The sequence below is a fragment of the Pseudoduganella aquatica genome, from assembly GCF_009857595.1.
Taxonomy (GTDB): Bacteria; Pseudomonadota; Gammaproteobacteria; order Burkholderiales; family Burkholderiaceae_D; genus Rugamonas; species Rugamonas aquatica_A.
On record NZ_WWCU01000001.1, the window covers coordinates 223,802 to 278,224 of the forward strand.

At 66.1% G+C, this 54,423-nt stretch carries 57 protein-coding genes and 1 tRNA gene (2 of these 58 only partly in view); 26 read left to right on the plus strand and 32 right to left on the minus strand.

Annotated elements, in window-relative coordinates:
• From GTP77_RS01065 to GTP77_RS01090, 6 genes are all read right to left on the minus strand, one after another.
• A protein-coding gene (locus tag GTP77_RS01065; protein WP_161070309.1) for a heavy metal translocating P-type ATPase crosses the window boundary here: on the minus strand, positions 1–235 show its beginning. The gene continues 2,264 nt to the left of window position 1, outside the view; only the first 235 of its 2,499 coding nucleotides appear in the window; the start codon lies at positions 233–235; its stop codon lies beyond the left edge, outside the window.
• Positions 232–1,014, minus strand: a complete 783-nt coding sequence (locus tag GTP77_RS01070; protein WP_161070310.1) for a sulfite exporter TauE/SafE family protein — start codon at positions 1,012–1,014, stop codon at positions 232–234. Before GTP77_RS01070 ends, GTP77_RS01065 begins: the two co-directional genes overlap by 4 nt.
• Before the next feature lie 18 nt (positions 1,015–1,032).
• Positions 1,033–2,469: an oxygen-independent coproporphyrinogen III oxidase gene (gene hemN / locus GTP77_RS01075; RefSeq protein ID WP_161070311.1), complete on the minus strand. Its 1,437-nt coding sequence runs from the start codon at positions 2,467–2,469 to the stop codon at positions 1,033–1,035.
• Positions 2,470–2,483: 14 nt separating this feature from the next.
• Entirely contained in the window at positions 2,484–4,148 is a 1,665-nt protein-coding gene (locus GTP77_RS01080; protein WP_161070312.1) for a methyl-accepting chemotaxis protein, read from the minus strand.
• Positions 4,149–4,262: 114 nt separating this feature from the next.
• The gene (locus GTP77_RS01085; protein ID WP_161070313.1) at positions 4,263–4,745 is read right to left on the minus strand and encodes a MarR family winged helix-turn-helix transcriptional regulator; all 483 of its coding nucleotides are present in this window, start codon (positions 4,743–4,745) and stop codon (positions 4,263–4,265) included.
• A gap of 45 nt (positions 4,746–4,790) precedes the next feature.
• Complete coding sequence (locus tag GTP77_RS01090; protein WP_161070314.1) at positions 4,791–6,950, minus strand: EAL domain-containing protein; 2,160 nt, start codon at positions 6,948–6,950, stop codon at positions 4,791–4,793.
• Positions 6,951–7,052: 102 nt separating this feature from the next.
• Here GTP77_RS01090 and GTP77_RS01095 point away from each other — a divergent pair, with 102 nt between their 5' ends.
• The gene (locus tag GTP77_RS01095; protein WP_161070315.1) at positions 7,053–7,394 is read left to right on the plus strand and encodes a TfoX/Sxy family protein; all 342 of its coding nucleotides are present in this window, start codon (positions 7,053–7,055) and stop codon (positions 7,392–7,394) included.
• A 17-nt stretch (positions 7,395–7,411) separates the two neighbouring features.
• Here the strand turns inward: GTP77_RS01095 and yiaA are convergent, their stop codons facing one another.
• A complete protein-coding gene (gene yiaA / locus GTP77_RS01100; RefSeq protein WP_161070316.1) occupies positions 7,412–7,840 on the minus strand; it encodes an inner membrane protein YiaA in 429 nt (142 codons plus the stop codon).
• Between the two features lie 48 nt (positions 7,841–7,888).
• A complete protein-coding gene (locus tag GTP77_RS01105) occupies positions 7,889–8,836 on the minus strand; it encodes a DUF808 domain-containing protein (RefSeq protein ID WP_161070317.1) in 948 nt (315 codons plus the stop codon).
• Between the two features lie 173 nt (positions 8,837–9,009).
• Between GTP77_RS01105 and GTP77_RS01110 the strand changes: the two genes are divergently transcribed.
• Entirely contained in the window at positions 9,010–9,672 is a 663-nt protein-coding gene (locus tag GTP77_RS01110) for a LysE family transporter (protein ID WP_161070318.1), read from the plus strand.
• Between the two features lie 90 nt (positions 9,673–9,762).
• A complete protein-coding gene (locus tag GTP77_RS01115; protein ID WP_161070319.1) occupies positions 9,763–11,679 on the plus strand; it encodes a DUF6600 domain-containing protein in 1,917 nt (638 codons plus the stop codon).
• Between the two features lie 189 nt (positions 11,680–11,868).
• On the opposite strand, the gene GTP77_RS01120 is transcribed toward GTP77_RS01115, so the two are convergent.
• Positions 11,869–12,354, minus strand: a complete 486-nt coding sequence (locus GTP77_RS01120; protein ID WP_161070320.1) for a phage regulatory CII family protein — start codon at positions 12,352–12,354, stop codon at positions 11,869–11,871.
• An 83-nt stretch (positions 12,355–12,437) separates the two neighbouring features.
• On the opposite strand from GTP77_RS01120, the gene GTP77_RS01125 reads away from it, so the two are divergent.
• The 8 genes from GTP77_RS01125 to GTP77_RS01160 all read left to right on the plus strand — a co-directional run bounded on the left by GTP77_RS01125 (position 12,438) and on the right by GTP77_RS01160 (position 18,334).
• Entirely contained in the window at positions 12,438–13,331 is an 894-nt protein-coding gene (locus GTP77_RS01125) for a hypothetical protein (RefSeq protein ID WP_161070321.1), read from the plus strand.
• 1 nt (position 13,332) lies between these two features.
• Entirely contained in the window at positions 13,333–14,115 is a 783-nt protein-coding gene (locus GTP77_RS01130) for a DUF2491 family protein (protein WP_161070322.1), read from the plus strand.
• Positions 14,116–14,165: 50 nt separating this feature from the next.
• The gene (locus GTP77_RS01135) at positions 14,166–14,936 is read left to right on the plus strand and encodes a hypothetical protein (RefSeq protein ID WP_161070323.1); all 771 of its coding nucleotides are present in this window, start codon (positions 14,166–14,168) and stop codon (positions 14,934–14,936) included.
• A gap of 71 nt (positions 14,937–15,007) precedes the next feature.
• Positions 15,008–15,286, plus strand: coding sequence for a DUF493 family protein (locus GTP77_RS01140; RefSeq protein ID WP_161070324.1), 279 nt, complete (start codon positions 15,008–15,010; stop codon positions 15,284–15,286).
• Between the two features lie 30 nt (positions 15,287–15,316).
• Positions 15,317–15,940: a glutathione transferase gene (gene yfcF / locus GTP77_RS01145; RefSeq protein WP_161070325.1), complete on the plus strand. Its 624-nt coding sequence runs from the start codon at positions 15,317–15,319 to the stop codon at positions 15,938–15,940.
• A gap of 42 nt (positions 15,941–15,982) precedes the next feature.
• On the plus strand, positions 15,983–16,666 hold the full coding sequence (gene lipB, locus GTP77_RS01150) for a lipoyl(octanoyl) transferase LipB (RefSeq protein ID WP_161070326.1): 684 nt from the start codon (positions 15,983–15,985) through the stop codon (positions 16,664–16,666).
• 4 nt (positions 16,667–16,670) lie between these two features.
• A complete protein-coding gene (gene lipA / locus GTP77_RS01155) occupies positions 16,671–17,666 on the plus strand; it encodes a lipoyl synthase (RefSeq protein WP_161070327.1) in 996 nt (331 codons plus the stop codon).
• Between the two features lie 2 nt (positions 17,667–17,668).
• A complete protein-coding gene (locus GTP77_RS01160; protein WP_161070328.1) occupies positions 17,669–18,334 on the plus strand; it encodes a uracil-DNA glycosylase in 666 nt (221 codons plus the stop codon).
• Between the two features lie 12 nt (positions 18,335–18,346).
• On the opposite strand, the gene GTP77_RS01165 is transcribed toward GTP77_RS01160, so the two are convergent.
• The 3 genes from GTP77_RS01165 to GTP77_RS01175 all read right to left on the minus strand — a co-directional run bounded on the left by GTP77_RS01165 (position 18,347) and on the right by GTP77_RS01175 (position 19,955).
• Complete coding sequence (locus GTP77_RS01165) at positions 18,347–18,619, minus strand: type II toxin-antitoxin system RelE/ParE family toxin (RefSeq protein ID WP_260048236.1); 273 nt, start codon at positions 18,617–18,619, stop codon at positions 18,347–18,349.
• Between the two features lie 2 nt (positions 18,620–18,621).
• Positions 18,622–18,813 (minus strand): antitoxin PaaA2 family protein, encoded by a 192-nt coding sequence (locus GTP77_RS01170; protein ID WP_161070330.1) that lies wholly within the window; start codon positions 18,811–18,813, stop codon positions 18,622–18,624.
• 95 nt (positions 18,814–18,908) lie between these two features.
• Entirely contained in the window at positions 18,909–19,955 is a 1,047-nt protein-coding gene (locus GTP77_RS01175) for a 2-dehydropantoate 2-reductase (protein ID WP_161070331.1), read from the minus strand.
• A 120-nt stretch (positions 19,956–20,075) separates the two neighbouring features.
• Between GTP77_RS01175 and GTP77_RS01180 the strand changes: the two genes are divergently transcribed.
• Entirely contained in the window at positions 20,076–20,510 is a 435-nt protein-coding gene (locus GTP77_RS01180) for a PaaI family thioesterase (protein WP_223149283.1), read from the plus strand.
• 118 nt (positions 20,511–20,628) lie between these two features.
• Positions 20,629–21,837, plus strand: a complete 1,209-nt coding sequence (locus GTP77_RS01185; RefSeq protein WP_161070477.1) for a DUF3034 family protein — start codon at positions 20,629–20,631, stop codon at positions 21,835–21,837.
• A gap of 43 nt (positions 21,838–21,880) precedes the next feature.
• Here the strand turns inward: GTP77_RS01185 and GTP77_RS30290 are convergent, their stop codons facing one another.
• From GTP77_RS30290 to GTP77_RS01215, 6 genes are all read right to left on the minus strand, one after another.
• The gene (locus GTP77_RS30290; RefSeq protein ID WP_229202024.1) at positions 21,881–22,666 is read right to left on the minus strand and encodes a PEP-CTERM sorting domain-containing protein; all 786 of its coding nucleotides are present in this window, start codon (positions 22,664–22,666) and stop codon (positions 21,881–21,883) included.
• Positions 22,667–22,813: 147 nt separating this feature from the next.
• Positions 22,814–23,323: a TlpA disulfide reductase family protein gene (locus GTP77_RS01195; protein ID WP_161070333.1), complete on the minus strand. Its 510-nt coding sequence runs from the start codon at positions 23,321–23,323 to the stop codon at positions 22,814–22,816.
• A gap of 2 nt (positions 23,324–23,325) precedes the next feature.
• Positions 23,326–23,949 (minus strand): BON domain-containing protein, encoded by a 624-nt coding sequence (locus GTP77_RS01200; RefSeq protein WP_161070334.1) that lies wholly within the window; start codon positions 23,947–23,949, stop codon positions 23,326–23,328.
• Entirely contained in the window at positions 23,942–24,538 is a 597-nt protein-coding gene (locus GTP77_RS01205; RefSeq protein ID WP_093553779.1) for a phosphoheptose isomerase, read from the minus strand. Before GTP77_RS01205 ends, GTP77_RS01200 begins: the two co-directional genes overlap by 8 nt.
• A gap of 63 nt (positions 24,539–24,601) precedes the next feature.
• Entirely contained in the window at positions 24,602–24,958 is a 357-nt protein-coding gene (locus GTP77_RS01210; protein ID WP_161070335.1) for a YraN family protein, read from the minus strand.
• An 8-nt stretch (positions 24,959–24,966) separates the two neighbouring features.
• Complete coding sequence (locus tag GTP77_RS01215; protein WP_371869304.1) at positions 24,967–26,181, minus strand: penicillin-binding protein activator; 1,215 nt, start codon at positions 26,179–26,181, stop codon at positions 24,967–24,969.
• A 111-nt stretch (positions 26,182–26,292) separates the two neighbouring features.
• Between GTP77_RS01215 and rsmI the strand changes: the two genes are divergently transcribed.
• Positions 26,293–27,204, plus strand: coding sequence for a 16S rRNA (cytidine(1402)-2'-O)-methyltransferase (gene rsmI / locus GTP77_RS01220; RefSeq protein WP_161070337.1), 912 nt, complete (start codon positions 26,293–26,295; stop codon positions 27,202–27,204).
• A 127-nt stretch (positions 27,205–27,331) separates the two neighbouring features.
• Positions 27,332–27,982 carry a hypothetical protein gene (locus GTP77_RS01225; protein WP_161070338.1) on the plus strand — a complete coding sequence of 217 codons (651 nt, stop codon included), beginning with the start codon at positions 27,332–27,334 and terminating at the stop codon, positions 27,980–27,982.
• A gap of 19 nt (positions 27,983–28,001) precedes the next feature.
• Here GTP77_RS01225 and GTP77_RS01230 read toward each other — a convergent pair whose 3' ends face one another.
• Entirely contained in the window at positions 28,002–28,673 is a 672-nt protein-coding gene (locus GTP77_RS01230; protein WP_161070339.1) for a hypothetical protein, read from the minus strand.
• A gap of 120 nt (positions 28,674–28,793) precedes the next feature.
• On the opposite strand from GTP77_RS01230, the gene GTP77_RS01235 reads away from it, so the two are divergent.
• Positions 28,794–28,870: transfer RNA gene (locus tag GTP77_RS01235), tRNA-Pro, on the plus strand.
• 103 nt (positions 28,871–28,973) lie between these two features.
• On the opposite strand, the gene GTP77_RS01240 is transcribed toward GTP77_RS01235, so the two are convergent.
• The 12 genes from GTP77_RS01240 to GTP77_RS01295 form a co-directional block, all read right to left on the minus strand.
• A complete protein-coding gene (locus GTP77_RS01240) occupies positions 28,974–29,885 on the minus strand; it encodes a hydroxymethylglutaryl-CoA lyase (RefSeq protein ID WP_161070340.1) in 912 nt (303 codons plus the stop codon).
• A gap of 15 nt (positions 29,886–29,900) precedes the next feature.
• Entirely contained in the window at positions 29,901–30,833 is a 933-nt protein-coding gene (locus GTP77_RS01245; RefSeq protein WP_161070341.1) for a 2-hydroxyacid dehydrogenase, read from the minus strand.
• An 11-nt stretch (positions 30,834–30,844) separates the two neighbouring features.
• Entirely contained in the window at positions 30,845–32,899 is a 2,055-nt protein-coding gene (locus tag GTP77_RS01250) for an acetyl/propionyl/methylcrotonyl-CoA carboxylase subunit alpha (RefSeq protein WP_161070342.1), read from the minus strand.
• A gap of 58 nt (positions 32,900–32,957) precedes the next feature.
• Positions 32,958–34,001, minus strand: a complete 1,044-nt coding sequence (gene bioB / locus GTP77_RS01255) for a biotin synthase BioB (RefSeq protein ID WP_161070343.1) — start codon at positions 33,999–34,001, stop codon at positions 32,958–32,960.
• A gap of 13 nt (positions 34,002–34,014) precedes the next feature.
• Positions 34,015–34,884, minus strand: a complete 870-nt coding sequence (gene bioD, locus GTP77_RS01260) for a dethiobiotin synthase (RefSeq protein ID WP_161070344.1) — start codon at positions 34,882–34,884, stop codon at positions 34,015–34,017.
• Positions 34,874–36,070, minus strand: coding sequence for an 8-amino-7-oxononanoate synthase (gene bioF, locus GTP77_RS01265; RefSeq protein WP_161070479.1), 1,197 nt, complete (start codon positions 36,068–36,070; stop codon positions 34,874–34,876). Before bioF ends, bioD begins: the two co-directional genes overlap by 11 nt.
• A complete protein-coding gene (bioA, locus tag GTP77_RS01270) occupies positions 36,070–37,419 on the minus strand; it encodes an adenosylmethionine--8-amino-7-oxononanoate transaminase (protein WP_161070345.1) in 1,350 nt (449 codons plus the stop codon). Before bioA ends, bioF begins: the two co-directional genes overlap by 1 nt.
• A gap of 10 nt (positions 37,420–37,429) precedes the next feature.
• Complete coding sequence (locus tag GTP77_RS01275; RefSeq protein WP_161070346.1) at positions 37,430–38,215, minus strand: enoyl-CoA hydratase/isomerase family protein; 786 nt, start codon at positions 38,213–38,215, stop codon at positions 37,430–37,432.
• A gap of 10 nt (positions 38,216–38,225) precedes the next feature.
• The gene (locus GTP77_RS01280) at positions 38,226–39,848 is read right to left on the minus strand and encodes a carboxyl transferase domain-containing protein (RefSeq protein WP_161070347.1); all 1,623 of its coding nucleotides are present in this window, start codon (positions 39,846–39,848) and stop codon (positions 38,226–38,228) included.
• Between the two features lie 45 nt (positions 39,849–39,893).
• The gene (locus GTP77_RS01285; protein WP_161070348.1) at positions 39,894–40,313 is read right to left on the minus strand and encodes a YchJ family protein; all 420 of its coding nucleotides are present in this window, start codon (positions 40,311–40,313) and stop codon (positions 39,894–39,896) included.
• Positions 40,314–40,651: 338 nt separating this feature from the next.
• A complete protein-coding gene (locus tag GTP77_RS01290; RefSeq protein ID WP_161070349.1) occupies positions 40,652–41,920 on the minus strand; it encodes a D-amino acid dehydrogenase in 1,269 nt (422 codons plus the stop codon).
• Between the two features lie 100 nt (positions 41,921–42,020).
• A complete protein-coding gene (locus GTP77_RS01295) occupies positions 42,021–43,373 on the minus strand; it encodes a serine hydrolase domain-containing protein (protein ID WP_161070350.1) in 1,353 nt (450 codons plus the stop codon).
• Between the two features lie 180 nt (positions 43,374–43,553).
• Here GTP77_RS01295 and GTP77_RS01300 point away from each other — a divergent pair, with 180 nt between their 5' ends.
• From GTP77_RS01300 to GTP77_RS01345, 10 genes are all read left to right on the plus strand, one after another.
• Positions 43,554–44,297, plus strand: a complete 744-nt coding sequence (locus GTP77_RS01300; protein WP_161070351.1) for a GntR family transcriptional regulator — start codon at positions 43,554–43,556, stop codon at positions 44,295–44,297.
• A 117-nt stretch (positions 44,298–44,414) separates the two neighbouring features.
• Complete coding sequence (locus GTP77_RS01305) at positions 44,415–45,296, plus strand: N-acetylmuramic acid 6-phosphate etherase (RefSeq protein ID WP_161070480.1); 882 nt, start codon at positions 44,415–44,417, stop codon at positions 45,294–45,296.
• A 21-nt stretch (positions 45,297–45,317) separates the two neighbouring features.
• Entirely contained in the window at positions 45,318–46,583 is a 1,266-nt protein-coding gene (locus GTP77_RS01310; protein WP_161070352.1) for an MFS transporter, read from the plus strand.
• A 44-nt stretch (positions 46,584–46,627) separates the two neighbouring features.
• A complete protein-coding gene (locus tag GTP77_RS01315; RefSeq protein WP_229202025.1) occupies positions 46,628–48,277 on the plus strand; it encodes a glycoside hydrolase family 10-like protein in 1,650 nt (549 codons plus the stop codon).
• A gap of 66 nt (positions 48,278–48,343) precedes the next feature.
• Positions 48,344–49,261: an N-acetylglucosamine kinase gene (locus GTP77_RS01320; RefSeq protein WP_161070353.1), complete on the plus strand. Its 918-nt coding sequence runs from the start codon at positions 48,344–48,346 to the stop codon at positions 49,259–49,261.
• Between the two features lie 22 nt (positions 49,262–49,283).
• A complete protein-coding gene (locus GTP77_RS01325) occupies positions 49,284–50,144 on the plus strand; it encodes an N-acetylmuramoyl-L-alanine amidase (protein ID WP_161070354.1) in 861 nt (286 codons plus the stop codon).
• Positions 50,145–50,242: 98 nt separating this feature from the next.
• Complete coding sequence (locus GTP77_RS01330) at positions 50,243–51,145, plus strand: LysR family transcriptional regulator (protein WP_161070355.1); 903 nt, start codon at positions 50,243–50,245, stop codon at positions 51,143–51,145.
• Positions 51,146–51,147: 2 nt separating this feature from the next.
• Positions 51,148–51,756: a M15 family metallopeptidase gene (locus GTP77_RS01335; protein WP_161070356.1), complete on the plus strand. Its 609-nt coding sequence runs from the start codon at positions 51,148–51,150 to the stop codon at positions 51,754–51,756.
• 158 nt (positions 51,757–51,914) lie between these two features.
• Positions 51,915–52,511: a PEP-CTERM sorting domain-containing protein gene (locus GTP77_RS01340; protein WP_161070357.1), complete on the plus strand. Its 597-nt coding sequence runs from the start codon at positions 51,915–51,917 to the stop codon at positions 52,509–52,511.
• A 174-nt stretch (positions 52,512–52,685) separates the two neighbouring features.
• Complete coding sequence (locus GTP77_RS01345; RefSeq protein ID WP_161070358.1) at positions 52,686–53,264, plus strand: cytochrome C; 579 nt, start codon at positions 52,686–52,688, stop codon at positions 53,262–53,264.
• Positions 53,265–53,304: 40 nt separating this feature from the next.
• Here GTP77_RS01345 and dacB read toward each other — a convergent pair whose 3' ends face one another.
• Positions 53,305–54,423, minus strand: the 3' portion of a protein-coding gene (gene dacB, locus GTP77_RS01350; RefSeq protein WP_161070359.1) for a D-alanyl-D-alanine carboxypeptidase/D-alanyl-D-alanine endopeptidase. 498 nt of this gene lie beyond the right edge of the window; only the last 1,119 of its 1,617 coding nucleotides appear in the window; its start codon lies beyond the right edge, outside the window — the gene reads right to left on this strand; its stop codon occupies positions 53,305–53,307.

Genomic DNA, 54,423 nt, shown 5'->3' on the forward strand with positions numbered 1-54,423 from the left:
TGGCTGCGTAGCCGCTGCGTTCGCGGTAGTAGGACGACTGGCCGGCGTCGGAGATGGCCTGGGCGACGGCGGCGCAGCCGGGGCAGCACATATCATGCTCAACCCCGTCTATCAGCGCCGGCCAGCGTTCGCCGCCACCCAGCGGCAGGCCGCAGTGGTAGCAGTGGGCGGGCTGGGGAGAAGTCCACGCGGCCGTTGTTGCGGTATGCGCTGCGGCATGCACAGGATGGGTCATGGCCGGGCTCCGACGCACAGGGCGTCCATCCAGCCGTGGGCCGCGATGGCATCCGGCATGCCGAGCGCCTGCAGCAGCGGCGATGCGGCGCCGCTGGCGCGCAGCAGGCCCAGTAGGCCGAAGGCGAGCACCAGCAGGCCGCAGGCGGTGCGAACCGCTGGCCGCTGCAGTCCTTGCCGCACTTGCGCGCCCAGCAGGCCAAGCGCCGTCAGCATGGGCAGGGTGCCCAAGCCGAAGGCCAGCATCACGGCGGCGCCCTGCACGGCCGAGCCGCTCAGGGCTGCGGTCAGCAGCATGCTGTAGACCATGGCGCAGGGCACCCAGCCCCACAGGCCGCCCAGGCAGAGGGCTTTCAGCGGCGTGTCCATCGGCATCAGGGGGCGCAGCAGCGGCTGTATGCGCCGCCACAATGCGCCGCCCGTGCTTTCCACGCGCGCCAGGCCGCGCCAGGCGTTCATCAGGTAAAGCCCGAGGGCGACCAGCATCAGGTTGGCCAGCCCGAAGGCGGCGTTCTGCCAGTGCGCGATTTGCGCCAGGCTGGCCGCGCCCCCGGCCAGTCCGCCCGCAACGGCGCCGGCCAGCATATAGCTGCCTATGCGCCCGGCGTTGTAGGCAGCCATGCGCAGCGCCGTGCCGTGCACGGCGGGCGCGATGGGAATCACGCGCCGGCCTGACGGCATGGCGGTCAGCGCGCTGACTATGCCGCCGCACATGCCGGCGCAATGCACGCTGCCGGCCAGGCCGACCAGGAATACCGGCAGCAGGTTCAAGCCGTTCATGGCAGTGTCATTTCCGCTTCAGATGGTCTTCGAGTAGCGCAGCGGCTGGACATTGGCGGCGCCCTGGTCCTGCGCGCGCGGCATGCCGAGGTAGCGGTCGAACACCATGCAGATATTGCGCACCACCAGGCGGCCTTTCAGCGTCACCGACAGCCATTCGCTGTCGATGGAGACCAGCCCCTCCTGCTCCAGCGCGCGCAGCTGTTCCAGCTCGGCGGCGAAGTAGTCCGCGAAGCGCAGCGGGTAGGCCAGTTCGATGGAGGCGATCGACAATTCAAAATTGCACATCAGCTTTTGAATCACCATGCGCCTGAGCAGGTCGTCCGTATTGAGCTTGATGCCGCGCGCCACGGGCAAGCTGCCCTGGTCCAGTTTTTCGTAGTAGGCGTCCAGCGTTTTTTCGTTCTGGCTGTAGGTGCTGCCCACCGAGCCGATGGCCGATACGCCCACCGCCACCAGGTCCGCTTCCGCGTGCGTGGAATAGCCCTGGAAGTTGCGGTGCAAACGGCCCTGGCGCTGGGCCACGGCCAGGTCGTCGTCCGGCTTGGCGAAATGGTCCATGCCGATATACACGTAGCCGGCCGCGGTCAGTGCGCGGATGCACAGGGCCAGCATGTCCAGCTTGACGTTGGCCGGCGGCAGGTCGGCATCAAGGATGCGGCGCTGCGGCTTGAACAGGTGCGGCAGGTGCGCGTAGTTGTACAGCGCAATGCGGTCCGGGCCGGCCGCGATCACCTTGGCCATGGTCTGGCGCATGGTGTCCAGGGTCTGCTTCGGCAGGCCGTAGATCAGGTCTATGCTGATGGAGCGGAAGCCCGCGTCGCGCGCGGCCTGCATCACGGCCAGCGTTTCCGCTTCCGGCTGGATGCGGTTGACGGCCTTCTGCACGTCGGGGTCGAAGTCCTGCACGCCCAGGCTGACCCGGTTGAAGCCTTGCGCGCGCAGCGAGTGCACGCGATCGCGCGACACGGTGCGCGGATCGATCTCGATCGAATATTCGCCCTCCTCGTCCGGCGCGAACGCGAAGTTCTCGCGCAGGTGGGCCATCAGCTCCTCCATCTGGCGGTCGCTCAGATAGGTCGGCGTACCGCCGCCGAAGTGCAGCTGGGCGAGCTGGTTCATGCCGGAGAACAGCTTGCCCTGCATGCCGATTTCCTGCTTCAGATAGCTCAGGTAGGTGGCCGCCTTGCTGCGGTCCTTGGTGACGATCTTGTTGCAGCCGCAGTAGTAGCAGACCGTGTCGCAGAACGGAATGTGCACGTACAGCGACAGCGGGCCGCGCCCGCCGCCGCGCATCTTCTGTCCCGCCACGGCTTCCAGGTAGCTGCCGTAGCCGAAGTCCGGGTTGAAGCGGTCGGCTGTCGGGTAGGAGGTGTAGCGCGGCCCGGAGGTGCTCAGCCGGGTGATGGTGGCGGCGTCGAACTGCAGCGGCATGGCGGCGGTGGTGAGTGGCATGGCTTCCACCTCGCTTATGCGGCCAGGCGCTTGGCGCCGCTGCCCTTGTTGCTGTTCCGCTCGCGGATCGGGCTGACCTTGCTGCGTTGTTCAGGCAGCGCGCGCTTGCCGAACTTGAACAGGCTCACCGCCTGTTTCAGGCCGCCCGCTTCCACCGCCAGGCTGTTGGCCGCCGCCGCCGCTTCCTCCACCAGCGCCGCGTTCTGCTGCGTCACCTGGTCCATATGGGCGATGGCCTGGTTCACCTGGTCCACGCCTATGCTTTGTTCGCGCGAGGCCACCGAGATCTCGTGCATGATGGCCGTCACCTGCTTGACCGAGCTGACCACCTGCTCCATGGTGGCGCCGGCGCGGTGCACCTGCGTCATGCCGGCGCTGACCTTGCCCACCGAAACGTCGATCAGCTGCTTGATGTCCTTGGCCGCCACCGACGAGCGCTGCGCCAGGTTGCGCACCTCGCCCGCCACCACGGCGAAGCCGCGTCCCTGCTCGCCGGCGCGGGCCGCTTCCACCGCCGCGTTCAGCGCCAGGATGTTGGTCTGGAAGGCGATGCCCTCGATCAGGCCGATAATGTCCACGATCTTGCGCGAGGAGGCGTTGATGTCGTCCATGGTGGCGATCACGTCGGCCACGATTTCGCCGCCCTCTTCCGCCACGTTGGAGGCGGCCAGCGCCAGCTCATTGGCCTGCACCGAGTTGTCGGCGTTCTGTTTCACGGTCGAGGCGAATTCCTCGATGCTGGAGGCGGTTTGCTCCAGGCTGGCGGCCTGCGCTTCGGTGCGGCCGGACAGGTCGGCGTTGCCGGCGGCGATCTGGCGCGTGGCCACGGCCATGGTCTCCACATTGACGCGAACGTCGCGGATGGTGGCGATCAGGTTGCTGTTCATTTGCTGCAGCGCGCGCAGCAGCTGGCCCACTTCGTCGGTGGCGTGGGTTTCAAAGGTGCTCGACAGGTCGCCCGCCGCAATCGAGCGCGCGCCTTGCAGCGCCTGCTTCAGCGGCTGTATCACGCTGGTGCGCAGGGTGTACCACAGGAAGACATTGACCAGCAGGCCGATGAAGGTGGCGCCGAAGATGCTGTAGCGCGTCAGCGCCGAGGCGCCCTCGCCGAACAGGCTGGCCAGGCAGACGAACAGCAGCAGCGTGTTGACGCCGCTGGTGGCGGCCCAGATGCGGGTGGCCAGCGAGGAATGGCTCAGGCGCGCCAGCCAGTGCGCCACGCCGGTGCGGATCAGCTGGCCGTTCTTGATCGTCAGGCCCGCCGTGGCGCCGCCCTCGCGGATCTGGCGGTAGGCCTGCTCCGCTTCCTGCACCTGGGCGCGGGTGGCGCGGGTGCGCACCGACATATAGCCCAGCGTCTGGCCGTCCTCGCGGATCGGCGTCACATTCGCCTTGACCCAGTAGTAGTCGCCGTTCTTGCAGCGGTTCTTCACCATGCCGGTCCACGGCATGCCTGCGCGGATCGAGCTCCACAGGTCGGCGAAGGCCTGCGGCGGCATGTCCGGATGGCGCACGATGTTCTGCGGCGCGCCGATCAGCTCCTGCTCGCTGAAACCGCTGATCTGGACGAAGTAGGGATTGACGTAGACGATATTGCCGCTCAGGTCGGTTTTCGAGACGATGGCCTGGTCGTCTGCAAGTTCGACTTCGCGGTTGGTGACGGGTAAATTGGTGCGCACGGTGCTCTCCTGCTGGCTGTTTTTCTTGCTGTATCGCAAGACATATAGCCAGTGTACGGAGAGCGGCGGACAAATTTATTGATGTAGATCAAAAATGGCCGGATTGCGCCGGGCTCACTTTCCCGGTAGGGACTTGAGCAGGCTGTCGCGCAGGGCCACCACGCTTTTTTGCATTTTTGGAAACTCCTGGGCCGACAGGCCGCAGGCCTGGAACAGGTTGTTGCCCTCGGCCGCCTTGCGCCGCAGCTGCCGCCCTTCCTCGGTCAGGTTGACGATGACCTGGCGCTCGTCGGCGGTGGCGCGCTGGCGCGTCAGATAGCCCATGGCCTCCAGTTTCTTCAGGATGGGGGTGAGCGTATTGGACTCCAGGAACAGCTTTTCGCCCAGGCCGCTGACGGTCTGGTTCTCTTGCTCGGACAGCGCAATCACGGTGATGTACTGGGTGTAGGTCAGCCCCAGTACGTCCAGGATGGGCTTGTAGGCCTTGCCGAACGCCAGGTTGGCCGAATACACGGCGAAGCACAGGTAGTCGGCCAGCGGCAGGTCGGCGACGGCAAGGTCGTCTGGGGCGGCGGCGGGGGCAGGGACGGTATCCATGGGCTTTCCTTATCGGTGGAAAACCCATTATACATCGCATCCGATTCAATTGGCGCCGGCCGGCAGCGGACGCAGCGTGCCCACCGCGTGGCCCTGGGCGTAATCCACGCCCAGGCGGCGCACCAGCGCCAGGGTTTCCTCGTCCTCCACGTATTCGGCCACGGTCAGCATGCCCATCACGTGACCGACCTCGTTGATCGCTTTCACCAGCGCGTAGTTGATGGTGTTCTGCTTGATGTCGCGGATAAACATGCCGTCGATTTTCAGGTAGTCCACCGGCAGCGCCTTCAGGTAGGCGAAGGAGGACAGGCCGCTGCCGAAGTCATCCAGCGAAAAGCGGCAGCCCAGCGTCTTCAGGCGCGCCATGAAGGCCTGCGCCTGCGGCAGGTTGGCGATGACGGCCGTTTCCGTGATTTCGAAGCAGATGGCGGCAGGATCGATGCCGAATTCGGAAAACTGCTCGAGGATGTAGTCGTGCAGGCCCTCGTCGTTGAGCGAGGAGCCGGACAGGTTGACCGAATAGAGCGCCTCGGCTCGGTGGCCGGCCACGCGCCTGCCGTGGATATAGCGGCAGACGGCGCGTATCACCCAGCGGTCGATCGCCACCATCAAGTCGTAGCGCTCGGCGGCCGGGATGAAGGCGCCGGGCGGGATCAGCTCGCCTTCGTCGTTCTGGATGCGTATCAGCACTTCGTCGTGCGCCGCCTCCCCGGCCTGGCGCCGCTGGTCCGGCTGGCCGCCGGGCGCCGCCGCCAGGGGCACGATGGGCAGCGCGTACAGGCGGAAGGCGTCGTGCTCGAAGGCGTCGTTCAGGCGCGACACCCACTGCATCTCGCCCTGCCGCTGGGCCAGCTTGAGGTCCGATTCCATGTACAGGTGCACGCGGTTGCGGCCGTGCTCCTTGGCCAGGTAGCAGGCCTGGTCGGCCGCCATCAGCAGCTCCGTCATCGATTTGCTGTCGTGCGTCACTTCCACCAGGCCGATGCTGGCGCCGATGTCGAAGCTGCGGCTGTCCCACACGAAGCGGAAGTTCTTGATCGACTGGCGCAGCTGGTCCGCCACCAGCATGGCCTGGTCGGGCGGACAGTGCGGCAGCAGCACGCCCAGCTCGTCGCCGCCCAGGCGGGCCAGCACGTCGCTGTCGCGCAGCTGGGCCTGCAGCATCTTGGCCAGCAGCTGCAGCAGCACGTCGCCGGCGCTGTGGCCGCAGGTGTCGTTGACGATCTTGAACTGGTCCAGGTCGATGTACAGCAGCGCGTGCGAGTGGCCGTCGTGCTTGGCTGTGTGCAGCGCGGCGGCGATCTGCTGTTCGAACTCGCGCCGGTTGATCAGGCCGGTGAGCGGGTCGTGGCTGGCGTACCAGGAAAGTTGCTGGGTCAGCTTGCGCTCGTGGCTCACGTCGCGGAACACCAGCACCGCGCCCAGCATTTCGCCGCTTTCGGACCAGATCGGCGAGGCCGAGTCCTCGATGGGAATGTGGCGCCCGTCGCGCGTGATCAGCTGGGCGCCGTTGCTCACGCCGATGGACTGGCGCAGGCGCAGGCAGCGCCGGGCCGCGTGCTCGTCCTTGCCGGCCGGCTCGCGCACCTGGCTTTGCGCCAGCGGCGCCACGCCGGGTACCGGCGGCTCGTAGGCCAGCTTCAGCGTCTGCTCGATGGGCTTGCCGACGGCCAGCTCGCGGCTCCAGCCGGTGAGCTGCTCGGCCACGCGGTTGATAAAGCGCGTATTGCCCTGCGCGTCGGTGGTGGCCACGCCGTCGCCGATCGAGGCCAGCGTCACTTCCGCCAGTTCGCGCTGCGCCGCCGCCTCCAGTTCCCGCAGCTTGGCCTGGGTGACGTCCCAGACGACGCCCAGGGTGCGCACGGCCCGGCCATGCGCGTCGCACTGCGCGCATGCCTTGGCGGCCAGCCAGTGCATGCTGCCGTTCGGCCATTGCACGCGGTATTCGAGTTCATAGGGGGTGCAGCGGTCGGCGGCATCCTGCATGCGGTGGAACAGCTCGTCGCGGTCGGCGGGATGGACGAACTGCAGAAAAGCGGAGAATGGCTGCTCAAGCTTGATTTCAGGCAGACCCAGCAGAGTGGCGCCGTCGGCCGACCAGTACACCGTGCTGCCGGCCACGCTGCCATCGGCCAGCACCGAGTCCCAGACGGCCATATGCGCCGCCGACATGGCCATGCCCAAACGTGTGTCTAAATCCGACATGATGGCCTCCTCGTCAGGTTACGAGGATGAGACTGCGAAACTGGTAAAAAGTTCCGGGAGCCGCTAGCATGGGCGCACGAGTATCGGGATGGAGAAGACGGCATGGCGTCGCAGCAAAGCACGGTGGATTTTCTGGTGGACCAGATGGCGGGCGCGGGCACGCTGGCGGCGCGCAAGATGTTCGGCGAGTACGCCATTTATTGCGACGGCAAGATGTTCGCCCTGGTGTGCGACGACCAGCTGTTCATCAAGCCGGTGGAGGCCAGCCGCGCCTGGATAGGCACGCCGCAGGAGGCCCAGCCCTACCCGCAGGCCAAGCCCTGGTTTCTGATTTCGGGGGATTACTGGGACGAGCGCGAATGGCTCACCGAACTGGCGCGGCGCACGGCGGCGGCCTTGCCGCTGCCGGCGCCGAAAAAGAAAAAGGCTGCCAAGGCAGCCTAGTTCCTGGCCCTGGCCCATCAGGCGTCGCCGGATTGCGGCGCGGCGCTGCCGCTGCCCGCGCTGTCGCGCACGTTTTTCTGCACCGCCACCGCCGCGAACAGGCTCAGCACGAAGGACATGGCGTAGAAGCCCTTCTCGCTGGAGGCCAGCGTGGCGTTCCACAGGCCCACCGACAACAGCAGCAGCACCAGCAGCAGCGAGATCCAGCACAGGCCGAAATACAGATTGGTCACCTGCACGCCCTCGAGCCGGTCGCGCACCGACTTTTGCAGCGACACGGCGGCGAACAGGCCGTAGGCCAGCAGCGTGAAGTAATAGCCCTTCTCGTTGAGCTGCATGGTGGCGTTCCACAGCCCGGCCAGATAGGTGATCACGCCCACCAGCAGGGCGGCCCACGAAGCGCCGACGAAGGCGGCGGTTGGACGTTGCGGTGCAATCTTGTTCATGTAGCCTCCTGGTGTATGACTTGGGTATGCCGTATCTAATCAGAAATTTCAGTGCGAGCGCTTGAACAAACGCAAGAAACGGCCCGCCATCGTCACGCCCGCCAGCACGATGGCGCCGGCCACCACGCCGGCCACCGCGTCCAGCAGCGACGGCGTGACCGCCTTGAGCAGCGCGCCGGCGCCCGGCGTGGCGCCCATGAACTCGGCCGCATGGTGGATCACGTCGTGCGCGCCGGGGATGCCGTGCGTCAGGATGCCGCCGCCCACCATGAACATGGCCAGCGTGCCGGCCACCGACAGGAACTTCATCAGCTTGGGCGCGGCCGACAGCAGGAAGCGGCCCAGGCCCACCGTGAAGGCGCCCGCGCCGGGGCGCTGCGCCAGGTACAGGCCGGCGTCGTCCATCTTGACGATGGCCGCCACGATGCCGTACACGCCCACCGTCATCGCCACCGCGATGCCGGCCAGCACCGTCACCTGCTGCGCGAACGGCGCCTCGGCCACCGTGCCCAGCGCAATCACGATGATCTCGGCCGACAGGATGAAGTCGGTGCGCACGGCGCCCTTGATCTTGTCCTTTTCCAGCGCCACCATGTCCACCGCCGGATTGGCCAGGGCGGCCGCCAGCTCGGCGTGGTGGTGCTCGTCCTCGTGGCCGCCGTGCAGCAGCGGGTGGGCGATTTTCTCGAAGCCCTCGAAGCACAGATAGGCGCCGCCCACCATCAGCAGCGGCGTGATGCCCCAGGGCGCGAATGCGCTGATGGCCAGTGCGGCAGGCACCAGGATGGCCTTGTTCCGCATCGAACCGAGCGCCACCGCCCACACCACCGGCAGTTCGCGGTCGGCGTTCACGCCCGCCACTTGCTGGGCGTTCAGCGCCAGGTCGTCGCCCAGCACGCCGGCGGTTTTCTTGGCCGCCACTTTGCTCATGGCGGCCACGTCATCGAGGATGGTGGTGATATCGTCGATCAGGGCCAGCAGACTGGTGCCGGCCATCTCAGCAGCCCTCCGGGGCGGCAGGGGCGAGGAATGCGGGAGCGGGAGTGTTCATGGCGCGGTAGTGTGAGTGGATGCAGCGCCAATCTTACCTCATAAGCAACTGTCCGTAAGCAAGTGTTCGCGCAGGCGCGCTACAATGGCCGCTCGCAAAATCAGCTCGGGAACTCAGCATGGCCTTCAGCACCTGGATCACCTTCGTTATCGCCGCCTCCATCATTGCCGTGTCGCCCGGTTCCGGCGCCGTGCTGTCGATGTCGCACGGCCTGTCCTACGGCGTGCGCAAGGCCAGCGGCACCATCCTCGGCCTGCAGGCGGGCTTGCTGCTGGTGCTGGCCATTGCCGGCGCGGGCGTGGGCTCGCTGCTGCTGGCGTCCGAACTGGCCTTCAATGTGGTGAAGACCGTGGGCGCGCTGTACCTGATCTGGCTCGGCTTCAGCCAGTGGCGCGCCAAGGTGCAGGCCGCGCCGGGCGGGGCGGACGCGGCGGCGGACGGCGCGCAGGCCAAGGCCGTGCTGCCTTCGCTGCAAAAGCGCGTGTTGACCGGCTTCCTGACCAATGCCACCAATCCCAAGGGCATCATTTTCATGGTGGCCGTGCTGCCGCAGTTTATCGCCCAGGACCACCCGCTCGTGCCGCAGCTGCTGATTTTGGCCGCCACCATGTGCACCATCGACCTGGTGGTCATGCACAGCTACGCCTTCCTGGCCTCGTCCATGCAGCGCTTCTTCCGCGACGCCAAGTCCGTCAAACGCCAGAACCGCGTTTTCGGCGGCCTGCTGATGGCGGTCGGCGCGGCGCTGTTCTTCGTCAAGCGCGGCGGCGCCCACGCCTGATGTGGAACGGATGTGAAAACATTTGTAACGGCCGTCGTCTGAACCGCAATTGCGGCGTTAAATAGACTCATTACATCCTGGAGTGCCGCCATGGGCCGCAAATTCGTACACCTGATCCTGTTGACCGCGCTGGTCGCCGTCAGTTCGCTGGCGCTGGCCGGCGACGATCCGCCTGCCCGCGTGGGCCGCATTTCCAGCGCCGAGGGCCAGGTTACGGTCGAGGCCGACGGCGAGCAGGCCAGCGGCAACCTGCTGAACTGGCCCGTGGCGGGCGGCAGCCGCGTGACGGCCGCGCCGGGTTCGCGGCTGGAGTTCCGCATCGGCTCGGCGGCCATCCGCCTGGACGGCGACTCCAGCCTGGAAGTGGAGGCGCTGGACGATGACAGCCTGCGCCTGCGCCTGAACTACGGCAGCGTCAGCGTGCGCCTGCGCAGCGGCGAACTGCTGGGCGACTTTGAACTGAACACGCCGCAAGCGCGCATCACCATGCTGGAGCCGGGCCTGGTGCGCGTGGACAGCGAGCGCCAGCCGGACACCAGCGTGATCTCGGTGCTGGCCGGCGCGGCCAGCGTGGACGGCGGCGGCGCCGCCCTCACGCTGCGCGCGGGAAAACGCGCCGTGGTGCAGGGCGAGCAGGTCAGCACCGGCCAGGCGCAGCGCGACCGCTTTGACGACTGGGTGCTGGCTCGCGACAAGCGCGACGAGAACTCGCAGTCGCTGCGCTATGTGACGGCGGACGTCACCGGCTACGAGGAACTGGACCAGTACGGCAGCTGGCGCGAGAGCGAGGACTACGGCCCGCTGTGGTCGCCCCGCTCGGTGCCGGTGGGCTGGGCGCCCTACCGCGACGGCCGCTGGACCTGGCTGGACCCGTGGGGCTGGACCTGGGTGGACGACGCGCCCTGGGGCTACGCGCCCTCGCACTACGGCCGCTGGGTGATGCTGGACGCGCGCTGGTACTGGGCGCCGGGCCGCATCACCTCGCGTCCTGTCTGGGCGCCGGCGCTGGTGGGCTGGGTGGGCGGCAGCAACTGGAGCGTCGCCTTTGCCGACCGCCGCAACGGCCCCGGCGTGGGCTGGTATCCGCTCACGCCGCGCGACCGCTTTGTGCCGAACTACCGCGTGTCGGCCGAGCATGAGCGCCGCCTGGGCTGGAGCCACCAGAACAGCGTGCACTGGAAGCCGCAGCGCGAAGTGCGCCGCGAAGGCGTGACCGTCTTGCCGCGCGAGCAGTTCGATGCGCGCCGCACCGTGAATGTGGGCAAGGCGCCGCGTATTTCGCTGGCGCCGAACGACGCGCGCAATGTGCCGCTGTCGACCGCGCCGATGCCGGCCAACCGCGTGTGGCCGGGCGCGGTGACGCCGGGCCGCGTGATCGAAACCCGCCGCGACCGCGATCATGAACGCGACAACGCCGCTGAGCGCCAGCCGCGCATGAGCATCAACCCCGGCCAGAACCGCGCGCCGGCGCAGCAGCAGGCCATGCCGTTCGCCCAGCCGCCGGCCGCCGCGCCGCAGGCGGCCGACCGGAATGGCGACGAGGACCGCCGCCGGGCGCGCGAGGAGAATGACCGCCGCGAAGCCGGCCAGCGCTGGAACCGCCAGTCGATCCAGGCGCAGCAGCAGGCCCAGCCGCAGCCGCAGCAGCAAGCCCAGCCGCAGCCACCGGCGCAGCATCCATTTGCGCAGCCGGCGCAAGCTGCGCCGTCGCCGGCGGCCCAGTTCCGCCAGCGCGACGACGGGGCCGAGCAGCGCATGCGCGAACAGCGGGAGCAACGCGATCAGCAGCGGGCGCAGCGCGAACAGCGCGATATGCAAGCCGCCCGGCCTGCGCCGGTGGCCCAGCCTCCGCAGCCACAGCCGCAGCAAGCCCAGCCGGCTCCCCGTCCGCAGCCGCCGCCGCAAATGCAGGCGCCGCAGCCGAGGCCGCAGCAGCAGCGCGACGACGATAACAACAATGGCCGCCGCAGGGGCGGTGACAAGGATGAGCACAGGCAGCGCGAATAATGTCGGGAACACACTGCGTTTCAGGCCGGGATTTTGCACTTCCAGGCCGCGAATTATGCAGTTCATCACATTTTGATGGCGACTAGGGGCCACTTTTCATACAGTGGCCTCGTCACAAGTTCCCGACTATTTTTTTTTCCGCTGTATAAAAAAATAGTTTTTCGAGCCGGCTACCCGCCGGCTCTTTTTTTATTTACCGTCCGCCAGATGCCGTATGCGCGCCCGCCATTCACCCAGCGCCGACAGCGCGTCGTGAAATTCGCGCTCTATCAAATCCGCCTCGCTTGGTGTAATCTTGCCATCTAGTAAAGATTGTGAAACGGCCTCCGCCACATCGCCCACCTGGCTCATCACCCTGCACACGGTTTGCGACAGGTCGTCCTTGGCCACTTGCTCCGGCACCGGCACCACGAAAGCGGCCATGCCATGCCGTGTCAGCAGGGCGTGCAGGGGCAGCAGGGCGTCCTTCACGCCGGCTTTCTGGCACAGTTCTATGATGGCCGACACCTCCTCGAAGGAGGGGTAATGCGATGCAATCGACGGGGACAATTTGTTACGCAGCACGTTCACGGAAATCCCCATGCTTTGCGACAAAGCGTCGATTCCACCCGGATAGCTGCGCGCCACGGTGTACAGCGCGTCGTGCTGGTTCATGTCTGAGTACTTGCGGGTCATGGTGAAGCGTGTCCTTTTTTACCGATGCATTTAAATGCATCGGTCATTATGCTGTTATTCATTCAACTAGAGAGGTTGGGGAAATGAAGAAGTCTCTCCGCACTGCAATAGCGCTGGCCTTGTCGATGGCCCTGGCCATGAACGGCGCCTATGCCGACACGCGCCCGGCCAAGAGTTCCGGCTCGTTCAAGAGCGGATTTTCGTCGCAAAAGAGCAGCACTGCAAGAAATAACACCGCCCCAAGTAACAAATCGGGCGGCGCGGACAGCGCGGCCAGCCGGGGCGGCAACACCTCGTTCGGCTCCTTCGGTTCGTCGCGCCGCGCGCCGGACAGCGCCGCCGGCACGCGCAACCAGTCCGCCATGTCGCAGGACTTGTCGAAGCGCCAGGCCGAGGAAAACGCGCTGCGCGCCATGGACAGCCGCCGCGCCGCCCGCGAAGCCCAGCAGCGCACTTTGCCGCCGCTGGACCCGGTGGTGCCGCGCCAGCCGCAAGGGCCGCAATACGGCCAGCAGGCGCCGCAGTATGACAACCGTGGCTACGACCAGCGCGGCTACGACAACCGGGGCTATGACCAGCGCGGTTACGACCGCAATGGCCGCCTGGCCACCGCCGGCGCCGCAGCGGCGGGCGCGGTGCTGGGCTCGATCCTGACCGCGCCGGCCCACGCCAACCGCGCCCCGGTCCAGGCACCCGCGCCGTCCAACGTGCCGGCAGATATCGGCGCCCTCGGCCCGGTGGACCCGGCCAGCGGGGACGGTTCGGCGGCGGGCACGGCTGCGGCTACCGCCACGGGCAACACCGCCGGCATGGACGCCGCCGAGGCAGCGCAAGCCCGGCAGGCAAAGAAGGAATCGGGCGGCCTGGGCTGGTTGGGCTGGGCGCTGCTGATCGGCCTGGGCTACGTCGGCTGGCGCCTGCTGCGCGGCAGGCTGATGAAGCCTAAAGCCGGCCGCAACTACACTTTGGGAGATTGAGATGGGCTGGAAAGATGCAATCGATTACGTTCGCGGCGCCGCCACCAGGCACGGCCTGGCCGAAGCGCCGGCCGACCAGCAGTTGCCGCTGGGCGCGCGCATCGGCAGCGTGGTGAACCTGCAGCAGTCGCCGCTGCTGCGCGCCAGCACCGCCGGTTCGCTGATACGCATGCCGAACGGCAGCGACACCCGCATCCTGGCCATCTCGCGCATCAAGCTGAACCTGTCCGGCAAGCTGTACCGCTACTACCTGGACAAGGGCGACGACGCGGACGACGAGAAGTTCCTGCAAGTGTATGTAAACGAGCAGGGCCAGGTGGCCGAGATCCTGTACTGCACCCAGCTGGCCCGCGTGATCCCGGAAACGGTGGAGGACCAGGAAGCCTACACCGGCGAAGCGGGCTACGGCCTGGGCGACGCCAGCTACACCCTGTGGCGCGGGCAGCTGGGCGATTGTGGCCTGGACCCGCGCGACCTGGAACTGGCCTTCGGCAGCGAGGAAGGCCTGGTCTACCAGCGCGACGCCGGCAGCCCGGACGCGGAATTCGTGGCGCCGTTCAACGGCACCGAAACCCGCATCGACGACGCCGGCGGCATGGGCGGCTTGCAGCAGCAGATGTATTTGATGCCCTATGTCCGCGAGCTGAACGGCGCGGGCCGGGAGTTTTTGCTGATTACGACGGAAATACTCGCCAGCGTGAACGGCGATGCAGGGAAACGCGGTATCCATGTCGACTTTGTCATCGGCATACCGGTTGAGCAGGAACGTGTCGTCATCCAGTAAGGACGGCGGCGCGCACACGGCAGTTCCATCTTAACGAAAGGAAGGACAACATGAGCAACTCGAATGGCTGGGGTTTAACCGCGCGTCTGATTACCAAACACTTCGGCGCCCTGGGCGACCGCGTCTCCGAAGCGATTGCCAATTTCGATCCCGAAACGGCAACCGAGGCCGACCGCGACCGCCTGGCCGACACCTTGCGCGCCACGGCCCAGAAGCTGGCCGCCGCCCGTTCCTCCTTTGAAAAGGAGCATGCGGACGTGGTCAAGCTGCAAGAGCTGATCGCCAACGACGAAAAAGCCGCCGAAACCCTGGGCGAACGCCTGGCCTCGGGCCGCATCTCGGAAGCGACCATCAACCTGTTCTGCGACGAGCTGGAGTCGAACAAGGCGCGCCTGCCGCTGGAAATCCAGGAGCAGGCCGACGCCGAGGAGTATATGAACGAGCTGCAGAAGATCGTCGACGCGCTGTCGCAGCAGCTGGCCGACTTCGACGCCGCCGCCAAGAAGGCGTTGCAAGCGCTGGCGCAAGCCAACGCCCAGCGCGACCTGCAGCAGGTGCGCAGCGAGCGCCAGGAGCAGCTCAACGGCCTGAAAGGCTTGCAGGGCAATTCCAGCGCCCTGAACGCGCTGACCCGCCGCGCCCAGGCCGTGAGCAATGAAGCGGCCGGCATGAAGATCGTGGCCGACATCGGCCAGCGCCCGCACGACCAGGCCGCCGAGCTGGACGCGATCCGCAAGTCCGTCAGCAACCCGGGCGCCGCCGGCGGCGAGTCCGCGCTGGCCCGCCTGCAGCGCCTGTCCGGTAAAACCGCCACGGCATAATCAGGCCATGCATGCCGCCGGTATTGTGACCGCGTTACAATACCGGCTGGCATTCATTTTCTGGAATTATCATGGCAACAGCGATCCCACCGGGCGAGTCCCTCATCGAATACCCGAGCGATTTCCCCATCAAAGTGATGGGGCCGACCCATATCGACTTCGCGGCGACCATCGTGGAAGTCGTCATCAAGCACGACCCGACCTTCCACAAAGGCAAAATGGAAGAGCGGCCGTCGGCCAAGGGCAACTACACCGGCCTGACCGTCACCGTGCGCGCCACCAGCCGCCCGCAGCTGGACGCGCTGTACACCGAACTGTCGGCTCACCCGATGGTAAAAATCGTTATGTAACCAGATGGCGCTGCCGCGCCGGAGCGCACCATGAGCCTCACCCTCTACGTCGACAGCCAGTTCACCAGCCCTTATGCCCTGTCCGTGTTCGTCACGCTGAAGGAAAAAGGCCTGCCCTTCGAACTGAAAACCGTGGACCTGGACGCCGGGGCCAACCTGGTGCCGCCCTTCCGCGACCTGGCGCTGACCGCGCGCGTGCCGGCGCTGGTGCACAACGGCTTCGTGCTCACCGAGTCCAGCGCCATCAGCGAATACCTGGACGAAGTGTTTCCTGCGCCCGAATACCACGCCGTGCTGCCGCGCAATGCGCAGCGCCGCGCGCTGGCGCGCCAGGTCCAGGCCTGGCTGCGCAGCGATCTGATGCCTATCCGTCAAGAACGCAGCACCATCACCGTGTTCTACGAGCCGGCCACGCAGCCGCTGTCGCCCGCAGCGCGCGCGGCGGCGGACAAGCTGGTACGCGCCGCAAGCAAGCTGGTGGACGGCCCCAGCCTGTTCACCCGCTGGTGCGTGGCGGACACCGACCTGGCCGTCATGCTGATGCGCCTGATCAAAAGCGGCGACGAGGTGCCGCAGAAGCTGAAAGACTACGCCGAGGCCCAGTGGCAGCGCGCGCCGGTGCAGGAGTGGCTGGCGCTGGTGCCGAAAAAATAGGCACGGCAAGAAAGTATTTCAGCACTGACTTATAATGGCGGCATGTCTATCGCCCCGGCACTGATACGCCACCTCGGACAAGCCGAGTACGAACCCACCTTCGCCGCCATGCGCGCCTTCACGGACGCGCGCACGCCCGAAACCCCAGACGAGCTGTGGATCGTCGAGCACCCGCCCGTGTTCACGCTGGGCCTGGGGGCGGACCGCGGCCACCTGCTGGCCGGTGCTGCCGCCATCCCGGTGGTGCAGACCGACCGCGGCGGCGAGGTCACTTACCACGGCCCCGGCCAGGTGGTGATTTACCTGATGATGGACCTGCGCCGCAACAAGCCGGGCGGCAAGCTGTATGCGCGCCAGTTTGTGTACAAAATCGAGCAAGCCATCATCAATGTGCTGCAGGCGTATAATCTCGGCGGTGAACGCGTCGAGGGCGCGCCCGGCATTTATATTGCCGCCGGCCCGAAAAAGGGCGCCAAAATCGCCGCGCTCGGCCTGAAAGTGCGCGGCAACGGCTGCACCTACCATGGGGTGTCGCTGAATGTGGGTATGGACCTGGCCCCGTTCACCTGGATTAACCCTTGCGGCTATTCTGGACTGGAAACCATCGACATGCGCTCCATGGGAGTGGAAGCGCCGCTTGCCGACGTGCAGCTGGCGCTGGCCAACGAACTGGTGCGGCTGCTGGAAGCAGCTGTTCCCGCCGAAGAAACTACTGTATCAATTTAAGCCTATGACCACCGAGACCCCTTCCAGCACCGCCCCCGCCGCCCCAGCTTACAACGCAAGCGAAAAGCAAAAAGGCGCCAGCAAGACCTCGCGCATTCCGATCAAGATCACGCCCATCGAGCAGATCGAGCGCCTGAAAAAGCCGGAGTGGATCCGCGTCAAGGCCGCCTCCGCATCGACCCGCTTCTACGAGATCAAGGACATCCTGCGCGAGAACAAGCTGGTGACCGTGTGTGAAGAGGCGAGCTGCCCGAACATCGGCGAATGCTTCGGCAAGGGCACGGCCACCTTCATGATCATGGGTGACAAATGCACCCGCCGCTGCCCGTTCTGCGACGTCGGCCACGGCCGTCCGGATCCGCTGGACGTGGACGAGCCGCAAAACCTGGCCAACACCATCGCCAAGCTGCGCCTGAGCTATGTGGTCATCACCTCGGTGGACCGCGACGACCTGCGCGACGGCGGCGCCCAGCACTTTGTCGAGTGCATCACCAAGACCAAGGAACTGTCGCCCAAGACCCAGATCGAAGTGCTGGTGCCGGACTTCCGCGGCCGCCTGCAGAAGGCGCTGGACATCTTCGCCAACGGCCTGCCGGACGTGATGAACCACAACCTGGAAACCGTGCCGCGCCTGTACAAGGAAGCGCGTCCGGGTTCGGACTATATGCATTCGCTGAAGCTGCTCAAGGACTTCAAGGCCATGTATCCCGGCGTGAAGACCAAGTCCGGCATCATGGTGGGCCTGGGCGAGACCGACGAGGAAATCCTGCAGGTGATGCGCGACATGCGCGAGCACGACATCGACATGCTGACCATCGGCCAGTACCTGGCGCCGTCCAACAGCCACCTGCCGGTGCGCCGCTACGTGCACCCGGACGTGTTCAAGATGTTCGAGGAAGAAGCGTACAAGATGGGCTTCAAGCACGCGGCCGTGGGCGCCATGGTGCGTTCCTCCTACCATGCGGACGAACAGGCGCATAACGTACTGGAAGCCGTGTAAGCATGGCCGCGCTGCGCCTCGCGCCCTCGTGGGAGGCGCAGCTGCAAGACCAGTTCGGGCAGCCCTACTGGGCGGCCCTGAACGCTTTCGTCAAGGATGAATACGCGGCCGGGCCATGCTGCCCGGACGACGCCAGCATCTTCCGCGCCTTTGAGCTGACACCCTTCGACGACGTCAAGGTGGTGATACTCGGGCAGGATCCTTACCACACGCCCGGCGCGGCGCAGGGCTTCTGCTTCTCCATCCCGGAAGGCAACCGCCCGCAGCCGAGCCTGCAGAACATCTTCAAGGAGTTGGGAGAGGACCTGGGCGTGGCGCGCAGCCGCACCGACCTGTCGGACTGGGCGGAGCAAGGCGTGTTCCTGCTCAACAGCGTGCTGACGGTGCGCGCCCACGAAGCGGGTTCGCACGCGCGCAAGGGCTGGGAACAGTTCACCGACAGCGCCATCCGCCGCCTGTCGCAGGAGCGCGAGCACCTGGTGTTCATGCTGTGGGGCAGCTACGCGATCGCCAAGCAGGCCCTGATCGACGGCAGCAAGCACCACATCATCACCTCGCCCCACCCCTCGCCGCTGTCCGCCTACCGCGGCTTCTTCGGCAGCAAACCCTTCTCCCGCGCCAACAGCTACCTCGCAGCCCAGGGCCAAACGCCGATCAGCTGGGCTTGAGTGGACGCTGTGTCACGGCCTCTTCTTTGCGGCATGTTTTACGCGGAGAATTTCGATACAGCCTTTGTGGATGCGGTAGATGACGAGATAGTTCGGGTGGACGACCATTTCGCGGGTGCCCGCTTTGCGGCCGATTCTGTACAGCGTCGGCTGAGTGGTTAGCTGATCAGTTTTCTTCTCGATGAGTTCATCCAGCTTGAGCGCCGCTGCAGGGTTGTCTCTGGCGATGAAGTCCATAATGCGCTCGCGGTCCGCCAATGCCATTGGCCTCCAGAGCAGCCTCAAGGCTAGTCGCCTTTGATGCGTTTTTTCAAAACTTCGCGCTTGGCTGCAAAATACCGCTTTACCTCGTCGTTAGGAATACTTGGACGAGGATCATGGATGGCATCGTCCACTTCGGCGGCCAGCCATTCGTCGTAGCTGGCGTCGGAGTCGGGCGGTACGGCAGGTGCAGCGCTATTTTTGCTTCCTGCAGTCATCAGTTTCTCGTAGAGTCGGATTGGCGATTACTAGAGTATCGTTCCGGCCGGGATGATTGCAAACCACTTTTCGCAAACAATGGCCCCAAAAATAGCTAGGCCTTGGCGGCGGACAGGGCGCGGTACATCTCGATGGCGCTCAAGGTGGTTTGCTTGCCGTCCTCCGCTGCCGTGACCAGTTCCGTCATGCGGTGGTTCACCGGGGCGTCCATGCCCACGGATGCGGCCAGCGCCGTGATGGCGCCGTTCAGGTAGTGCACCTCGGTCTTGCGGCCCGCCTGCAAGTCCTCCCACATGGAGGAGCGCGCCTCCGGATCTATTTTCAGCATGGACGCGGCCACGCGCGTGAACAGCGCGTCCGGCAGGCGCAGGATCAGCGAGAAGGCGCGCGGCCCCACGCTGACCACCTTGGCCGGCTGGATGCCCGCCCTGGCCAGCACGGCGCGGCCCTCGTCCACCATCAGCGCCAGCGAGCGCCGGTAGCCGCGCTGGCGCAGCTGCTGCACCAGCGGCACGCCGGACAGGGCGTTGACGGAATTGTTCAGGTTAATCAGCAGCTTGCCCCACTGGACGGCGTCGAAGTCCGCGCATTCGCCCAGCGGCAAATGAGCCGCCCGGAACGCCGCCCGCCAGGGCGCCAGCGCGGGCGACGCTTCCACCATCAGCTCGCCGGCCGTGCCCCGGTGCAGGCGGCCGTCCGGCATCTGCACCACGTTGAAGGGCACCATGCCGGCCAGCACGGTCCAGCCGGGCAGCAGGCGGCGCAGCGTGGCGGCGTTGCCGACGCCGTTTTGCAGGCTGAGCACCAGCGCCGACGGATGGGCGTGGGCGCGGATGGCCTCGGCGGCGGCGGCCGTATCGGCGCTCTTGACCGTCACCAGTATCAGCGCCGGTTGGGATAGCGCGGCCAGCATGGCCGGGTCGTCCGCATAGGGCACGCGGGCGCCGTCCAGCAGCAGTTCGCGGCCCTGCAGGTCGGTCAGGTGCAAGCCGTGTTCGGCGATGCGCTGGCGCATGCGCGCCCGGCCCAGCAAGGTCACGCCGGCGCCCGAGCCCAGCAGCGCGCCGCCCACGTAGGCGCCGATCGAACCGGCGCCGAAGACGGCGATGGCGCCGGGATGGAGGGGAGCTCGAGTATCCATGGATTGCAAAAAACTACTGTTGTGGGCCAGGCTTCAATATGGACGCAATTGGCGGAGCCGACAGTAATAATAGCGACAATCCAGCCACCTTTCTCTATCATTCGGCTATGACAAGGCAAAATGGAACAGGCAATGGACGCACCGAAATTTAACATTGAACAGCTCGACGCCTTCGGCGCGGGAAAACTGCCCGGCTACATGGGCATCCACTTCACCGCCGTCGCCCCGGGCGAGGCCAGCGCCGAACTGACGGTGGCGCAGCACCACCTGGCGCCGAACGGCTATCTGCACGCCGGCACGGTGGTCACGCTGGCCGACACCGCCTGCGGCTACGGCTGCATCGCCAGCCTGCCGGAAGGCGCCCTGAATTTCACCACGCTGGAACTGAAATCGAACCACCTCGGCACAGCGCGCGAGGGCGTCATCACCGTGACCGCCAAGGCCGCCCACATGGGCCGCACCACGCAGGTGTGGGACGCCACCGTGGTGCACAAAGACACGGGCAAGACCATCGCCCTGTTCCGCTGCACGCAAATGATCTTGTACCCGAAGTAATCGCTCCAAGGACAAGCACATGATGAAACTCGCCACGGCCGCCACCCTCGGCCTGCTGCTCGCCTCCTCCCTGGCCTGCGCGCAGACGCCGTACACCGAAGACTCCACCTACCAGGGCATGGGAGGCAAGGAGGGCATCAAGAAGATTACCGATACCTTCGTCGCGCTGATCACCTCCGACCCCCGCATCAAGGAAAGCTTCAACGACTTCGACATCCCGCAGCTGAACCAGCGCCTGCAGGAGCAGTTCTGCGAATTCGCCGGCGGCCCGTGCAAGTACAGCGGCAAATACCGCGACAAGACCATGGACGGCGTGGGCACCGTGCGCGACATGAAGTCGGTGCACATCGACCTGAAGATCACCAACGCCCAGTTCAACGCGCTGGCGGAAGACCTGCAGATCGCCATGGAGCAGCACGGCGTGCCGAGCAGCGTGTCGAACAAGCTGATCGCCAAGCTGGCGCCCATGCAGCGCGACATCGTCACCGCCTCGCCCGGCGTGCAAAGCAAGCCGGACATGGGCAAATTCCTGGCCACCGGCGGCGTGAGCCAGCTGGAAGGCGCGGGCGGCGGCGGCCTCACGCCGTGGGCGCTGATCACCGGCTACGGCTCGCGCGACAGCTGGGCCGCGAACGCCCACTACACGCACGTGAAAACGCAGGATTATTCGCTGGGCACTTACGGCGTGGCGGTCGGCGTGGGCGACCGGCTGGAATTGTCGCTGGCGCGCCAGGACTTCAAGGGCAGCCTGGCGCCGCTGAACGCGCTGCAGATCAAGCAGGACATCGTCGGCCTCAAGGTGCGCCTGCTGGGCGACGCGGTCTACGAGCAGGACGTGTGGGTGCCGCAGGTGGCCGTGGGCATCATGTACAAGAAGAACAAGGGCATAGGCGGCCTGGGCGCGCTGGGCGTCACCAGCGTCACGCAGCTGGGCGCCAAGGACGACAGCGGCTATGACTACTACGTGTCCGCCACCAAGGTGCTGTTCGAGCAGAGTTTGCTGGTCAACGGCACGCTGCGCGCCACCAAGGCCAACCAGATGGGCATACTGGGCTTTGGCGGCGACCAGGGCGACCACGCCAAGCTGATGCCGGAAGTGTCGGTGGCGTATTTAATCAACCGCAAGCTGGCGCTGGGCGCCGAATACCGGCACAAGCCGCACAACCTCGGCGTGGACCCGGAAAAAGCCTATTACGACGCCTTTGTGGCCTGGTTCCCGACGCGCAATGTGTCGGTCACGGCGGCCTACGCCCATCTGGGCGAGATCACCGTGTTCAACAAGAAGAAGCAGAAGGGCTGGTATTTGTCCGTACAGACAGGCTTCTGACGGTCAGACCTTGGGGGCAGACCCCAGGGTCCGACCCCAGCCTTTAGCGTACCGATTTGCGGCGCATTGCCGCCAGGCCGAACAGGCCGAGGCCGAGCAGCGCCAGGCTGCCAGGCTCAGGAACGGAATTCCTCAGCACCAGCACTTCCAGGTTCTTCACCGTGAACTGGCCCGCGTTGTAGGCGAAAGTCCAGTCGGGATTGCCCGATCCGCCCACCTGGGTGCCCAGGCCGATGTCGCTGTAGTTGCTCGAGCCGCCCCAGTTGTTGTAGTCCAGGATGGACTGGCCGGCGCCGTAGTTGTGGATCTGCATGGAGCCGTAGTTGTTGGCAAAGTCCGAGCGGTCGCCGAAATCGTAGTTGTTGTTGGTCGCGCCGGGCACGTTGGCGCTGTTGGCGGTGCCGTAGTTGTATTGCCAGAATTCGATATTGCCCGTGCCGATGCCGGTGCCGGTGGCAATGCCGGCCACGTTGGAGAACACGTTCATATTGCTCACGTTCTGCTGGAAGAAGGCGCCGGACGCCGCATTCGGCACGCCGATCTTGCTGGCGTCATTGGTGAACGCGTCCATGGAAACGTAGGCATACATCAGCGGGCCGCCGGCGCGCTGCAGTTCCAGGTAGTAAGCGATGCGGCTGAACGAGCCGTTGGCGATGCTGGCGTGGTTGTCCACCGTGTAAGGGATGCTGTTGAAGTTGAAGCTGGCGACATTGGGCACGGCCAGCGAGTAGGCCAGCGTGTATTTGCTCGCTTCGGCTACTTGCGAGATGGCGCTGGCTTGGGCCAGCAGGGGCATGGCCAGGGCCAGCAGCAGGGACAGTCGCTTCATCGGTAAGATTCCTTGGTGTAAGATATATTAATTCAAAGCAAGTTACATGCCACGAATAAACATTCTTGAGAATCAAGGACTTACGATTTGACGTGGAAACTCCGCGCGGAAACTGTAAAGTTTTCCGACGCGGATGGAGGCGGGGTTTTAGCCTTGCAGCGCTTTTTCAAGCAGCTTGTGCAGGGCCGGGAACTCCGGCTCGCCCACATAGCGCTTGATGATGCGGCCCTGCTTGTCGATCACGAAGGTGGTGGGCGTCATGGCCACGTTGCCGTAGGCCTTGGCCGCGTCGCCCTTCACGTCCAATGCCACCTTGAACGGCAGCTGGCGCGTTTCGGCGAAGTTCAGCACGTAGTTGGGCGGATCTTCCTTCATCGCCACCGCCACGAACTCCAGGCCCTGCGCCTTGTACTTGTTGTACGTGTCCACCATCTGCGGCATTTCCTTCACGCAGGTGGCGCAGGACGTGGCCCAGAAGTTCACCATCACCACCTTGCCCTGCAGGCTGGCGGGCGTGATCTGCTCGCCCTTGATGCCCAGGAAGGTGACGTCCGGCGCGCTGCTGTGCTGGCTGAGCGAGAAATACGCGGTCACGCCCAGGCCCGCGATGACGGCGGCGGCCAGGGCGGGTTTGATCCAGGCGGTGGAGGAGGACATGATCAGTTCGCTGCAGGTTTAGGCTGGTACTGTTTCCATTCGTCTTCGCTAATATACTCGAAAACCTTGACCACCTTGTACACGCCGCTCACGCCGCGCGCCACGTCGGCGGCGATGGTGCCTTCGCGCTGCGTGACGCGGCCCATCAGGTAGACGTTGCCGCGCTCGGTCACCACCTTGAAGGAGTTGGCCGAGATGTCTTTCATGTCCACCAGGCTGGCTTTCACCTTGGTGGTGATCAGCGCGTCGTTCGAGCGCGAGGTGTAGCTGGCCGGGCCGGCGATTTCCAGTTCATTGGTCACCGACAGCACGCCTTCGACGGCGCGCACTTCGCGCTCCAGGTTGTCCTTCATGGCCTGGTCGCGCACTTCGCCGGTCAGCAGCACGCGGCGGTTGAAGCTGGCCACGTTCACATGGCCGGCGTCGCCCACCAGGTTGGGCAGCTTGGTTTCGACCTTGAAGGCGATGGCCTTGTCTTCGGTTTGCGCGCCGAAGGTGCGGCGGTCGGACGCGGCCAGCGTGCCGCCCACGGCGCCGCCCACCACCAGCGGAACGCAGGCGGACAGCGAGGACAGCAGAACAGCGCCAAATACTACGCGGCGTACCACGGTGCCGGCTTTACTCATTCACATCTCCTCCGAATAGTGCGACGTCGATGCCGTCGCACAAAGCATGTATGGTCACCAGATGCACTTCCTGGATGCGGGCGGTGCGCTCGGCCGGCACGCAGATATGCACGTCGGCGTCGGTCAGCATTTTGCCGATGGCGCCGCCGCCCTTGCCGGTCAGCGCGATCACGCGCATCTCGCGCTCCAGCGCCGCCTCGATGGCCGCCATCACATTGGCCGAGTTGCCCGAGGTGGAAATGGCCAGCAGGATATCGCCCGCCTGGCCGAAGGCCTGCACCTGCTTCGAGAAGATCTCGCGGTAGCTGTAGTCGTTCGCCACGGCGGTCAGGATGGAGGTGTCGGTCGCCAGCGAAATGGCCGGCAGCGGGAAGCGTTCGCGCTCGAAGCGTCCCACCAGCTCGGCGGCGAAGTGCTGCGCGTCGGCAGCCGAGCCGCCGTTGCCGCACGCCAGGATCTTGTTACCGTTGGACAAAGCCGAAAACATCAGTTCGATCGCCTGGCCTATCGGCTGCGCCAGTACGGTGGCGGACTGGATCTTGATTTCGGCACTTTCGTGGAAATGGGAGAGGATGCGTTGAGTATTCATGGTGTGGGATTATAGTGCAGTCGCCCGCCGGGCCGGACAAGCGCTGTTAAATATGCTTACATTTCAGGCATGGGCTTCCAGAACGTTCTTAAGCCAGCTCAATTTGCCTGCATCGATCGCCACCAGGTCGAAACGGCATGGCGGAAGGGGTTTCAGGCGCAGCAGGTAGAACTGGGCGGCGTGGATCAGGCGGCGCTGCTTGGCCGGTGTGACGCTGGCCAGCGCCCCGCCGAAGCCGCCGCCGCCGCGCTGGCGCACTTCGACAAACACCAGCGCCGCCCCGTCCCGCATGATCAGGTCGATTTCGCCGCCCTTGCAGCGGAAATTGCGCTCGACCAGCCGCAGGCCATGCCGCTGCAAATGCGCCAGCGCCTCGTCCTCGCCCGCGTTGCCCTGCATCTGCCGCGTGGTGAGGGGCATGGCGGCGCCTAGGGCTGGGCGGCGGCGGCCGGCAGGGGCACGCCGTTTTTGTAGACAGCAGGCAACATGCGGCGCTCGAACGCCGCCGGGCCGTTGCCGAAATGTACTTTCAACTGCCCGGTCACGCCGTCCAGCTGGAAATCGGCCTGCTGCTTGCGCTGGGCGTTGCGGGCGATTTCATGCGCCACGCGGAAGGCGTCGATGCCGAGCGCGTACAGGCGCTCCATGTCCGCGTCCTTGCCCAGCGGCTGCGGGTAGACCATCACGGCGGGATGGTCGCGCTGGATCTGCCAGGGCAGGTCCAGCAGGCGCACGCCGTCCAGCTCGGGGCCGGGCAGCTGCCTGGCCTTGCCGGGATTGAGCGAGGAGGTGCCGTAGACGGGAATGTCGCCCAGCGGCGGCGCTTGCAGGGCCACGCGCAGCTGGCGCGCCTGGTCAGTGTCCAGCGCGGCAAACACGAGGGCCGAGGGTTCGGCCTGCAGCCGCGCGCGCAATTGCACCAGCTCGGCGTCGTTCAGGTAGCCGTTCAGCACGGTCAAGTCGGCCGTCTTGGCGGCGCGGCCCAGGCGCTGCCATTGGGCTGCGAAGGCGCTGGCGCTGCGGCGCTGGTACTGGGCGGGGTTGGACAGCACGTAGGCGATGGCGCCCGGCTGTTCGCGCGCGGCCCAGCTGGCGGCCTGGCGCGCCTCGTCCTCGATGGACAGGCCGATCACCATCATCTGCGCCGGCAGCGTGGTCTCGCCGCGTCCGTCCGGGTGGTTGAGGGCGATGGTGGGCTTCAGCACCAGCGGGCTGGCGGCCACGGCGGTGACAGCGGAACGGGCCAGCGGGCCCACCACCATGTCCTGCTGCTCCAGCGTGGCGGCGTAGACGGCCAGCACGTCCTGCGTGGCGTCGCCGGTTTCAATCACGCTGACGGCGATGCCGGCGCGGTCGCGCTCCCAGGCCGCCATAAAGCCGTCGCGCACCGCCTCGGCGGCCACCCGCAGCGGCTCCGAGCGCAGCGGCAGCATCAGGCCGATGCGGTAGCCGGGCGCGCCATCGGCGGCGGCGGCGGCTTGTGCGCCATTGTCCGGCAGGGCGGCGGGCGTGCCGTTCTCCGTGCCCGGCATGGGCACGGCAAAGGTTTCCACGGCCGGCGGCGGCGGTTCGGGCGGGCGTTCCGGCGCCGGCCGCGCCGCGGGCGGCGCAGCTTGCTGCGGCGGGCTTGTAATTGACGTCACAGGCGCGCACAATTTGCCGGGCGCGTCGCAAGGCGTGCTGCAAGCGCTGGTCAGACTGGCTGCCAGGCACAACAGCAGCAATTTCACTCTTATAGGCAGCATTCAACCTCCATGACAGTACAAGCAACCAGCATCGCCACCCTGCCCGTCCTGGGCGAGACAGCCAACCAGACCTATCCTATCGCAACATTGTATGTAGTGGCGACCCCGATCGGTAATGTCACTGATATAAGTCTGCGCGCATTGCACGTTTTGAGCCTGGTGGACGCCGTGGCTTGCGAAGACACCCGCAACACCGCCCAGCTGATGACCCGTTTCGGCCTGCACAAGCCCCTGATCGCCGCCCACCAGCACAACGAGCGCGAGGCGGCCGAGACGCTGATCGCGCGGCTGCAGGCGGGCGAGCGCATCGCCCTGGTATCGGACGCGGGCACGCCCGCCGTGTCCGACCCCGGCGCGCGCATCGTGGACGCGGTGCGCGCGGCCGGCCTGCGCGTGGTGCCGCTGCCGGGCGCCTCGGCGGCCGTGGCCGCCATTTCCGCCAGCGGCCTGCTGAACGACCAGTTCCACTTCATCGGCTTCCTGCCGTCCAAGGCCAAGCAGCGCGACACCATGCTGCAGCAGCTGCGCAACGTCACCGCCACCATGGTGTTCTACGAAGCGCCGCACCGCATCGTTGAATGCGCCGCAGCGCTGGCGGCGGCGTTCGAGCCCACGCGCCAGGTGGTGTTCGCGCGCGAGCTGACCAAGCTGTTCGAGGAAATCCACCGCTGCCCGCTGTCCGAGGCCGTGGCCTGGCTGAACGCGGACGCGCACCGCGAAAAAGGCGAATACGTGGTGCTGGTGGAAGGCGTGGCCGAAGCCGAGGACGCGCAGGACGCCGAAGCCGAACGCATCCTCGCCCTGCTGGTGGCCGAGCTGCCGTTGAAGCAGGCCGCCGCGCTCACCGCGCAAATCACCGGCCGCAAGAAAAACGCGCTGTACGAGCGCGCCCTGCTGATGAAGGCCGACGCTGGCGCATAGACGCTGGATTGATGTTGATTTGGCAATTGATTTGCGGCCGCTTTCGCAGCATACTGGGCTGTTTGATGCTTAATGTTGTCCATTAGGCCATGCAAGTAACCCATCGCTGTTCTTACAAGGGGCTCTTATGATCTCGTCGGAAGAATTGAGCAAGTTGACTGCCAAGGCTGCAAAAAAAGAGGCTTTTCAAATGGGGAAGGCCAACACGTCGTGGGAGGATTTTGAGACGTGGATGAAGGACAAGTGGGGGCAGCCGCATGCGGCCAAGCTGCAGGCGCTGTACTACGATGCGATCGCAAATACCCAGATACTGGCAGACTATAACGCGGTGTGTCAGCGGTTTCTGAACCTTAATCTGGGAAATTTTCAGAGTTGCAAATTGGGATTGAGCGAGCAGCGTAAAGTGCGTCTTTGTAGTTTGGTCGATGCACTGGACATTGCGCTGCCCGGCAAAGTCGACTTCCAGCCGACCATACTCATCAAGCTGCAGCCCAACTCCGAAGAGGCTGGCGGCAAGAACCGAAAAGAGTTGTTCAAGTCGCAGATCAAAGCCAGCGTTGCCCTGCTCAAGGCGGCTACCGCTTTGCTGAACTATCTATGCGATCTGTCGGATTTGGCGCGGCAAAATATGCGATCCGAGGAGGGAATGGATTTCCGCTTTCTGTTGACCACTGAGTTTTACAAGACGGCCAGCGGCCTGCCGGGAGGCATTTGCCACGTCCAGGTCCATAAGGCTTTGTCCGCCAAGTCCACGCAATTCTTCGTGCGCATGGGATGAAGGCGCCGGCAGGCAGGCGCTACCACTTGCAACCGTGGTCCTTTTTGTCCATGGCCAGCAGTAGCGGCGCCAGCAGGCCGCCCGGGATGCCGTCCTTGCAGTCGGCGCGCGCCGCCCGCGACATCTTGCGCGCCAGCGGCGTCTCACTGGCCAGCGGCTTCTCCGGGATCTGCCCCACCGCCGTGCCCGCCCTGGCCGGATCGCGCTCGTTCGCCACCTTGCGCGCCGAGCGCCGCGCCGCATCCATATCGAATTTTGGCGCCGCCTCGGCCTGCGCCGGCTCCGCGAACGGATCAGCCCGCGCCGCCGGTGCTTCCGACGCGGGCGCAGGCGCCACCCAGGTCATGCCCGGCGCTTCGGCCGCCGGCGCGGCCTCAGGGCTGGTTGCTGGCGCTGGTTTGCGCGCGGTGCGTTCCTTGCGGGTGTCCCTTTTTGGCGGCGGCGGTTCGGCTTGCACCGTCAGCGCTGCGCGCGGCGGCGGCAGTGGCTGCAGCATGGGCGGCGCGACAGGCGCCGGGCGCAGCCAGACCGTGATGGTTTCCCGCGGCGGCAGCACGGGCGCCGGCGGCGTCCAGCCGAAACGGGACTGATACAGCAGCATCACGTGCAGCACGATGGAAATCGACACGCCGACGGCAATGCCGCCCGGCGAGCCATACCGCTCCGCTGCGTAGGAAGTGTGCAGGCGCATGATGTTTTGCTTAATTCGTATGCAGCCAGTGTCCCATATTGAAGAAAAACCTGCATTTCTAAAGTTTTTTCGTCCCTGCCCTTGACCGAAGAAAACCCAGCTTGTATTATCTTGCTTCTTCGGAGTGTAGCGCAGCCCGGTAGCGCACCTGGTTTGGGACCAGGGGGTCCAAGGTTCGAATCCTTGTACTCCGACCAAAATTTAAAAACCCGCTTGATGGCAACATCAAGCGGGTTTTTTCTATTGGCAAACCAATTTAAAAACCTGGGGTCGGACCCATCGGGTCCGACCCCAAGGCTGTCAGCCTGCGCGCTTCGCCGCGATGGCGTTGCCGGCGCGGCTGGAGCCTTTGCGGCCCAGTACCTGCGAGATGTACTGCCCCGCGTCCACCACGATGTCCAGATCGATGCCGGTATGGATGCCCAGCCCGTTCATCATGTACAGCACGTCCTCCGTCGCCACGTTGCCGGTGGCGCCCTTGGCGTAGGGGCAGCCGCCCAGGCCCGATACCGACGAGTGGAAGATCGAGATGCCCAGCTCCAGGCTGGCGTAGATGTTGGCCAGCGCCTGGCCGTAAGTGTCGTGGAAGTGGCCGGACAAGCCGTCCAGCCGGAACGCGCTGATCGCCGTTTGCATCACCGCCTGCGTCTTGCGCGGCGTGGCTACGCCGATGGTGTCGGCGATGTCGATCTCGTCGCAGCCCAGGTCGCGCATGCGGCCCACCACGTCGGCCACGGCGTCCAGCGGCACTTCGCCCTGGTAGGGGCAGCCGAAGGAGCAACTGATGGAGCCGCGCAGGCGCAGGCCGTTGTCCTTGGCCGCCTTGGCCACGTCCACAAAGCGCGCGATGGATTCGGCGATGGAGCAGTTGATGTTCTTTTGCGAGAACGCCTCCGAGGCCGAGCCGAAGATCACCACCTCGTCCGCCTTGGCTGCCAGCGCAGCTTCAAAGCCCTGCATATTCGGCGTGAGCGCGGAGTAGATGGTGCCCGGCCTGCGCGCAATGGCGGCCATCACCTCTTTGCTGGTGGCCATCTGTGGCACCCACTTGGGCGACACGAAGGACGCCGCTTCGATATTGGCGAAGCCGGCGCTGGCCAGGCGGTTCACCAGCTCCGTCTTCACCTCGGCGGAGATGGTTTCCTTCTCGTTCTGCAGGCCGTCGCGCGGACCGACTTCAACGATTTTGACTTGTTTGGGCAGTGCGTTCATTTCGGTATCCTTGGGTCAGTATCCATGTTCTCGATTGATGACATCGGCCACCGGCTCGCCGCGCTCCATCTGGCGGATTTTGCCGGCGATCTGCTGCACGCTTTCGCGCCGCAGCGTGAGGGCCGAGATATGCGGCGTGATGGTGATGCGCGGCTCCTGCCAGAACGGATGCTGCACCGGCAGCGGCTCGTTGCGGAACACGTCCAGCGTGGCGGCAGCGATGTGGCCGGACTTGACCAGCGTGAGCAAGTCCGGTTCGGCCACGTGCGCGCCGCGCGCCACATTGATCAGGTAGGCGCCTTGCGGCAGCTTGCTCATATTGGTGCGGTTCAGGATGTTGGCGGTGTCCGGCGTGAGCGGCAGCAGGCACACGGCCACGCGCGCGCCGCGCAGGAAGGTGTCCAGCCCCTCCTCGCCGTGGAAGCACTGCACGCCTTCCATGGTCTTGGCGCTGCGGCTCCAGGCGCGCAGCGGGAAGCCGAATTCCTTCAGCGCCTCCAGCACGCGCTTGCCCAGCACGCCCATGCCCAGCACACCGACCGCGAAATCCTCGCGGTTGTACTGCGGCAGCGGCGACCACTGCCCGGCGCGCGCCTGCGCCTCGTATTCGTCGAAACGGCGGTAGTAGCGCAGTACCGCGTGCGTGACGTATTCGGCCATCTGCACGCCCATGCCCGCGTCGCCGAGGCGCACGATGGGCACGTTGCGCGGCAGCGCCGCGTCGAACTTCAGTATGCCGTCCGCGCCGGCGCCGGTCAGGAACACGGCCTTCACTTCAGCCAGGTCGCGCAGCATGGCCTCCGGCGGCGCCCAGGTAATGGCGTAGTCGCAGGGCGGCGCGGTTTGCTCCCCCTGCCACACCACCACTTCCGCCCCCGGCAAATGCCGCGCGAAGTCCTTGATCCAGGGTTCCGTCTGGCCGTCCGCCCTGTGCAGCAGGATACGCATGCCGGTCCTCCTCAGGCGGCCTTGAAGGCCAGCAGCGGCGCGCCGTCCGTCACCTGGTCGCCCACCGCGTACAGCACTTCCTCCACCACGCCGTCGTGCGGCGCGGAGATGGTGTGCTCCATCTTCATCGCTTCCATGATGACCAGCGCGTCGCCCTTCTTCACGGCCTGGCCTTTTTCGGCCAGCACCGCCACCACCTTGCCCGGCATGGGCGCGGTCAGGCGGCCGCCTTCGGCTTCGGTTTCGCCGGCGTGCGCCATCGGATCGTTGTAGGCCAGCGCGTAGTGCGCGCCGCCGGTGAAGACGTGGAAGGTATCGCCGTCGCGGCGCACGCTGCCGTGCCAGGCGGTGTCGCCCAGCTTGATGCTGAAGTCCGCGCCCTGCTGCGACATCAGGCTAAGGCGTTCGGGCTGCGCGTCCGGACAGGACGGCAGGTTGAACAGCCAGTCCGCGTCGCGATAGGTGACCTGCACGTTATAAGCCTTGGCCGGCAGGGCAGCCGCGTAGTCGTCCGTGAAGGACAGGCTGCGCGTGTAGGCGGTGTTCATGCGCCAGCCCAGCGCCGATCCCCACGGGTCGCCTGCGTTGGCGCCGGATTGCGCGGCCGATGCCTGCTTCTCCGCTTCGATCAGCGCCACGGCGGCCAGCGCCAGCGCGCCTTGCGCCGCGGGCTGCGCGGCCGGGAACAGCGTGTCGTGATGGCGCTCGATCAGGCCGGTGTCCAGGTCCGCCGTGGCGAAGGCTTCGCCTTCCACCAGGCGTTTCAGGAAGGCGATGTTGGCCGCAAGGCCCACGATCTGGTACTGCGCCAGCGCCTGCGACATGCGGGCCAGCGCCTGCTTGCGGTCCGCGCCCCAGACGATCAGTTTGGCGATCATGGGGTCGTAGAACGGCGAGATGGCGTCGCCTTCACGCACGCCGGAGTCGATGCGCACGCCGGACGGATGGCCCGGAATGCCGCCCAGTTCGAAATTGACCGCGTCCGGCGTCGCCAGGTGGCGCAAGGTGCCGATCGACGGCAGGAAGCCCTTCTCCGGATTCTCCGCGTAGATGCGCGCTTCGATGGCGTGGCCGTGGATGCGCAGCTCGTCCTGTTTCTTCGGCAGCGGCTCGCCGGCGGCTACGCGCAGCTGCCATTCCACCAGGTCGGTGCCGGTGATCATTTCGGTGACCGGATGCTCCACCTGCAGGCGGGTGTTCATCTCCATGAAGTAGAACGAGCCGTCCTGGTTGGCGATGAACTCCACCGTGCCGGCGCCCACGTAGCCCACCGCTTTGGCAGCGGCCACTGCCGCCTCGCCCATGGCGGCACGGCGTTCGGCGCTCATGTTGGGCGCAGGCGCTTCTTCCAGCACTTTCTGGTGGCGGCGCTGCACCGAGCAGTCGCGCTCGAACAGGTAGATGCAGTTGCCCAGCGTGTCCGCGAACACCTGGATTTCGATATGGCGCGGACGCTGCAGGTATTTCTCCGCCAGCACTTTGTCGTCGCCAAAGGAGCTGATGGCTTCGCGCTTGCACGAGGCCAGCGCGTCCTTGAATGCAGCCGAATTTTCAACCACGCGCATGCCTTTGCCGCCGCCGCCGGCGGAAGCTTTCAGCAGCACGGGGTAGCCGATGCGGTCGGCCTCCCGGTTCAGGAAATCGGCGTCCTGATTGTCGCCGTGGTAGCCGGGCACCAGGGGTACGGCGGCCTTTTCCATCAGCGACTTGGCGGCGGACTTGGAGCCCATCGCGCGCATCGCAGAAGCCGGCGGGCCAATGAACACCAGGCCCGCTTCGGCGCACGCGTCCGCGAACTCGGCGTTCTCGGACAGGAAGCCGTAGCCGGGGTGGATGGCTTGCGCGCCGGTGGCTTTCGCCACGGCGATGATCTTGTCGCCGCGCAGATAGCTTTCCTTGGCGGCGGCAGGGCCGATCAGCACCGCTTCGTCGCACACGGCGACGTGCTTGGCGTTGGCGTCCGCTTCCGAATATACGGCAACGGTCTTGATGCCCAGGCGGCGCGCGGTAGCGGCGACGCGGCAGGCAATTTCACCACGGTTGGCAATCAGGATTTTCTTGAACATGTGGTCTCTCTCTATCAGCTCGTGGCCTTAGATTTTTTTCTTGGCGGCGCTCGGCGGGTTAGCAGGCGCAGCTTTCCTTCTGCACCGACTCCAGCGTGTTGGCGCGGGTGGTCAGGCCCAGCTTGGCCAGCAGCGCGCGGTCGTCGTTCGCTTCCGGGTTGTCGGTGGTGAGCAGCTTGTCGCCGTAGAAGATGGAATTGGCGCCGGCCAGGAAGCACATGGCTTGCACCGCTTCGCCCATCTGGCGGCGGCCTGCGGACAGGCGCACGCGCGCCTTCGGCATGGTGATGCGGGCCACGGCGATGGTGCGCACGAATTCGAATGGGTCCAGCGGGTCCATGCCGTGCAGCGGCGTGCCTTCCACCTGCACCAGGTGGTTGACCGGCACCGACTCCGGATACGGATTCAGGTTGGCCAGCTGCGCGATCAGCCCTGCGCGCTGCAAACGCGTTTCGCCCATGCCCACGATGCCGCCGCAGCAAACCTTCAGGCCCGCGTTGCGCACGTGGCCCAGCGTGTCCAGGCGGTCCTGGTATTCGCGGGTGGAGATCACGTTGTTGTAGAACTCGGGCGCGGTGTCCAGGTTGTGGTTGTAGTAGTCCAGGCCGGCGGCCTTCAGGCGCTCGGCCTGCTGCTCTTCCAGCATGCCCAGCGTGGCGCAGGTCTCCAGGCCCAGGGCCTTCACTTCGCGCACCATTTCCTCAACCTTGTCCATGTCGCGGTCCTTCGGGCTGCGCCATGCGGCGCCCATGCAGAAACGGGTGGCGCCGTTTTCCTTGGCCTGGCGCGCCGCTTCCAGCACGGTGTCGATGCCGAGGATCTTCTTGGCTTCCACGCCGGTGTCGTAGCGCGCCGCCTGCGGGCAGTAGCCGCAGTCTTCCTCGCAGCCGCCGGTCTTGATCGACAGCAGCGTGGCCAGTTCCACGTCGCCCGCCGGGAAGTTGGCACGGTGGGTTTCCTGGGCGCGGAACATCAGTTCATTGAACGGCAGCTCGAACAGCGCCATCACGTCGTCCAGCGGCCAGGTGGCCGCTTCCGGCAGCTTGATGGCAGGGCTTGGGCGGTGCAGTTCTACGGTCTTTGGTTCTTGCAGGGACATCATGTTTCCTTCACGTTCAGGTATTGTTGCGGCGGGCCGGCCAGTTCGGCAGGCCCGTAAAATTCAGGTGCGCGGCTGCAGCGGCGGCAGTCGGCTGTTCGAGGCGCGGCACGCGGCCCAGCAGCGGCGCCGGGATGCGGTCGGCCAGCGCCTCGATGTTCTCGTCGGCGTAAGCCATGTCGGCCTGCAGCTCGTTGGCCACCCAGCCCACCAGCTTCAGGCCGCGCGCGGCGATGGCCTCGGCGGTCAGCAGCGCGTGGCTGATGCAGCCCAGCCGCAGGCCCACCACCAGGATCACCGGCAGGTCCAGCTGCTGCGCCAGATCGGCGGTGTCGAAGCTGTCGTTCAGGGGCACGCGGAAGCCGCCCACGCCTTCCACCACCACCGCGTCGGTGGCGGCGGCGATTTCGAGGTAGGCCGCCAGGATGGGCACAGGGTCGATGGTCACGCCTTCCAGCGCGGCGGCGATGTGGGGCGCCGCCGGCTCTTTCAGCATGTAGGGCGTGGTCAGCGACTGCAGCATGGTGACGTTGCCGGCGGCGATCAGCTGGTCCGCATCTTCATTATGCAGTTCGCCGTCGCGCAGTTCGGCGCCGGCAGCCACGGGTTTCATTCCGCAGGCGCGCACGCCCTGCTTCACCAGCGCGTGCAGCAGCGCCGAGGAAGTGAGCGTCTTGCCGATTTCGGTATCCGTGCCGGTGACGAAGCAGGAGAAGCGCGGCGGCAGGCCTGCAACGGCGGGCGCCGCCGAGGCGCTGCTTTCCTTCGCGGCGGCGGCATCCGCCGCCGGCGTTGCGAGGCCGACTGCGACATCGGTATCCGGCGCGGCCACAACCACGTCCGGCGCGTCGGCGGTGGGCGCGATGCCCGAGTTTTCAACGCTCATGGCTGGTCCTTTCCAGTGCGTTCAGTGCTGCGATGAGCTGGTCCACTTCGGCAGCGGTGTGGCCTGCCGCCAGCGTCACGCGCAAGCGCGACGTGCCTTGCGGGACCGTGGGCGGGCGGATGCCGCCTACCCACAGGCCTTGCGCGTACAGGGCTGCTGCCGCGCGCATGGTCTCCGGGTTCTCGCCGATGATGATGGGCTGCACCGCCGTGTCGGACGGCATGTGCTGCCAGCGTTCCAGCCGCAGGCCGGTGCGCAGCTGCTTCACCAGGCTTTGCACGTTGGCGCGGCGCGCGCGGCCTTCTTCGCCGGCGATGATGTCCACGCTGGTCAGCAGCGCGTGCGCCAGCGCGGGCGGTGCGGCGGTGGTGAAGATGTAGGGACGGGCCGTCTGGATCAGGGTTTCGATCACGACTTCATGCGCGGCGACGAAGGCGCCGCCCACGCCGGCGGCCTTGCCCAGCGTGCCCATGTAGACCAGGCAGGGCGAGCGCAGGTTGAAGTGCTCCAGCGCGCCGCGTCCGTTCTCGCCCAGCGTGCCGAAGCCGTGCGCGTCGTCCACCACCAGCCAGGCGCCGTGCTGTTCGCACAGCGCCAGCAGTGCCGGCAGCGGGGCCAGGTCGCCGTCCATGCTGAACACGGAATCGGTGACGACGATCTTGTTGGCGGCGGTGCTGGCGGCCAGCAGGCCTGCCAGCGCCTCCACGTCCGCGTGGCCATAGACCTTGATCGTGGTGCGCGACAGGCGCGCGCCGTCGATCAGCGAGGCGTGGTTCAGCGATTCGGAGAAGAACTCGGTGTCCTTGTCGCCCGCCGCCAGGCCGGTCAGCACCGCCAGGTTGGCCATGTAGCCGGTGCAGAAGTACAGCGCGCGCGCCGACGCGATATGCGTGCCGACGAATTCGGCCAGGCGCTCTTCCAGCTGCGCGTGGGCGCGGCTATGGCCGCTGATCAGGTGCGAGGCGCCGCTGCCTGCGCCGTACAGCGCCACGCCTTCCTGCAGCGCCGCCATCACGCGCGGATGGCTGGCCAGGCTCAGGTAGTCGTTGCTGCTGAAGCACAGCACTTCGCGGCCGTCCACGGTCAGGCGCGGGCCGGTGGGCGAGTCCACCGTGCGGCGCTTGCGTATCAGGCTGCGTTCTTCGAGCACGTCGAGCCGGGACTGGAGTTTGGTCAGCAGCTCCATCATGCCCCCGCTCCGGCCAGCGTGGCTTCGAACACGGAAAGCGTGCGCGCCGCCAGGCCGTCGATTTCCTCGTCGTCGAGGATGTAGGGCGGCATCAGGTAGATGGTCGAACCGATGGGGCGCAGCAGCAGTTCCTGGCGCGTGGCTTCGGCGAAGTAGCGGCGCGAGAACGCCGGTCCCGCGTCGATGGCGTCGAAGGCCCAGATCATGCCCTGCTGGCGGGCGTCCTTGATGCGCTCGTGGTTCGCCAGCGGCGCCAGTGCTTTCGTCAGGCGTTCGGCGCGGACCTTGTTCGCGGCCAGCACATTGTCCTGCTCGAAGATGTCTAGCGTGGCCAGGGCCGCGCGGCAAGCCAGCGGGTTGCCGGTGTAGGAGTGCGAGTGCAGGAAGCCGCGCGTGACGTCGGCGCTGTAGAAGGCCTGGTAGATCTCGTCGCGCGACAGCACCAGCGACAAGGGCAGGTAGCCGCCGCTGATGCCCTTGGACAGGCACAGGAAGTCAGGCCACACGCCCGCCTGCTCGCAGGCGAAGAAGGTGCCGGTGCGGCCGCAGCCGACGGCGATTTCGTCCAGGATCAGGTGCACGGAATGCCGGTCGCACAGCGCGCGCACCAGTTGCAGGTAGAGCGGGTCGTGCATCGCCATGCCGGTGGCGCATTGCACCAGCGGCTCGATGATGATGGCGGCGATCTTGTCCCCGCGCTCGTTGAACAGGCGTTCCACGTCGGCGGCGGCGCGGCGTGCCGCATTTTCCGCGCGCTCCTGTGCCGTTTCGCCTTCGGCAGCCTGGCGCGCATCCGGCGACATCACCGTTTGCGTGGCGCGCAGCAGCGGGCCGTAGGCGTCCTTGAACAGCGCCACGTCGGTGACGGCCAAGGCGCCTATGGTCTCGCCGTGGTAGCTGCCCTTGAGGCAGACGAATTCCTGCTTGTCGGCCTGGCCCTTGTTGCGCCAGGAGTGGAAGCTCATCTTCAAAGCGATTTCGACGGCGGATGCGCCGTCCGATGCGTAGAACGCGTGGCCCAGATTGTGGCCCGTCAGCGCGGCCAGGCGCTCGGACAGTTCGATCACCGGCTCGTGCGTGAAGCCGGCCAGCATGGCGTGCTCCAGCGAGTCCAACTGGTCTTTCAGCGCGGCGTTGATGCGCGGGTTGGCGTGGCCGAACAGGTTCACCCACCAGGAGCTGATCGCGTCCAGGTAGCGGCGGCCTTCATGGTCGTACAGCCACGCGCCGCGGCCGTACTTCACCGGGATCAGCGGTACAGTCTCGTGGTGCTGCATCTGGGTGCACGGGTGCCATACACTGCGCAGGCTGCGTGCTACCCAATCACTTGTTTGAGTCGATTCCAAACATACTCCATTAGTTTAGCCATCCGGGCTTGCGCTTCTCCAGGAAGGACGCAACGCCTTCACGGCCCTGCTCCGACGCGCGGATATGCGCGATGCGCAGCGCCGTGTCGGCCAGCAGCGCGTCGGTGACCGGCTGTGCGGCCACGTCGCGCACCAGCGTCTTGGCTTCCTTCACTGCGTTCGGGCTATTCCCCAGCAGCGCCTTGACGATCTCCGCGACTTTCGCGTCGAGACCGTCCGCCGGCACCACCTCGTGGGCGAAACCGATGCGGTAGGCTTCCGCCGCGCCAAAGCGCTCGGCGGTCAGGAAGTAGCGGCGCGAAGCCTGCTCGCCCATGGCTTTGATTACATAAGGTGAAATGGTGGCCGGGATCAGTCCCAGCTTCACTTCGCTCAGGCAGAAATTGGCCACATCGGCCACCACCACCACGTCGCACGCGGCCACCAGGCCCATGCCGCCGGCGTAGCAGTCGCCGTGCACCCTGGCCACCACGGGCTTGGGGCACAGATAGATGGTGCGCAGCATTTGCGCCAGCTGCATGGCGTCTGCATTGTTCTCGGCGTGCGTATAGCCCGCCATTGCCTTCATCCAGTTCAAATCGCCGCCCGCGCAGAAGGCTGCGCCGTTCGCGGCCAGCAGCACCGCGCGCACCAGTTCATTGCGGCCCAGCTCATCGAAAGCCAGCGTCAGCTCGTTGATGGTCTTCTCGTTGAACGCGTTGCGCACGTCCGGGCGGTTCAGCGTAACGGTCGCCAGTGTACCCGCGATTGTCACTTCCAGGGTTTCGTATGCCATATATGTCCCCTTACATGCGGAATACGCCGAACTTCGTGTCCGGGATTTCCGCATTGAGCGCGGCGGACAGGCCCAGGCCCAGCACCATGCGGGTGTCGGCAGGGTCGATCACGCCGTCGTCCCAAAGGCGCGCGGTGGCGTAGTAGGGGTGGCCCTGGTGCTCGTACTGGTCCTTGATCGGCTGCTTGAAGGCGGCTTCCTCGTCGGCGCTCCACTGGCCGCCTTTCGATTCGATGCCGTCGCGCTTGACGGTGGCCAGCACCGACGCGGCCTGGTCGCCGCCCATTACCGAGATGCGCGCGTTCGGCCACATCCACATGAAGCGCGGCGAGTAGGCGCGGCCGCACATGCCGTAGTTGCCGGCGCCGAAGCTGCCGCCGATGATGACGGTGAACTTCGGCACGGCGGCGGTGGCCACGGCCGTCACCATCTTGGCGCCGTTGCGGGCGATGCCTTCGTTTTCGTATTTGCGGCCCACCATGAAGCCGGTGATATTTTGCAGGAACACCAGCGGGATCTTGCGCTGCGCGCACAGCTCGATGAAGTGCGCGCCCTTCAGCGCGGACTCGGAGAACAGGATGCCGTTGTTGGCGATAATGCCCACCTTCATGCCGTAGATATGGGCGAAGCCGCACACCAGCGTGGCGCCGTAGCGCGCCTTGAATTCATCGAAGTCGCTGCCGTCCACGATGCGCGCGATCACCTCGCGGATGTCGAAAGGCTTGCGGGTATCGACCGGGATGACGCCGTACAGTTCCTGCGTCGGGTACTTCGGCTCCACGGACTCGCGCAAGGCCATCTGCTGCGGCTTGGTGCGGTTCAGATTCGAGACGATGGTGCGCGCCAGCGACAGCGCGTGCAAATCGTTCTGCGCCAGGTGGTCGGCCACGCCGGACAAGCGCGTGTGCACGTCGCCGCCGCCCAGGTCTTCCGCCGTCACCACTTCGCCGGTGGCCGCCTTCACCAGCGGCGGGCCGCCCAGGAAGATGGTGCCCTGTTCCTTGACGATGATGGACTCGTCGCTCATGGCCGGCACGTAGGCGCCGCCGGCGGTGCAGGAACCCATCACCACCGCGATCTGCGGGATGCCCTTGGCCGACATATTGGCCTGGTTGTAGAAGATGCGGCCGAAGTGGTCGCGGTCCGGGAACACGTCGTCCTGGTTGGGCAGGTTGGCGCCGCCGGAATCCACCAGGTAGATGCAGGGCAGGTTGTTCTGGTCTGCGATCTCCTGCGCGCGCAGGTGCTTTTTCACCGTGACCGGGTAGTAGGTGCCGCCCTTGACGGTGGCGTCGTTGCAGACGATCACGCACTCCTGGCCGGACACACGGCCGATGCCGGTGATGATGCCGGCCGCCGGCGCGGCGTCCACGCCCTTGGCGTCCTGGTACATGCCGTAGGCGGCCATTTGCGAGAATTCGAGGAAGGGCGTGCCCGGATCGAGCAGCATCTGCACGCGGTCGCGCGGCAGCAGCTTGCCGCGCGCAACGTGCTTGGCGCTGGCCGCCTCGCCGCCACCCTGGGCAATCTTCGCCACCTTGTCGCGCAGGTCGTCGACCAGGGCTTGCATGGCCGACGCGTTGGACTTGAAGTCCTCGCTGCGCGGATTGAGTTTGCTTTCGATGTGCGGCATTCGGATTCCTCTTGTTCTGGTCGCGCTGTCTCCGGCGCGTGCTGTCTATTCGGGGAAAGTACCGTCTACGTAAAACCAGCGCAGGCCCTCGGGGGAGGGTTCGCGCAGAAAGCGGCTGACTTCGTGCAGGCGCTGGCCGCGCCCATTGACGCGGAAGCGTGCCACAAATTCAACAAAGTCTTCGTTCTCCACTTTACGTTGACGTAAACGTAAAGCAGATTTTACCTCAAGTCCCAGCCATTGCAATTTTTCATCGCTGCGGATGATGGCTTCCTGTGGGCGGGTGCTGGGATGCCAGGTCGCTTGCAGATAGGGCTCGATGCCGAGGCTGTAGGCGCTGTAGCGCGAGCGCATCAGCGCCTCGGCCGTCTGCGGCAGCGCCGCGCCGTCTATATATGGGCCGCAGCAGGCGGCAAGCGATGGCCCGCCGCATGGGCAGGCCGCTGGGGATTTGGACTTGGACATCCCGCAATTATCCGCCATAACGGGGCATGCCGCCTCATGGCGGTATGCTTTCATCGCGGTTCAGGATATCGATGTAGGCGGTGTAGGCGTAGATGCGGTTGCGTTTTTGGCCAGATAGTTCGCTCACGATTCCGAAGTGCTCCACCAGCGTGCCGAGCACTTTGCCTATAGTGGCGGCTGCCAGGCCCGTTGTCCCTCGCAAGCAACGCCGCCGGCTATGCTGGACATGTATTCACCTGTCAGGCCTCGCTGCATATGGCCGCTTCGCTATTTAACTTACTAAATTAAGATTCAATCTTATTTTAGTTTAGGCGCGAAGTTGAAATAAGCGAGCGGGCTCAGGCAGCGAGGGTCAGGCCGTCGAGGGCGAAGGGGGTGGATTTGCCGCGCATCAGGTCGGCCAGCAGGGTGGCGGTGCCGCAGGCGAAGGTGAAGCCGAGCGGGCCGTGGCCTACGTTCAGCCACAAGTTCGGATAGCGCGTGGCGCCGATGATGGGGGCGCTGTTGGGCGTGGCGGGACGCAGGCCGGCCCAGGCTTCGGCACGGCTGTAGTCGGCCGCCGTCGGCATGGCGGCGCGCGCCAGGCGTTTCAGGCCGGCCACGCGGTCCTGGTCCAGGCTGGTGTCTTCGCCCACCATGTCCACCATGGCGGCGATGCGCAGGCTGTCGCCGATGCGCGCATACAGCACTTTGCGCTCGAAGTCCGTCACGCTGATCTCCGGCGCGCAGTCCTGTTCGCGGATGGGCGCGGTCAGGCTGTAGCCTTTCAGCGGGTACAGCGGCAGGTAGATGCCGGCGCTGGCGGCCAGGTCGCGGCTCTGGATGCCGGCGGCCAGCACGAACTGGTCCGCCGAAATCCAGCCTTCGCTGGTGTCGATCGCGGAGATGCGGCCATTTTCGGCGAAGATGCCGCGCGCTTCGGCGTGGATCACGCCCTGGAAACGCGGATGCGCGCGCAAACGCTGCTCCAGCGCCAGGCAGAAGGCGTGGCAGTCGGCCACCGCTTCGCCCTTGTTGTAGATGCCGCCGGCCAGCTGCGGGCTCAGCTCGGCCAGCGCCGGTTCCATGCGCGCGGTGTCGGCCGCCGTCAGCACCTGGCGGTTGCCTTCGGCGTCCGGACGCGCCACGGCGGCGTCGAAGATCTTTTTGGAGCGGTACACCACCAGCTTGCCCGCGTCGCGCCAGTTGAATTCGGACAGCGGCAGCACCAGTTCCAGCTGCGCCATGGCATTGCGGCTCAGTTCGCCGAGTTCCAGCAGCTTGGCCGTGGTGCGGCGGTTGCTGGCGGCGTTGCAGTTGGCCAGGAAGCTGGCCAGCCAGCGCCATTGGCGCATGTCCGCTTCGGGACGGAAGCGCAGCGGGCCGTCCTCCTGGAACAGCCATTGCACCGCTTTCAGCGGCACGCCGGCGTCCGCCAGCGGGGCCACATAGCGGTAGCTGAGCTGACCGCCGTTGCGGTAGCTCGAGGCGCTGCCCATGGTGGGCGCGCGTTCCAGCAGCGTGACGCGGTAGCCGGCTTCCAGCAGCCACCAGGCGGATGCCAGCCCCACCACGCCGCCGCCGATGACAACTACCTGCTGTGCGTCTTGCTGTGTACCTTGCTGCATCTGGAGAACCGTTTAATTTAGATGTTTCAAAGTGTGGCGGCAGGCTCTGCTTCTAGCCAATGAATCGTCATGCGCAGGCCATAACCTTGGGTGATGCGCCTTAGTCCGTTTTGCCCAGTACCGCGCGCCGGTACAGCGCCGTCAGTATCAATTCCTCCGAGCGCACCAGGGCCGAATAGCGGCCCGGATACTGTTCCGGGTCGGTGCCGAAGCCGCCTATCAGCGACACCAGGCCGTTGCGCCCGGCCAGGTCGACCGCGAAGGTGGACACCAGGCCGTAGGCTTCGCCCAGGTGGCCCACGGCGCTGAAGCCGCCGCCCTGCACCAGGCGGTTGCCGGCGCCCGGCGTGTCGGCGAAGCGCTGCGCGCCCAGGCCCCAGCTGTGGTACAGGCCGCGCAGGGTGTCGCCGTTGCCGCCGCCGTTTTCCTTGTAGGTCCACTGTTCGCTGAACATCAGTTTAATGGTCTCGGGCTTGAGTATCTGCTTGCCTTCGTGGCGGCCGCCGTTAATCAGCATCAGCATGATCTTGCCCATGTCCGGCGCCGAGATGCGCATGCCGCCGGTGGGACTGAACAGCGTGGCGTTGCTGCCGATCACATAGCTGGCGATGCCCGCCGGGGCGGCCGGCGCCACCACGCCGTAGTTGTCCACCTGGGCGATCCACGGCCCGGCCGGATTCCAGATTTCGGTGTCGGTGGTGCGCTTGCGGTACAGCGTGGCCGTGTCCGCCACTTCGGCGGGCGAGAATTCGGAGGTGTTGTAGCCGCCGCGCAAGCCCATCGGCGCCAGCAGCAGGCGCTTCATCAGGCGGTCGAAGCGTTCGCCGCTCACCCGCTCCATGATGGTGCCGATGACGCCCCAGTTCAGGTTGCAGTAGGTGAAGTAGGCGCCGGGCGCCGCGTTCCTGCCCTGCGCCCACATGGCGCCGGCGCCGTATTTGCCGCCGCCGGGCTGCAGCACGTCGGCCAGTTTGGTGTCCGTACCCCAGGAATAGCCGGCGTCGTCGCGCAGCGAGGAGGTGTGGCTCAGCAGGTGGCGCAGCGTGATGGCGCTGCCGGGCGCGTTCGGATTGCGCAGAGGAAAACCGAGATAGGTGGACACGTCGGCGTCGAGGTCGAGCTTGCCTTCCTCCACCAGCTTCATCAGGCCGAAGGTGGTCATCATCTTGGAGATGGAGGCGATGCGGAACATGGTGGCGGCCGTGACGGGCGCGGTCACGCCGGTGCCCGCCGTGTCGATGCGGCGCAAGCCGAACTGCTGCTGATAGGCCACCTTGCCGTCGCGGATGGCCAGCACCGACAGGCCGGACAGCGGATGCTGCGCGTCGTTGACGACGGCGGCCAGCTCGCGGTCCAGCTGTACCGAGGCCGGGGCCGGAGCCTCGGCCATGGCCTGCATCATTCCGCTTCCCATCAGTGCCCATCCCAGCAGTGCGCGCATGCCCAGTTTCATTGCCTGTCCCTCGTTGCATAGTTGTTTGAATGAGCATACGGGCGGCGCATAGCCGCGCCTAATGAAATCGTTTCATTCGCGCATAACTTGGCGCTATGCGTTGCCGGTATATTTTCATGCAACCAAAAATGAGCGCAAATTGGCCCTGGCTATTACACTAGACGCCTTAGGAGATACCATATGAGCCAGACCAGCGTTGAATTTCAAGCGGATGCAAAGGACAATTCGCCGCTGTATATGCAGATTGCGCGCAAATTGAGCGATGATGTGCGCAATGGGCGCTACCAGGTCGACCAGGCGCTGCCGTCCGAACGCACGCTGTCCGAATTGCTGAACGTGTCCCGCGTCACCGCCCGCAAGGCCATCGACCAGCTGGTCGACCAGGGCCTGGTGGTGCGCCGCCGTGGATCGGGCAACTATATTGCCCCGCGCATCGAACAGCCGCTGTCCAATCTCACCAGTTTTTCGGAGCAGCTGCAGCAGCGCGGCTACAAGCCGGGCTCGCGCTGGCTGAAGCGCGCCATCGTCAGCGCCAGCGCGGACGAGCAGATGAGCCTGGCCCTTTCGCCCAACAGCAAGGTGGCTCGCCTGGAGCGTTTGCGCCTGGCCGACGATGTGGTGATGGCCTACGAGGTCAGCGTGCTGCCGCAAAGCGTGGTGCCGCGCCCCGAAGCGATAGGCGACTCCCTGTATGAATTCCTGGACGCGTCCGGCAAGGCGCCGGCCCGCGCGCTGCAGCACATCCGCGCCATGAACGCCTCGGGCGAGCTGGCGCGCCAGCTGGACGTGCCGGAAGGCCAGGCCGTGCTGTTTATCACCCGCATCGCCTACCTGGAGTCCGGCGAGGCGGTGGAGCTGACCCATTCCTACTGCCGCAGCGACCATTACGACTTCGTGGCGGAAATGCGGCGCTCGCCGGTTTAAGCGGCACGCCGGGCGCATCATAACTTTTCGGCATGCCAGCGCATCGAGCTTTCATGGGCAGGGCGGCTAGTTTTGGTATTACACTGGTCTCATCGTATCACCCACAGACAGATGACGATGTTAAAAACCGAAACCCCTAGCCAGCAGCACGCGCAGCTGGACCAGTACCTGGACATCGACCTGGTGTCCGCCTTCGTTGAAGACCAGTTCAACGCCGTGCGCGCCGTGCAAGCGGCCGCGCCCCGCATCGCCGCCGCCGTCGCCGCCGCCGTGCCGCGCATGCAGGCCGGCGGACGCCTGATCTACGCGGGCGCCGGCACCTCGGGCCGCCTTGGCGTGCTCGACAGTGTGGAACTGCACCCCACCTTCTCCTGGCCCAATGAACGCGCCTTGGCCCTGCTGGCCGGCGGCAACGGCGCCATGTTCAAGGCCGTGGAAGGCGCCGAGGACGACCGCGCGCAAGGCGCGGCCGACCTGCTGGCGCTGGCGCCCGGCCCGAACGACGTGGTCTTCCTGCTGGCCGCCTCGGGCGGCACGCCCTACGTGCTGGGCGCGCTGCACGCGGCGCGCGAAGCCGGCGCGCTGACGGTGGGCCTGGCCAACAATCCGGACGCGCCGGTGGCGCTGGAAGCCGAGATCGGCATCACCCTGGACACCGGCGAGGAAGTCATTTCCGGCAGTACGCGCCTGAAGGCGGGTACTTCGCAGAAGATCGCGCTCAATACCATCTCCAGCGCCTTGATGGTGCGCCTGCACAAGGTCTACGGCAACCTGATGGTAGACTTGAAGCCCACCAACGCCAAGCTGGTGCAGCGCTCCGTGCGCCTGACCATGCACGCCACCGGCGTGGATGAAGCCGCCGCCCGCGCCACGCTGGAGCAGTGCAACTTCCACGTCAAGGTCGCCATCGTGGCGCTGCTCAACCGGCAGACGGTGGACCAGGCGCGCGCCGCGCTGGATCTGGCCCAAGGCAGTGTGAGGGCGGCGCTAAAGCAATAACACGAGACATCAAAGGACGGAATGAAAGACGCGCTTCAACGTAGCCCCTGGTGGTGGATCCCCAGTTTGTACTTCGGCCAGGGCATTCCGTATGTCGTAGTGATGACGCTGTCGGTGGCGATGTACAAAAACACCGGCATTTCCAATACCGATATCGCGCTCTACACCGGCTGGCTGTACCTGCCCTGGGTGATCAAGCCGCTGTGGTCGCCCGTGGTGGAGCTGCTGGGCACCAAGCGCAAGTGGATTATCGCGCTGCAGCTGGTTATCGGCGCGGCGCTGGCCGGGGTGGCCTTCACCACCAAGCTGCCCGATTTCTTCCGCGCCAGCCTGGCCGTGCTGTGGCTGATGGCCTTCAGTTCGGCCACGCACGACATCGCGGCCGACGGCTTCTACATGCTGGGCTTGCGCCAGCAGCAGCAGGCCGCCTTCGTCGGCGTGCGCTCCACCTTCTACCGCCTGGCCATGATCGCCGGACAGGGCGGCCTGCTGTGGCTGGCCGGCCAGCTGACCGACTCCCTGGGCGACCCGCACGTGGCCTGGTCCATCGTGATGTTCGTGCTGGCGGCAATGTTCGGCGTGCTGGGCGTGTACCACTTCTTCCTGCTGCCCAAGCCCGCCGCCGACGTGCGCGCGCCGGCCGGCGGCGACCTGTTCCGCGACTTCTTCGCCACCTTCGCCGCCTTCTTCCGCAAGGAGGGCATCGCCGTCACGCTGGGCTTCCTGTTGCTGTTCCGCCTGGGCGAAGCGCAGCTGCTCAAGCTGGCCGTGCCCTTCCTGCTGGACCCGCTGGACAAGGGCGGCCTGGGCTTGAGCAACCAGGAAGTGGGCCTGGTGTACGGCACCATCGGCATTGTCGCGCTCACGCTGGGCGGCCTGGCCGGCGGCGTGGTGATCTCGCGCTTCGGGCTCAAGCGCTGCCTGTGGCCGATGGCCTTTGCCGTGCACCTGCCGGACCTGGTGTTCGTCTACCTGTCGAGCGCGCTGCCGGAAAATATCTACCTGATCTCGGTGGCCATGGCGGTCGAGCAGTTCGGCTACGGCTTCGGCTTCACTTCCTACATGCTGTACATGATCATGGTGGCGGACGGCCCGCACAAGACCGCGCACTACGCCATCTGCACCGGCTTCATGGCGCTGGGCATGATGCTGCCGCAAATGGCCAGCGGCTGGATCCAGCAGCAGCTGGGCTACCAGCACTTCTTCATGTGGGTGTGCCTGGCCACGATACCGGCATTTATCATGACCGCGCTGATCAAGGTGGATCCGTCCTTCGGCAAAGACTGATGGACATTACAATACCGCGCACTAATTAAATCGAGGATACGGACTTGGCTTTTAACCCGAAAAAGCGGCAGACCCTGGCCGCCGGCGCAGCAGCGGCAGTGGCCGCATTCCTGGCCGCCTGCACCACCACGCCGCTCACGCCGGTTCCAGACAGCGGCCCGATAGCGCCCGCCGCGCCGGGCGCCGTGCCCAGCCTGACAGGGCCGGTGCCGCCGCCCGCGCCGCGCGAGTTCCGCGCCGCCTGGGTGTCCACCGTCGCCAATATCGACTGGCCCAGCCGCACCGGCCTGCCGGTGGCCAAACAGCAGGCCGAAGCCATCGCCATACTGGACCGCGCCAGCGCGCTCAACCTGAACGCCATCGTGCTGCAGGTGCGCCCGAGCGCGGACGCGATCTACCCGTCCGAACTCGAGCCGTGGAGCGAATACCTGAGCGGCCAGCAGGGCAAGGCGCCCTCGCCCATGTACGATCCGCTCAAATTCTGGATCGACCAGGCGCATGCGCGCGGCCTGGAACTGCACGCCTGGTTCAATCCCTACCGCGCGCGCCACGCCACCGCCAAGTCCGCCAATTCGCGCGACCACATTTCCATGACCAAGCCGCAGACGGTGAAAACCTATGGCCGCTACCAGTGGATGGACCCGGGCGAGGCCGAGGCGTCCAAACACACGCTGGACGTAATCCTGGACGTGGTGAAGCGCTACGACGTCGACGGCGTGCACATCGACGATTATTTCTATCCCTACCCGATCGAAGCGCCGGGCGCGGCGGGCGAAGCGGCAGCGCTGGAAGCCGGCGCGCCGGGCGCGAATGGCAACGTGCCGCGTCCCGAACTGGACTTCCCCGACCAGCCCGCCTGGCAGCGTTATCAGGCCGGCGGCGGCCAGCTTGACCGCGCTTCCTGGCGCCGCCAGAACGTGAACCAGCTGATCGAAGCGATCTACACCGGCATCCACCGCGAAAAATCGTGGGTGCGTTTCGGCATCAGCCCCTTCGGCATCGGCCGTCCGGACCGCCGTCCGCCCGGCATCGTCGGCTTCAGCCAGTACGACAAGCTGTACGCGGACGCCGAGCTGTGGCTGAAAAACGGCTGGCTGGACTATCTGGCGCCCCAGCTGTACTGGCCGATCGCGCCGCCGCCGCAGGCCTTCGACGTGCTGCTCGACTACTGGCTGCGTGAAAACACGCACGGCCGCCACGTCTGGGCCGGCCTGTACACCAGCCGCATCGACGGCAGCGTGAAGTCCTTCGAGCCGGAGGAAATCGTCAAGCAGATCGGCGTGACGCGCAGCCGCGCCGGCGCCAACGGCCACGTCCACTTCAGCATTGCCGCGCTGATGCAGAACCGCAAGGGCATCAGCGACCAGCTCAAGGCCGTGAGCTACCAGAGCGCCGCCCTGGCGCCCGCTTCGCCCTGGCTGGGCTCGGAAGCGCCGGGCGCGCCCAAGGCGGGCGCGCGGCGCGGCGCGGCCGGGCTGGATCTCAAGCTGAGCGCGGGCAAGAACGCCACCCTGTACGCCATCTGGGCGCGCTACGGCGAGGAGTGGCGCTTCACCGTGGCCCCGGCCGCGCGCGGCGAAGTCACGCTGGCCGACGAGGCGGGCGTGCAGGCCGGCGCGGTGGTGGTCAGCGCGGTCGACCGCCTGGGCAACGAGAGCGAACGCGTGAGCGTGAAGGTCAATGCGCAGCTATAACCTGCGGGTATGGTGTGCGGCCAAGGTTTCATTAAATCGCGGCGGCTTTTCACATAAACTGTCCTGATGGCTACAACCGACAATGACACCACGCTGGGCCTCGGCATAGACGCCGGGGGCACGCAGACGCGCTGGGCGCTGGCCGACCCGGCCGGCGCCATCGTCGCCGAAGGCAGCGTGGCCGGCTTGTCGGCTTTGCAAATGGCCAATGAAGCGGGCCGTAGCGCCGTGCGCGCCACCTTTGCCGCGCTGGCCGGCGACGTGCTTGCCAGTGGCCGCCCGCAGCGCGTGTGCGCCGGGCTGACCGGCTTTGGCGGCGACAGCGAACTGCTGGCCGCCTGGCTGGCCGAGCTGCTGGGCATCGCCCCGGCCGCCATCATTATTTCCAACGACATTGAAATCGCCTACCTGGACAGCTTCCAGCCCGGCGAAGGCTACCTGGTCTACGCCGGCACCGGCTCCATCGCCGCCTATATCGACCAGGGCGGCGAGTTCCACCGCGCCGGCGGCCGGGGCGTTACGCTGGACGACGGCGGCGGCGGCTTCTGGGTCGCGCGCGAAGCGCTGCGCCGCATCTGGCGCCGCGAAGACGAGGAGCCGGGCGCCTGGCAGGACTCCGCCATGGCGCGCGCCGTGTTCGACTACGTGGGCGGCAGCGACTGGTCCTACTCGCGCCAGTTCATCTACGGCCGCGAGCGCGGCGAGGTGGGCAAGCTGGCGCTGGCGGTGGCCGCGAGCGCCGAGCACGACCAGGCCGCCCGCCTGATCCTGCAGCAAGCGGGGCGCGAACTGGCGCGGCTGGCTGCGGCCCTGGTGTCGCGCTTCGGCGTGCGCCCGGTGGTGCTGGCGGGCCGCGCCGCCGAACTGCATCCTTTGATCGCGGAAACCATGCGCGCCACGCTGTCGCCCGAGGTGCCGCTGCGCCGCAAGACCGCCCAGGCCCATTTCGCCGCCGCCCGCATGGCGGCGCAACCCCAGCATTAAAAACTGCCACCCGGAGACTTCCTTGAATAAATTCCTGCTCATCATCCTGGCCGCCCTGCTGGCCGGTTGCGCATCCGCCCCGCCGCGCCTGGACAACAGCCTGTCCGCGCGCAGCCAGAGCAGCCGCGTCAAGTTCATCGTGATCCACTACACCGTGTCCGACCTGCCGCGCTCGATCAAGATCCTCACCGAGCAGGAAGTGAGCAGTCACTATCTGCTGACCGACGAGGCCGAGCCGAAGTTCTACACCCTGGTGGACGAGTCGCGCATGTCCAACCACGCCGGCGTGAGCAGCTGGAAGACGTATAGCAACCTCAACCCCATGTCGGTCGGCATCGAAATCGTCAACTGCGGTTTCAAGGAAACGCCGGAAGGCCGCGTCTGGTGTCCCTTCACCCAGGCCCAGATCGACCAGCTGATCCCGCTGCTCAAGCAGATCGTGGCCCGCCACAATATTCCGCCGCAAAACATCCTCGGCCACAGCGACATCGCGCCGCAGCGCAAGCAGGATCCGGGTCCGCTGTTCCCCTGGCACCAGCTGGCCGCCGCCGGCCTGATCACCTGGCCGGACGCCGCCCAGGTGGCGGCCCAGCGCGCCGTGTTTGAAACCCAGCTGCCGGACGTGGCATGGTTCCAGAAGAAGCTGGCCCAGCATGGCTACGCCGTGCCGCAAACGGGCGTGCTGGACGAAGCCACCCGCAACGTGATGTTCGCCTTCCAGTCGAAATACCGTCCGGCCCGTTTCGACGGCAACCCGGACGCCGAATCGGCCGCCATCCTGGAAGTGCTGGCGCCCACGGCTGCGCCCAAGCCGGTAGCGCCTGTCGCGCCTGTTGCGCCCGCCGCGCCGGCTCCCGCCGCCCAGCCTGCCGAAGTGCGCTAATCTGCAAGCTGTAATGCCATTGCGCCGCACCCTGCTTTCCCCTATCCTGCACGGATTCCGCAGGGAGGGCTCTGCGGCGCTGGATCGAGGATAGAGCAATGCGGCTGCGCCATATAGAAGTGTTCCACGCCATCATGCAGGTCGGCACCATCAGCGGCGCCGCCCAGGTGCTGCATATCTCGCAGCCCGCCGTGACCAAGGTCCTCCAGCACTGCGAATTGCAACTGGGCATGCCCCTGTTCGAGCGGGTGCGCGGCAAGCTGTATCCCAAGCCGGAAGCGCACCGCCTGTTCGCCGAAACCGAAAAGCTGAACCGCGACCTGCAAGGCATACGCCGCCTGGCGGCCAGCCTCAAGGGGCGCGCGCTGGAAACCATACGCCTGGTCTCCACGCCCACCGTGGCGCTCAGCGTGCTGCCGCTGGCCGTGAGCGCCTGGCGCCGGGAATTCCCCGGCGCGCGCTGCGAGCTGGCCACCCACCACACCAGTGAAATCGTCAACACGCTGCGCCTGGGCGAAGCCGACCTGGCCCTGTCGCTGCAGGACCCGCGCCACCCCGGCATCGTCGCCGAGCCGCTGGCGCAGGGCGTGATGACGGTGATCGCCCCGGCCGGCACCTGGAGCGCGGCCGACTGCGCCACGCCGCTGGCCGCGCCCGGCCTGGTGGGCGAACTGATCGGCCACGCCGACAACGACCCGCTGGGCGAAATGGTGGTGGCCGCGTGCGAAGCGCAAGGCCTGCATCCGGTGTTCCACACGGTGGTGCAGACCTACCAGATCGCCCGTTCGCTGGTGGAAGCGGGCGGCGGCATGGCCGTGGTCGACCCGTTCACGGCCGCGTCCGCGTCCAGCGCGCTGGTGCAGCGCCGCCCGTGGGCGCCGGCCATTCCCGTGCAACTGTATTTGTTGACGGCAGGCCATGCGCCGCTGTCGCACGGCGCGCGCCAGCTGGCCGGCTGCATCGCCACCGCCGCGCGCGCCTGCCTGGAAAAGAAAGCCTAGCAATGAAGACCATCCGCAACGAAGATGTGCCGTCCAGCCCGGACTACCGGCATCTGAGCAGCATCGCCGGCATCGCCATCGACTTGCGCTACGCCACGCCGGACAACTTCGTCGGCCGCGATTTGTATTCCCCGCACGACTGCGCCTGGCTGCACCGCGACGCGGCGGCCGCGCTGGAGCGGGCCGTGGCCTGGCTGGCGGAGCGCCGTCCCGGCTGCAAGCTGCTGGTGCTCGACGCGCTGCGTCCGCAGCGGGTGCAGGAGGAATTGTGGGCCGCGCTGCAGGGCACGGAACTGCTGATGTACCTGGCCGACCCGGCGCGCGGCTCCATCCATTCCTACGGCATGGCGGTGGACATCACCATCCTGGACGAGCAGGGCCGCGAGCTGGACATGGGCACCGGCTTCGACGACCTGACCGAGCTGTCCCACCCCGCGCTGGAGCCGGCCATGCTGGCGAGCGGCGCGCTTAACGCCGGGCAGATCGCCAACCGCGAACTGCTGCGCGGCGCCATGTTCCAGGCCGGCTTCGTCGGCATCAACAGCGAATGGTGGCACTTCGACTGCGGCGACCGCGTCCAGGTACGCGCCAGCTTCACCCGCGTTCTGTGACGCCTGCTGTTCGCCGTTTCACAATCGACTGTCGGGAATCTTTACAGTTCTCCAAAGAACTACATTTTTTTTGTCGGTAACTATTTGATTAATAGGATATTGTTCTCTCGGGCATGATTGTTGCAAGTAGTTAATGCACATTAACTAAGGGCAATATCATGACCATCAAATCGCTGATCGCTACGGTTGCACTGCTGGCCGCCAACGCCGCACAGGCAGGCCTTATCACCAATGGTAATTTTGAAAGCGGCCTGGCCGGCTGGAGCACCAGCGGCAACGTGGTCGCCACCAGTATTGCCGCGTCCGGAAGCTACTTCGGCGCGGGCAGCATCGCTGCCGACGGCAATTACCTGGCGGTGTTCAATAGCGGGGACGGCCCCACCAACGGCCGTCTGATGCAGACCTTTGCCACTGTCGCCGGGCAGACCTATCGCTGGGAATTCGATTACGGCGTGACCACCGGCGGCGCGCAAGGCATGCGCGCGACGGTGCTGGGCGCCAACAGCACGGACCTGATCAACAATGTGGTCAATGACAACACGGCTGGCCTTCTGGCCCATTTCACGTTCAACTTCGTGGCCGATGGCAGCCAGGCAACGCTGCGCTTCCAGGACCTGAACAACAACCCCACCAACAGCCAGGATGGCGTGCTGGACAATGTGGTGGTGCGCGCCGTGCCGGAACCGGCCTCGCTGGCCCTGATGGGCCTGGGCATGGTGGGTGCCATGGTGGCCCGCCGCCGCCGCAAGGCCTGAAGTGCGCAGCGGCCTGGGCCGCTGCGCGCCAGCGCCCCTCCCATTTGATCAGGATCAAACCATGGTCCGACGAAGCGCCAAGTCCCTGCGCGCCGATTAGACTTCCAGAATGGCAGCCGCCATGGACCGGCCTGCGCGGCTCGCCATCGAAATCTCGTGATGAGGGGCGTAAAAATGAAGAAATTATTTGGATTGGACCGTCGTTCCGGCTTGGCCGTTGCGTTCATCGCGGCGACGGCCTTGTCGGTGTCGGCGTCGGACAGGTACAGGGAGCACGACGACGAGGACGAAAGCCAGGTGAAGCGCGGCTTTGACATTGTCCCGCCGGGCGTGAAGCTGAATTTGATGGGCAAGAATCGCGCGCTGGTCGGGCTGGGCAGTTACATCGTCAATACCAGCGGCTGTATCGACTGCCACAGCCATCCGGCCTACTCGCCGGGCAGCGACCCGTTCAAGGGCGAGCCGGAGAGAATGAATGCGGAGGAATACCTGTCAGGTGGGCGGACCTTCGGCCCCACCATTACGGCCGCAAACATCACCCCGGACCACGCCGGCAAACCGGCGGGACTGACGCGGAGCGAGTTTGTCCAGATGATGCGGACGGGCCACAATCCGAAAGATCCGCCCGGCACCATCGTTCAAGTCATGCCCTGGCCCGTGTTCGGCAAGAAGACCGACCGCGACCTGGCCGCGATCTATGAATTCCTGCGAGCGATTCCATCCCTGCCCGACAATACCCACCCCGGGCCATGAGCCCATGCCACCGGCGCACGTCGTTCGCGCGCAGCCCGGTCTATTTCCCGCTGCTGGCCACCCAGTCCAGCAGCGCGTCGATGGCCTTGCGGCCGTTGCCGTTGCCGGTCCGGTCGTCGTTGATCATGGCCACCACAATGCACAGTTCGCCATTTGCATCCGGCACATAGCCGGCGATGGCGACCACGTTCTTCAGCGTGCCGGTTTTCACGCGTGCGCGCGCGGCGGCGGGGCTGTCTTTCAGGCGGCGCTTCATGGTGCCGTCCACCGCCGCGATCGGCAGGCTGGTCAGGAACTCCGGCATCCATAAACTCTTTTGCGCCGCCTGCAGCAGGCCGGCCATCTGCGCCGGGCGCACACGCTCGCTGCGCGACAGGCCGGAACCGTTTTCCAGCACCAGGCCGGTGTCGTCTATGCCGTGGCCCTGCATCCAGGCGCGGATGATTTGTTCGGCGCGGGCCGCCGTCGGGTTGGCGCTTGCGGCAGAGGTGGCGGCCTCGCCGCCGCCGGGGACCATGGCGCTGCGGACGGGCGCCGCATCGGCGGGCGGCGGCGCAACGGCGTCGCTGCTCAGCGATTCGCCCGGCAGCACGGCGGGGCTGGCGACCGGCGTGCTGGACAGGCGCAGCGCGGGAATCGGGCGGCTGCCCAGCACCGGGTCCGGCTCCAGCGCACCCAGGGTGAGGAACAGCGTGCGCGCCAGGCCGTTGTCGGACGGCTTGTTGATGTCGCGCAGCACTTCGGCCAGCGGACGCGAGACATGCTCGGCCAGCAGGCGGGTGGCGGCTTGCGGTGCGCTAGCCGATGCGCCGGCCGCAGCTTCGCGCGCGGTGCCGGTGAAGGTGCCGCCCAGGCGCGCCCAGGTGCTGCGGAACAGGCGCTCGGTGTAGTCGTTGCGCTCGAGCACGTTGATCACGGTGGTCTTGCTGCAATTTTTCGGGAAGGTGCCGTGCAGGCGCACAGTGAGCTTGCCGCCCTTGCGCGTGGTATCCGGCAGCTTCCAGCCGTCCTCCCACTTGGCGCAGTCGGCGTCGATCAGCGTCATGTCCGATTCAATCGTGACGCGTTCGAGCTGCGGCAGCATGCCCAGCTTGAGCTTGCCGCCGGTGGACGTCATGTCCACGCGCAGCAGATTCATGTTCAGCAGCAGCGCGTCCGG

What these genes read in the sequence shown, in the direction of transcription:
- GTP77_RS01070 (WP_161070310.1), bottom strand. Translation starts at nt 1,014, where the DNA reads ATGAACGGCTTGAACCTGCTGCCGGTATTCCTGGTCGGCCTGGCCGGC.
- hemN (WP_161070311.1), bottom strand. Translation starts at nt 2,469, where the DNA reads ATGCCACTCACCACCGCCGCCATGCCGCTGCAGTTCGACGCCGCCACC.
- GTP77_RS01085 (WP_161070313.1), bottom strand. Translation starts at nt 4,745, where the DNA reads ATGGATACCGTCCCTGCCCCCGCCGCCGCCCCAGACGACCTTGCCGTC.
- GTP77_RS01090 (WP_161070314.1), bottom strand. Translation starts at nt 6,950, where the DNA reads ATGTCGGATTTAGACACACGTTTGGGCATGGCCATGTCGGCGGCGCAT.
- GTP77_RS01095 (WP_161070315.1), top strand. Translation starts at nt 7,053, where the DNA reads ATGGCGTCGCAGCAAAGCACGGTGGATTTTCTGGTGGACCAGATGGCG.
- yiaA (WP_161070316.1), bottom strand. Translation starts at nt 7,840, where the DNA reads ATGAACAAGATTGCACCGCAACGTCCAACCGCCGCCTTCGTCGGCGCT.
- GTP77_RS01105 (WP_161070317.1), bottom strand. Translation starts at nt 8,836, where the DNA reads ATGGCCGGCACCAGTCTGCTGGCCCTGATCGACGATATCACCACCATC.
- GTP77_RS01110 (WP_161070318.1), top strand. Translation starts at nt 9,010, where the DNA reads ATGGCCTTCAGCACCTGGATCACCTTCGTTATCGCCGCCTCCATCATT.
- GTP77_RS01115 (WP_161070319.1), top strand. Translation starts at nt 9,763, where the DNA reads ATGGGCCGCAAATTCGTACACCTGATCCTGTTGACCGCGCTGGTCGCC.
- GTP77_RS01120 (WP_161070320.1), bottom strand. Translation starts at nt 12,354, where the DNA reads ATGACCCGCAAGTACTCAGACATGAACCAGCACGACGCGCTGTACACC.
- GTP77_RS01125 (WP_161070321.1), top strand. Translation starts at nt 12,438, where the DNA reads ATGAAGAAGTCTCTCCGCACTGCAATAGCGCTGGCCTTGTCGATGGCC.
- GTP77_RS01130 (WP_161070322.1), top strand. Translation starts at nt 13,333, where the DNA reads ATGGGCTGGAAAGATGCAATCGATTACGTTCGCGGCGCCGCCACCAGG.
- GTP77_RS01135 (WP_161070323.1), top strand. Translation starts at nt 14,166, where the DNA reads ATGAGCAACTCGAATGGCTGGGGTTTAACCGCGCGTCTGATTACCAAA.
- GTP77_RS01140 (WP_161070324.1), top strand. Translation starts at nt 15,008, where the DNA reads ATGGCAACAGCGATCCCACCGGGCGAGTCCCTCATCGAATACCCGAGC.
- yfcF (WP_161070325.1), top strand. Translation starts at nt 15,317, where the DNA reads ATGAGCCTCACCCTCTACGTCGACAGCCAGTTCACCAGCCCTTATGCC.
- lipB (WP_161070326.1), top strand. Translation starts at nt 15,983, where the DNA reads ATGTCTATCGCCCCGGCACTGATACGCCACCTCGGACAAGCCGAGTAC.
- lipA (WP_161070327.1), top strand. Translation starts at nt 16,671, where the DNA reads ATGACCACCGAGACCCCTTCCAGCACCGCCCCCGCCGCCCCAGCTTAC.
- GTP77_RS01160 (WP_161070328.1), top strand. Translation starts at nt 17,669, where the DNA reads ATGGCCGCGCTGCGCCTCGCGCCCTCGTGGGAGGCGCAGCTGCAAGAC.
- GTP77_RS01170 (WP_161070330.1), bottom strand. Translation starts at nt 18,813, where the DNA reads ATGACTGCAGGAAGCAAAAATAGCGCTGCACCTGCCGTACCGCCCGAC.
- GTP77_RS01175 (WP_161070331.1), bottom strand. Translation starts at nt 19,955, where the DNA reads ATGGATACTCGAGCTCCCCTCCATCCCGGCGCCATCGCCGTCTTCGGC.
- GTP77_RS01180 (WP_223149283.1), top strand. Translation starts at nt 20,076, where the DNA reads ATGGAACAGGCAATGGACGCACCGAAATTTAACATTGAACAGCTCGAC.
- GTP77_RS01185 (WP_161070477.1), top strand. Translation starts at nt 20,629, where the DNA reads ATGGGAGGCAAGGAGGGCATCAAGAAGATTACCGATACCTTCGTCGCG.
- GTP77_RS30290 (WP_229202024.1), bottom strand. Translation starts at nt 22,666, where the DNA reads ATGAAGCGACTGTCCCTGCTGCTGGCCCTGGCCATGCCCCTGCTGGCC.
- GTP77_RS01195 (WP_161070333.1), bottom strand. Translation starts at nt 23,323, where the DNA reads ATGTCCTCCTCCACCGCCTGGATCAAACCCGCCCTGGCCGCCGCCGTC.
- GTP77_RS01200 (WP_161070334.1), bottom strand. Translation starts at nt 23,949, where the DNA reads ATGAGTAAAGCCGGCACCGTGGTACGCCGCGTAGTATTTGGCGCTGTT.
- GTP77_RS01205 (WP_093553779.1), bottom strand. Translation starts at nt 24,538, where the DNA reads ATGAATACTCAACGCATCCTCTCCCATTTCCACGAAAGTGCCGAAATC.
- GTP77_RS01210 (WP_161070335.1), bottom strand. Translation starts at nt 24,958, where the DNA reads ATGCCCCTCACCACGCGGCAGATGCAGGGCAACGCGGGCGAGGACGAG.
- rsmI (WP_161070337.1), top strand. Translation starts at nt 26,293, where the DNA reads ATGACAGTACAAGCAACCAGCATCGCCACCCTGCCCGTCCTGGGCGAG.
- GTP77_RS01225 (WP_161070338.1), top strand. Translation starts at nt 27,332, where the DNA reads ATGATCTCGTCGGAAGAATTGAGCAAGTTGACTGCCAAGGCTGCAAAA.
- GTP77_RS01230 (WP_161070339.1), bottom strand. Translation starts at nt 28,673, where the DNA reads ATGCGCCTGCACACTTCCTACGCAGCGGAGCGGTATGGCTCGCCGGGC.
- GTP77_RS01240 (WP_161070340.1), bottom strand. Translation starts at nt 29,885, where the DNA reads ATGAACGCACTGCCCAAACAAGTCAAAATCGTTGAAGTCGGTCCGCGC.
- GTP77_RS01245 (WP_161070341.1), bottom strand. Translation starts at nt 30,833, where the DNA reads ATGCGTATCCTGCTGCACAGGGCGGACGGCCAGACGGAACCCTGGATC.
- GTP77_RS01250 (WP_161070342.1), bottom strand. Translation starts at nt 32,899, where the DNA reads ATGTTCAAGAAAATCCTGATTGCCAACCGTGGTGAAATTGCCTGCCGC.
- bioB (WP_161070343.1), bottom strand. Translation starts at nt 34,001, where the DNA reads ATGATGTCCCTGCAAGAACCAAAGACCGTAGAACTGCACCGCCCAAGC.
- bioD (WP_161070344.1), bottom strand. Translation starts at nt 34,884, where the DNA reads ATGAGCGTTGAAAACTCGGGCATCGCGCCCACCGCCGACGCGCCGGAC.
- bioF (WP_161070479.1), bottom strand. Translation starts at nt 36,070, where the DNA reads ATGGAGCTGCTGACCAAACTCCAGTCCCGGCTCGACGTGCTCGAAGAA.
- GTP77_RS01275 (WP_161070346.1), bottom strand. Translation starts at nt 38,215, where the DNA reads ATGGCATACGAAACCCTGGAAGTGACAATCGCGGGTACACTGGCGACC.
- GTP77_RS01280 (WP_161070347.1), bottom strand. Translation starts at nt 39,848, where the DNA reads ATGCCGCACATCGAAAGCAAACTCAATCCGCGCAGCGAGGACTTCAAG.
- GTP77_RS01285 (WP_161070348.1), bottom strand. Translation starts at nt 40,313, where the DNA reads ATGTCCAAGTCCAAATCCCCAGCGGCCTGCCCATGCGGCGGGCCATCG.
- GTP77_RS01290 (WP_161070349.1), bottom strand. Translation starts at nt 41,920, where the DNA reads ATGCAGCAAGGTACACAGCAAGACGCACAGCAGGTAGTTGTCATCGGC.
- GTP77_RS01295 (WP_161070350.1), bottom strand. Translation starts at nt 43,373, where the DNA reads ATGAAACTGGGCATGCGCGCACTGCTGGGATGGGCACTGATGGGAAGC.
- GTP77_RS01300 (WP_161070351.1), top strand. Translation starts at nt 43,554, where the DNA reads ATGAGCCAGACCAGCGTTGAATTTCAAGCGGATGCAAAGGACAATTCG.
- GTP77_RS01305 (WP_161070480.1), top strand. Translation starts at nt 44,415, where the DNA reads ATGTTAAAAACCGAAACCCCTAGCCAGCAGCACGCGCAGCTGGACCAG.
- GTP77_RS01310 (WP_161070352.1), top strand. Translation starts at nt 45,318, where the DNA reads ATGAAAGACGCGCTTCAACGTAGCCCCTGGTGGTGGATCCCCAGTTTG.
- GTP77_RS01320 (WP_161070353.1), top strand. Translation starts at nt 48,344, where the DNA reads ATGGCTACAACCGACAATGACACCACGCTGGGCCTCGGCATAGACGCC.
- GTP77_RS01330 (WP_161070355.1), top strand. Translation starts at nt 50,243, where the DNA reads ATGCGGCTGCGCCATATAGAAGTGTTCCACGCCATCATGCAGGTCGGC.
- GTP77_RS01335 (WP_161070356.1), top strand. Translation starts at nt 51,148, where the DNA reads ATGAAGACCATCCGCAACGAAGATGTGCCGTCCAGCCCGGACTACCGG.
- GTP77_RS01340 (WP_161070357.1), top strand. Translation starts at nt 51,915, where the DNA reads ATGACCATCAAATCGCTGATCGCTACGGTTGCACTGCTGGCCGCCAAC.
- GTP77_RS01345 (WP_161070358.1), top strand. Translation starts at nt 52,686, where the DNA reads ATGAAGAAATTATTTGGATTGGACCGTCGTTCCGGCTTGGCCGTTGCG.